Here is a 57,432-nt window from a genome sequence, read left to right as displayed (position 1 = left end):
TTCATCGCTGCCGTCCGATCGGCACGCAGGCCATGAGCAACATCGCGCGACAACGGCAAGGCACCCTGAACAAGGAGGAAGCGCTATGAGCAATCAGAATTTCCCTGAAGACCCCTTGGCACCCCGAACCGAACCAACCGCCGCCAACGACCCCTTGGCAACTCGCCCCAGCGGAACATCCGCCACCGATCCTTTGGGTTCACCGCCATTTCGGCCGCGCTCCACATCACAGTCCGAGCCGCCTGCGGTGTCACCGGGTCAGGACGAGAATTCCAGGGCCGATGTCGCAAAGGGTGAGGCCCAGCAGGTCGGCCAGGAAGGCGCCGCCGCCGGTCGCCACGTCGCCGACACCGCCAAGGGCGAAGCCCGGAATGTCGCCGAGGAAGCGAAGGGCCAGGCTCAGAGCCTGATGCACACCCTCCAGCACGACCTCAACGAGCAGGCAGGCACCCAGCAGAAGCGTGCCGCCGAGGGATTGAAGTCCGTCAGTGAAGAGCTGCGCTCGATGGCAGACAACTCGGAGCAGAACGGCATCGCCACTCAATGGGTGCAGGAAGCCGCCAGCCGCCTGGGAAGCGTTGCCGGCTGGCTCGACGACCGAGATCCTTCCTCGGTGCTCGAGGAGACCAAGCGATTCGCCCGCAACCGCCCGGGAACGTTCCTGGCGATCGCCGCCGGAGCGGGTCTGGTGGCCGGTCGGCTCGCGCGCAGCCTCAAGGAGAACAGCAGCGGCTCGGGCTCGAGCAGCAGCTCGAACTCCAGCACCGGCTCTCCCTCGTCCGGGGCCGGCGCTCCCGTCTCCAGCCCACCCTCGGTTCCTCCGCAGGCGGGCGACTACAGAAGGGATCCGCTCGAGGGCGGAGTTCCCGCCACCGGCGCCCCGGAGACGAGGACCGCGCCCGGGTACCCGTCGCAGCCACCGGCATACCCGACCAGCTCGCCGAGTGCGGCGCCGAGCCGAGTCGATCCGACGTTCCCGGACGACGGCGCTCGAGGACTGAACTGAGGAGGTCGAACCGATGACACAGCCACGAGACCATATGCCCGGCCACGAACCAGGCGCCCACCCGACCGGCGCCCCAGGAGCCGGAGTTCCGGGGGCCGGAGTTCCAGGAGCCGGAGCCCCGGGAGCCGGAGTCCCGGGAGCCGGAGTCCCGGGAGCCGGATCTCCGGGGACCGGAGTCCCAGGAGCCGGCGCCCCGCGGTCTGACCAGGACCACCTCATCGGTGCCGATCCTGACCAGCGCGCACGCGAGCAGTCGTTGGGCGACATGCTCAAGGAGGTCAGCCGGGACCTCTCCACGCTGATGCGCCAGGAGGTCGAACTGGCAAAAGCCGAGTTGCGCGAGTCGGCCAGCAAAGCAGGCAAGGGGGCCGGGATGTTCACCGGCGCCGCCTTGGCCGGTTACATGGTGCTGCTCTTCCTCTCGCTTGCGTTGTGGGCCGGCATTTCCAACCTCACCGGTCCGGTGTGGGCAGCGATCATCGTCGCAATCATCTGGGCGATCGTCGCGGCCATCCTCGCCCTCAAGGGCAAGAAGGAACTGAAAGCAGTCGAGGGCGTTCCGCAGACCACGGAGACCGTCAAAGAGATCCCAGAAGCACTCAAGTGAACAGGGGCGATGAATCATGAGCCAGTCACCAGATGAAATCCGTCGACAGATCGAAGAGACCCGCGCAGAACTGGGCACTGACGTCGATGCCGTGCAGGAGAAGGTCAGCCCGTCGTCGATCGCGCAGCGTCAGATGGACGGAGTCCGCAGCAAGGTCGGTCAGCTCAAGAGCAAAGTCATGGGCGAGGCAGACCACGCAAGCGGCACTGCCGGCGCCAAGGCCCAGCACGCACAGGACGTGATGCAGGACAAGGCCCACGAGGCCGCCGAGGCGGTCCAAGGTGCTCCGCAGCAGGTTCGCCAGCAGACCCAGGGCAACCCCGTCGCTGCAGGCCTCATCGCCTTCGGCGCGGGAATGCTCGCCGCCGCGCTGCTGCCGGTGAGCGAGCGCGAGAAGCAGGCGGCACAGCAGATCAAGGAGAAGTCCGAACCGCTGGTCTCCGAGGTCAAGGGCGCCGCCCAGGACGTCGCCGAGGGCATGAAGGAGCCCGCCCAGGAGGCCGTCGAGGAAGTGAAGGGCACTGCGCAGGATGCTGCGCAGAACGTCAAGAGCGAGGGGCAGGACGCTGCCGAGCACGTCAAAGGACGTGCCGAAGAGGCGAAGTCGAATGTCCAGGATTCGAGCGAGTCCGGACTGTCGAGCTCCTCTAGCCAGCCAGACCACTCGGGTCCGACGGGCACCGCGCCGTCGAGCCGACCGGTGGTCACCGGGGATCCGGATCGGCCGCGCTACTCGACGCAGCCAGGCGGCCCCGGCTACCCCTCGGATCAGCCGGGCGGCAAACACCAGGCCTGAACAGCCAAGGTCTGAACAGCTCATAGCCAGTGCGCTCAAGCAGTCGGGCGCATGAAGAGACGCAGCAGCTCCGGTGGGACACCCACCGGAGCTGCTGTGTGTCCGGGCGCCGGACCATCAGCCCGCGGCCGGACCATCGCCCCTCAGCCGCACCGCTCATTCGACGAGCTTGCCCTCCTGGCTGACCTCGCGCATGAGCGCGGCCACCTCGGGGTCGACCGGCGGGATGTCCTCCCTGATCACCCCGGCCTCCGGCGACCACACCAGATTGACCTGGAGACTTTCGTCGAGGTCGGGATAGTCACTGCGATTGTGGCAGCCGCGCGTCTCCCGGCGCTCGAGAGCACATTCGAGGGTCGCCCGCGCAGCGAGCACCGAGGACCTGAGGTCGAAGGCATGGGCGAGGTCGGAGAACCCGGCGATGTCGGGATGGATCCCCACCTGCCCCATCCTGTCCTCGATCCCGGCCAGCTTCTCCAAGCCGGCGAGCAGACCCTCCTCGTCGCGCACGACTCCGGCGTGCTCGGTCATGAGAGTGCGGACCTCCCGCTGCAGCGCCCGCACATTCTCCGGCCCATCGGAGGCGAGCAGATCATCGATCTCAGCCCGCGCCTCGGCGACGGAATCCCGCGACCGCACCTGCGCCTCCAACTCCTCCGAGTACGTCACCGCGGAACGGCCGACGATCCGACCGAACACGAGGAGTTCGATGAGCGAATTGCCGCCGAGGCGGTTGGCCCCGTGGAGGCCGGACGAGGCCTCGCCGATGGCCCACAGTCCCTCGACGTCGGTGCTGTGGTCGACCGGGTCGACCCACACCCCGCCCATCGAGTAGTGCGCGGTCGGCGCGATCTCGATGGGGTGTGAGGTGATGTCGAGCATCTGCGTCTCCATCAGCGTCTGGTAGACCCGGGGCAGCCGGCTCATGATCGTCTCGCGCGGGAGGTGGGAGACGTCGAGCCAGACGCCGCCGTTCTGAGTCCCCCGGCCCTCGGCGATCTCGGTGTAGGCCGCAAGCGCCACTCGGTCCCGGGTCGAGAGCTCCATCCGCTCGGGATCGTAACGTTCCATGAACCTCTCGCCGAGGCTGTTGCGCAGGATTCCGCCCTCCCCGCGGGCGGCCTCGGAAACCAGGGTGCCTGCCGCGTTCTCCGGTTCGATGATGCCCGACGGGTGGAACTGGACGAGCTCGGCGTCGCGCAGCCGCCCACCCGCCTCGACGGCGAGGCGGAAGGAGTCACCAGTGTTCTCGTCCCGGCGGGAGCTGGTTCGACGCCAGATCCGGTTGTGGCCGCCGGCGGCGAGGATGACCGCGTCGGCGTGGATGCGATAGCGGCTGCCGTCGACGAGGTCGAAGCCGAAGCAGCCGAAGATCCGGCCGTCCGAGACGAGGAGCTTCGTGATGTAGACGGTGTCGAGGATGGGAATGCCCCGCTGTTCGCTGCGGCCGACAAGGGTGCGCTGGATCTCGAGGCCCGTGTAGTCGCCGGCGAAGGCGGTGCGGCGGAAGGTGTGGGCGCCGAAGAAGCGCTGGGAGATCCGCCCGTCGTCCTCCTTCGCGAAGTCCATGCCCCAGCGCTCGAGGTCGGCGACGCCCTGGGCCGCGCCCCGGGTGACGATTTCGACGGTGCGGGGGTTGGCGAGTCCGTAGGATTCCTTGATCGTGTCGGCGGCGTGCTGCTGCCAGGAGTCCTCGGGGTCCATGGTGCCGAGGGCGGCGTTGATGCCGCCGGCGGCTAGCGAGGTGTGGGCGTCGTGCTTGGGACGTTTGCCGACGGCGAGGACATCGACTCCGGCCTCGGCGACTTCGATGGCCGCCCGGAGTCCCGATCCGCCGGTGCCGATGACGAGCACCGAGGTGGAGAGGACATGTTCGCGGAGATTCTGTGGTGAGGTCATGCTTCCACGCTAGGAACACCCCGGCGATACGTCCAATGCATTGTTCTGCTCGACTTCATAGCAGTAGGCTATTACCATGAATCTAGAGCAGTTGGCGAGCTTCGTCGCGGTCGCCGAAACGGGACATTTCACGAAAGCCGCCACCGCCCTTCACCTGGCGCAACCTTCCCTCAGCCGGCAGATCTCCACCCTGGAGAGGGAACTCGGCGCGCAGCTGTTCAACCGCGCGCGTGGACACATCAGTCTCACCGATGCGGGCGAGACTCTGCTCCCGACCGCTCGCCGGATGCTCGCCGATGCGGAATCCGTCAAGGTCGACATGGCCGAGCTCGCGGGTCTGCGCCGGGGCAGGATCCGCCTCGGCGCCACTCCGACGCTGTGTGTGAGTCTCCTCGCCGAGGCGATCAGCCGGTTCCACACCGACCATCCCGGGATCGAGCTCACTCTCATGGAGAAGGGATCCCGGGAGCTCATCGACGCGCTCGGCGTAGGACAGCTCGATCTGGCCCTCGTCACCCGCACCCTCGACGCCGGAGCCCCCGGCCCCCGACTGCGAACCCAGGGCCTGCTCGCCGAGGACCTCGTCGTGATCTCAGCCGACACCTCGACGCTGGTCGAGGCGGACCGGGTCACCCTGGCCGAGGTCGCCGCACTCCCCCAGATCGCCTTCCACCACGGATATGACCTGCGGGCGGCCACCTCGGCGGCCTTCGACGCGGCCGGGATTGTCCCGACCATCGTCGTCGAGGGGGCGGAGATGGACGCGGCCCTGCGGTTCGTCGAGCGTGGGCTGGGAGTCGCGATCGTCCCGGCGATGGTCCTCGTCGACCGGCCGGGCTTGAAGTCGGCGCAGCTGCTGGCGCCCAGCCTGTCCCGGACGGTGAGTCTCGCGGCCCGGGCGGACGTGCGGGCGACGGCAGCCGCCTCGGCGATGGAGGAGACGATCCTCGCCACCGCACACGCGCTCAGCGCGGAGTCCGCAGGCCTGGCCGACCACGTGCGGTTGGTGGGGTAGGGATGCTTGCCGCAATCCGCCCGGGGGCACACGACCCCTGGACAGGCCTCGGCGGCGTGCGTAGCGTTTGGGTATGAGTGATCAGAATCGTGAAGTCCACAACGACAGCATGGACGAGGACACCGTCGAGTCGCCGAGCAGCGAGACCGAGACCCGGCAGCGGCAGAACAAGCCGGGCGACAGCGAGACGCTGCGGGAGCCCGATGTCGACGACGCCGCCGTGAGAACTGCCCCCGGGACGGGCGGACCCGATGACGCGGGAGATGTCGACGTCGACGACATCGAGTACCACCCGAAGGGGCGGCCGGACGAGGGCCCGGCGGGCTGAGGTCAGTAGGCGCGGGTCGGGGGACGACGCCTCGGCGCTCTGACCGATGTCAGGGAGGAAAGTGACAGATTTTCAGGGAGGAAAGGGTCGAAGTCTCGATGACTTTTCGACCCTTTCCTCCCTGGAAATCTGATAGGTCAGCTGCCGGTCAGCCGCCTAGCTCCCGCTTCCCGCCTTTCAGGTCAGTCGACGGTCAGGCGCCGGGCTTTCCGTCCCTGTCGGTGTCGGTGTCAGCTCCTGCGGGGCCGCTTCCGGTGCCGGGCAGGCCCTGGGACTTGCGGCGCATGAGGAGGACGACGATGACGATGATGGCCAGGCCGCCGACGGCCAGGAGCACGATCATCGGGGTCGACATCCCGGATTCGCTGTTCGACGCTTCGCCGATCTCGCCGCGGTCCTCGCCCTTCTTGCCGGGTTCGTCGACGACCGCGCCGCCGAGTCCGGCCTTGGTCGACTGCTCGACGGAGCCGCCGGCGCCCTCGGCGTCGTTGAGGGTGAAGCCGTACTCACCGGAGACCGGGTGGCCGTCGGCGGACACGACGCGCCAGATCACCTTGTACTCGCCGGGCTTGAGGTTGTCAGGCAGTGCCACGGTCAGCTTTGTGCCCTCGACGGCGAGCTCACCGGCGGAGACGTTGGTCCCGTCGATCTCGACCTTGACCTCGCTGCCGACCTGCTGGACGTCGCCGGAGAAGTTCAGCTCGATCCACTCGGGCTGCTTGTCGAGCTTGGCGCCGTCTTCGGGGTTCGAGGAGACGAGCTGATCGTGGGCGCTGGCAGGCGCGAAGGCAATGACGCTCATGGCAGCGACGAGCAGGGCCACGAAGCCAAGCCTGAGAGCGGTCCAACGGGTTCGAGTCATGGGGATCATGGGAAGTTCTCCTTACAACGTTTGCCTAGAGTCTAGTTCGCAAACCACCAGTTGCCTGGATGACCCTCTCCATTGTGTCAATGATTTCTCTGATTTCATTGAGCCTGCCCGCGATACTGTTGCACCATGACTTCTGAAACCACGAGCGCCCCGCCACCCTCTGCCACCGCACCGGCGACCGCAGCAGCAGGCGCCCAGGCGACGCCCACCTCGGCGCGTCCTCAGGATGACCTGTACCGTCACATCAACGGCGAGTGGATCGACTCGTTCACGATCCCCGACGACCGCGCCGGCGACGGCGCAATGCGCGAACTCTTCGACACCGCGGAGAACAAGGTCCGCGACATCATCACCTCCGTCTCCGAAACCCCGCAGGAGTCCGGCAGCGAAGGGCAGAAGGTCGCCGACCTCTTCTCCTCCTTCATGGACCTCGAGCGGATCAACTCACTGGGCACCTCTCCCCTGGACCCGATCTTCGAGGCCATCGACGCCGCCGAGGACAAGTCCGAGCTCGCAGCCCTCCTCGGCCGCCTCGAGACCGAGGGCATGGGCGGGCTGCTCGGCGGCTACGTCACCGCGGACGCGAAGAACTCCGAAATCTACGCCCTCTACCTCGTCCAGGCCGGCATCTCCCTGCCCGACGAGGACTACTACTTCAACGACGACCACGCCGAGGTGCGGGTGAAGTTCGTCGAGCACGTGAAGAGGATGTCCGCCCTCGGCGGGATCGGGACCCGCAGCGGGCTCCCCGACGCCGAGGTGGCCGCCAAGGTGATGGCCTTCGAGACCGCGCTGGCCCGCCACCACTGGGACCGGGTGTCCTGCCGCGACGCTGAGAAGACCTACAACAAGTACACGGTGGGTCAGCTGCGCGAGCTCGGACCGGAGTTCGACTTCGACTCCTGGTTCTCCTCGCTGGCCGCCGACGTCGACGGCGGACTCGAGTCCCTCATCGTCGCCCAGCCCTCCTACGTGACCGGGATGGCCCAGGTGTGGGCGGAGACCGACATCGACACGATCAAGACCTGGCTGCGCTTCACCGTGCTCTCCGACAACGCGACCCTGCTCACCGACGAGATCGTCGAGGAGAACTTCGACTTCAACTCCCGCACCCTCTCGGGCACCCCTGCCCTGCGGGAGCGCTGGAAGCGCGGTGTCGGGCTCGTCGAGGGCCTCCTCGGCGAGGCGGTGGGCAAGCTCTACGTCGCAAGTGAGTTCCCGCCGCCAGCGAAGGCGGCGATCGACCACCTCGTCGAGATGCTCATCAAGGCTTACGACAAGTCGATCACCGGACTCGACTGGATGAGTGAGGAGACGAAGCAGCGGGCGCTGGTCAAGCTGTCGAAGTTCACCCCGAAGGTCGGCTACCCCGAGGTGTGGCGCGAGTATCCGGCGACGATCGACGCCACCGATCTGGTCGGCAATGTGCGCCGGTGCTCACGGGCCGAGCATGCCCGGCAGATCAGGCGGATCGGCCAGGAGATCGATCGAACCGAGTGGCTGATGACCCCGCAGACGGTCAACGCCTACTACCACCCGGTGATGAACGAGATCGTGTTCCCGGCCGCGATCCTGCAGCCGCCCTTCTTCGATCCCGAGGGTGACGTCGCTGCGAACTTCGGGGCGATCGGCGCGGTCATCGGCCACGAGATCGGACATGGTTTCGACGACCAGGGTTCGCGCTACGACGGCGATGGCAACCTCGTCGACTGGTGGACGGCTGAGGACCGGGAACGGTTCGAGGAGCGGACCACGGCGCTCATCGAGCAGTACGAGGCTCTGGTGCCGGCGGGACTCGATCCCACCCAGCACGTCAACGGCGCCCTGACCGTCGGTGAGAACATCGGCGACCTGGGTGGTCTGTCGATCGCGTGGAAGGCCCTCGAACTCGAGCTCGGCGGGTCTCCCGACGCCGAGCAGGCCCGCAACTTCTTCGAAGCCTGGGCGAAGGCCTGGCGGTCGAAGATGCGCACCGAGGAGCGCGTGCGCCGGCTGAGCATCGACCCGCATGCGCCGGAGGAGTTCCGCTGCAACCAGGTCGTGAAGAACATGACCGCGTTCCACGACACCTACGGGGTCACGGAAACCGACGGCATGTACCTCGCCCCCGAATCCCGCGTCACCATCTGGTGACGGACCCGCAGTAGAGCGACCTCAGCCCCGCAGTGGGGCGGCCTCAGCCCCGCAGTAGAGCGGCCACAGCCCCGCAGTAGAGCGGCGGCCCGGCACCCTCGAGCGAGGGTGCCGGGCCGTTCATCGTATGCCTGTTCTCAGCGGTGGCCGCTGACGAGGGTCGCCAGCCGGTAGGCGAATTCCTGCCAGCTCGACACCTCCGCACCGGATTCCATCGCGTCCTCGAAGGCCTCGGAGTCCGCGAACTCCGAGTCCAGGGGCAACCCCTGCGGGAGCTCGATATAGCTCAGCCCGCTCTTGTCGGTGCGCAGAACTCTGAAGCCCGCCTCTGCCGGCTTGAGCTCCGAGCTCATGACGACGAGCAGTCGTCCCGGACTCGTTTCATGGACCGGTTCGACCCCGTCCTGGTATCCGAGGAGTTCGCGCACCTCACGCTGGGCGGTGATGACGAATTCGGAATACGCGCCGACTCCCACCACCGGGATCCGCGAGGTCAGCGCCTCGGCGGAGACTTTGATCAGTCGGGACCGCGCCCGGCGACCGAGCGGAGAGAGATCCTTGCCCGACAACGCCAGTCCGTCGTAGCCGACCAGGGAGGGATCCGTGTCCTCGACCGGATCGAGCACCGTCGCATCGAGCCCGAAGTCCGCGTACCAGTCCGGGGTCGGATCCGGCCTCCCCTCATCCCAGAACGTGTAGAGCAGGAACGGGGTGTTGACGCCGTTCTCCGACAGGTAGAACGGGGGCCGCTGCTCGCCGGCGGTGACGGGGAACGGAACGACGTTGCCCTCGACCGGGGCCGGGCAGGTGGCAAATGCCGTGAACGCGCACGGGTAGTTGACCGCGCGGTTGAAGTCGACGATGACGGAGCCGTCGGCCCCCGGAATCCCCAGATCCACCATCCGCCACATCGAGGTGGACCGACCGTTCGTCGGATCGTGGAAGGTCAGGTGCAGCCCGGTCGTGGGGCTGCCGGTGGCCTCCAGCCGCACCTCTCCGCTCTCGGACTCGAAGCTGACCGTGCCGACGACCTCTGTCTGCAGCTGCACGTCGGACTGCGCGGTTCCGATCATGCGCTTCTGCGGCGGGTCATAGGGTGTGAACTTCCCGAGGAAGACGAAGGACCGGTCGTGGTCGAACACGGGGACTTCGATGAATTTGTTCAGCAGAGGGGACTTCGAGTCGCGGATCCTGATGGCTGTGCGCCCACCCCGCTCGATGAGCTCATAGAGGACGTGGCCGACCGTGAACCAGTCGAGCGATCCCTCCGGGGGCAGCTTCGCGCTGAACCCGTTCTCCTCCACCTGCACCTGGGGTCGAGGCGGGGCGGGTGCGGCGGCGGTGGTTTCGGTCTCCTTCTCCCCACGGAGGAGGTCGAAGGTCTCGGCGGCGGGACCGGCAGTCGTCCCGGGTTTGAGGACGACCCGCACCCAGCCGTCTTCGACGGTGAAGTCTCCGGGCGCACCGGGCCAGGTCGTGGCCTCATCGAGCCAGTAGAGGCCGGCGACGGACAGCCATCCGAAGGGCCTGGCCAACGCGGAGTTTCGCGAATCACGCCATGTGTTCCATTCTGCAACGAACTGGTCCACGTCGAATCCTCCTCGTGCTCGGGCACTCGTTTCCGGGTCAGGGGCAAACGATAGGCTGTGAAAATGAGCACAACTCCCATGAACCCTCAGACGAATGCACAGGTCGCGTCCGAACTCTCGGACTTCGTCAGCTCCTCACCCACTTCCTATCATGCCACCGCCGTCACCGCGGCCGGTTTGGACGCGGCCGGTTTCGTGCAACTCGACGAGCGCGAGAAGTGGGCGCTGGAGCCCGGCGACGGGTGCTATGTGGTTCGTGACGGCGCGATCATCGCCTGGCGTGTCCCCTCCTCGCTCGAAGCGATCAGCGGCTTCCGCGTCTTCGGTTCGCACACCGACTCCCCCGCGTTCAAACTCAAACCGGGCGGCGAGTTCGCCTCCGAGGGCGTTCGGCAGGTCGGGGTCGAGATCTACGGCGGTCCGCTGCTCAATTCCTGGCTCGACCGCGAGCTCGCGTTCGCAGGCCGCCTCAGCCTCGCCGATGGTCGCGTCGTCCTCGCGCAGACCCCGGCGATCGCGCGCATCCCGCAGCTGGCCATCCACCTCGACCGACAAGTCAACGAGGGCCTGACGCTCGACAAACAGCGTCACACCACCCCGATCATCGGTCTCGCCGACCTCGCCGAATCCGACATCATCGAACTCCTCGCCGCCTCCGCCGAGGTGGACCCCGAACAGGTCGTCGGCCACGACGTCTACACGGTCCCCACCCAATCCCCGTCGCTGTTCGGCGCGGAGGACGAGTTCTTCGCCTCGCAGAGGTTGGACAACCTTCTCTCCGTCCACGCCGGGTTCACCGCATGCCGGTCCGTGGACCCCGACGGATTGGAGGCGATCGCAGTCTTCGCCGGATTCGACCATGAGGAGATCGGGTCGAATTCGCGCTCAGGAGCCTGCGGACCATTCCTCGCCGACATCACCGAACGCATCGCCGAGTCCCTGTTCCCCGACTCCACGCGCAGCGACTACCTCGCCCTGCTGGCCGGGTCGGTGTGCCTGTCCTCGGACGCCGGTCACGCGGCGCATCCCAACTATCCCGAGCGCCACGACCCGCATGTCCGGCCCCGGCTGGGCGGTGGACCCATGCTCAAGCTCAATGCGCAGCAGCGCTACGCCACCGATGCCGTGGGCACCGCCGTGTGGTCGGCGGCCTGTGCGGCGGCCGGCGTCGAGTCCCAGGACTTCGTGTCGAACAACGCGATGCCCTGCGGGTCGACGATCGGCCCGCTGACCGCGACCCGACTGGGCATGACCACCGTGGATGTGGGCCCGGCCCTGTACTCGATGCACTCGGCACGGGAGATGTGCGCGATCAGCGACGTCGCCGCCCTGAACGCCGTCGCAAGGGCGTTCCTCCAGGGGTGAGGTGGGCGCGTCGGGGTCATGTTGGCAGGCACGACCCCGACGCCCTTGGGCTCGACCTACTTCTGCAGCTCCTCGAGGGCCTTCTGCGAGCCCGGGTGGAGCTTGATCGGATCGGGTGCCTCGGCGTTCTCGACGTTGATCTCCTTCGCCGCGGCGTGGACCTTCTCGAGGTCCGCCTTCTTGTCGTAGACGAGCTTCGTCAGCGCGCACGCCGTGCCCTCATCCATGTCGTTGCGGACCATGAGGACGTTGGGCGTGACGAGGGTCTTGACGGCTGCGACCCCCTTGTAGGTCTCGGCCGGAACCTCACCCACCTCGTAGACGGGGTTGATCTCCTTCATCGGCTCCTCGAGCGACGAGATGTCGAGGAATTCAACGTCCTTGCCGTTGGAGGTGAACAGGTCGGTCACACCGGCCGTGGGCAGGCCGCCCGACCACACCATGCCGTCGATCGTGCCATCCTTCATGCCGTCGACGGTCTTCGCCAGGTCGAGACGCTGCGCAGTGACGTCGCCCTCCTTGAGACCGGCGGTCTCGATGAGGCGATTGGCGATGACCTCGGTGCCGGACTTGGGCGAACCGGTCGAGATCGTCTTGCCCTTGAAGTCCTCGACCGATTTGATGTTCGCGTCCTTGCGCACGATCACGTGGGTGTAGTTGTCGTAGATCCGGGTCAGGGCGGAGATCTCCTCCGGTTTGTCGAACGAGCCGTTGCCGCTGACCGCATCGGCTGCGGTGTCGGCCAGGGAGAACGCGATGTCATAATCGCCGCTGGCCAGCTGCTGGAGGTTCTGCACGGAGGCGCCGGTCTCCGCCGCGGTGGCCTTGAGCTCGGTATTGCTCGAGATCACCTGCGCCAGACCGCCGCCGAGCACGTAGTACACGCCGGTCGAGTTGCCTGTCGCGATGGTGATCTGCCCGGAGGCGGCGGTACAGCTGTCGCCACCTTCGGCCGCCGGGGTGTTCTCCCTCTTGCCGCCGCATGAGCTCAGCGCCAGCACGGCGGCCAGCGCCATCGCAGCGGTCGTGAACGTCCTTGTCCGTTTCATGAGTGGTCCTTTCTCAACTGGACTCGGCCGGGGATCCGGCCTCGTTCGGTTCTGTCGTTTTCGGTGGGGTGGTCGAAGTCGGCCGGCGCCGCAGAATGAGGTGGACGACGACGGCGAGGACGAGGGCCGTGAATCCGATGATCATCGACAGCGGTTGCAGGTAGAGCAGCGCCCCCGCGGCGACGAAGCAGAGGACGCGTTCGGGCCACCCGGCACGGCGGAGGAGCCACCCGCCGGCGCCGGCGGCCAGTGCGGCCACGGCGAACGCGGAGACGACGCCGGTCCACAGCGCGCCGACGAATCCGCCCTGCGCGACGAGGTATGCCCCTTCGGGAGTGAAGGTGAAAGCGAGGGGCACGAGGAACGCCGGGATCGCGTACTTGCACGCCTGCCACATCGTCGCAATGACGCGGCCGCCGGTGATCGCGGAGGAGGCGACTGCGGCGAGCGCGGTCGGGGGTGAGACCTCGGAGAGCACGGCGTAGTAGAAGATGAACATCGCGGCAGCCGCCTCGGGGATGCCGAGGGTGATGAGCGCCGGGCCCACGATCACCCAGCTGATGATGAACGAGGCGGTCACGGGCACCGCGAGTCCGAGCACCGTGACGGCGACGGCGGCGAAGATGCAGGTGAAGACGATGACGGCGGTGGGGTTGTCGGAGATCGCCTGCGCACCCTTGATGAGGATGTCGGAGATGACCTGCCCGAGGCCGGTCTTCGTGATCGTCGAGACGATGATTCCCGCCGCCGCGCACACGCTGGTGACGGGCAGGACCGAGCGGATGCCGGTCGACAGCGCCGAGAAGATGACATCCCAGACGGCGCCGAGGATCGACCCCGGCTCATTGCGGCGGCTGATGATGATCTCAGCGATCCCGAATCCGATGCCCACGAGGGACGCGTAGACCACCGCTTTGAACGGAGCCATGCCCATGGCGAGGAACACGACGATGATGCCGAGCGAGATGAAGTGGTAGAAGCCCTTCTTGAGGATCGGCCAGGAGCGCAGGCCCGCAGGCGGCTGATAGTCGACCTCGATCTTGCGGGAGTCGATCTCGATGGCGAGGAAGATCCCGAAGTAGTAGAGCAGAGTCGGCACGACTGCCCAGAGCAGGACGATCCCATAGGAGACGTTGAGGAGCTCCGCGATGATGAAGGCCGCAGCGCCGAGGGTCGGAGGTGAGAGGATCGCGCCGATGCCCGAAGCCGCGAGCATGCCGCCCGCGTTCTCCTTCGGATACCCGGCCTTCTTCAGCACGGGCCAGGTGACGGCGCCGAGCGAGACCGCGGTGGCGGTTCCTGATCCGGAGACCGTGCCGAGGAGGAAGCCGGACAGCGCCACCGTGCGACCGGGTGCGGCCTTGGACTTCTTGAACAGCGAGAAGCTCAGCTCGATGAAGAAGTTGGCAGCCCCTGTCTTGTCGAGGACGGCCCCGTAGATCGTGAACAGGACGATGTAGGTGGCCGCGACGTCGAGGGGAATGCCGTAGAAGCCGCTGGCGTCGTTGTAGAGCGCGTTGACGATCTGGTCGAAGTTCTGGCCGGCGTGCGAACCGGGCCAGCCGATCGGAATGTAAGCCCCGTAGTAGCTGTAGAGGAAGAAGAAGACGCAGAACAGCGGGAGGATGAGCCCGGTGGTCCGCCGCGTTGCCTCGAGGATGAGCACCAGCAGGATGCCACCCATCGTGACGTCCAGAGTCGTCAGGGAGCCCTGCCGGTTGAGGAACTCGTTGAATCCTCCCGAGAAGAACGGCAGCACCGGGTAGGCGCAGGTGAGGAACGTGAGGACGACAAGGACCCAGTCGATGATCGACGGGTTGTCGTGGTCGCGAGTGGAGTCTGCCGGCTTTCGGGTGAACCCGGGCCGGTAGCAGATGAACACCAGCGGCAGGACGAGGGCGAGGAACCACATGAGGTAGTACTGGTTGCCCTGGGGAAGCGGGAAGAACACCTGCTTGAGCACGTAGAGGGAGATGAGGAAGCAGACAATGCTGATGCCGAGGTCGAGACGACGGGTGAGGCTGCGCTGCGGCAGCTCCTCGTCGTACTGCGCGATCAGCTCGTCGACGTTCGCCTTGGGAAGTGGCGTATCGGCGGAAGCAGCGCGAGGCTGTGCGGACATCAGTGTCCCTTTCAATTACGCGGGCTCAAGCTGTGAACTCACTCACACTATAGCCATCCGCGACCGCCGCAGAGGTTTCGACGGAGAAACCTGCCGAAAGTTCCGCTGATCGGGAGGGGAGTCCACCAGTCGGTGCCGGCGTCGATGCCCATCGCTGTGCCGACCTCGGTGCCGACCTCAGCCCATCTCGGTGCCGACCTCGGCCGATGAGGCTTCCTCGATCCTGGCCACCTGGGTCAAGTACCATTCCTGGAATGAGTTCCCCACGATCACAGCTTGCTTCGACACTGCACGGCCTCGACGGCAGAAGCTACGGGAATTACAAACAGATCCGCGGTGAGTATCGATTCGGGCCCGTCGCCCTCTTCATCGATCGGGTCCAGGTCGACCCCTTCGCCTCTCCGTCGAAGCTGCGCGTGCGGGTCAGCCGCGAAGACGCAGCTTTCCCCGCCGAGCTCACCACGAGTCGCGCCGATCGCATTGCAGTGTCCGACTTTCTCCTCCGTGTCGGCAACGAGGTCCTGTCGCGGCTCGACCAGCGCGCAATCATCCTCGGCCGCCCCGGTCAGGAGATCCTCGACCGCACCAATGTCGTCATCGACGACTCGGGATTCGAAGCCCGGCTGCTCGTCAATCTCCCCGCCCGAGGTCGACGCATCCTCGGCCACCAGGCCGCCGACATCCTCACCCGTGATCTGCCCGACCTCGCCCGGGCGATGTTCCTCCACGGCGAGTGGCGGGGCGACGATCCATCTGCAACCGAGGCGAACGTCTCTCGTCGCCCTGTCTCCTCCTCCAGTTCGCTCCCAACTTTCTCCACCTCGCTCCCGACGGCGCTGCGCGAGCACGTGCAGCTCCACCGCGATCAGCTGGAATTGCGTGACCGCCTCGGCGAGGACGAACTTCTCGGCTTCATCGGCAACGGAGCGATACTGCCGCGACGCTCCGGGGACTCGGATCTGCCGATGGACGCCGACGATGCCGTTCCGTTCCGCAGTCCGGAATCACTCGAGCGCACTTTCGCCCTCTCGAGCGGTCGGACAGTGACGGGCATGGCGCTTCCCCGCGGCGTCACCGTCATCGTCGGCGGCGGCTATCACGGCAAGTCGACGATCCTGCGCGCTCTTGAGCGCGGCGTCTACCCGCACATCGCAGGCGACGGCCGCGAATGGGTCATCACCGAGCCCAGCGCCACCTCCATCCGCGCCGAGGACGGGCGCGCCGTCACCGGCGACGACATCTCTCCGTTCATCAACAATCTGCCATCCGCCACGGACACGAGGTTCTTCACGACCACGAACGCGAGCGGCTCGACGTCCCAGGCGGCCAACCTCGTCGAGGCTCTTGAAGCCGGTGCACACACGCTGCTCATCGATGAGGACACCTCGGCGACGAACTTCATGATCCGTGACGACCGGATGCGCGCGCTCATCCCCGCCGACCGTGAACCGATCACCCCGTTCGTCGACCGGGTGCGGCCCCTGTTCGCCCGCCGAGGTGTCTCAACGGTGCTCGTCGCCGGCGGGTCGAGTGCGTTCTTCGAGGTCGCGGACCGAGTCATCGCCCTCGACGCCTATGTGCCCCGCGACGTCACGACGCACGCGCACGAGCTGGTGGGCGTCGCTGCGGTGGAGCTCGAGGAGAGTCGATCCGCTCCCGACGCTCCCGGCGCTCCCGACGCTCCCGGCGCGGCTGAGGTCTTCTCCCCAGCCCGGGGCCGCGTGCCCACCGCGAAGGCGCTGCGCCCGGCGTCGAAGACGAAGTCAGCGAAGGCGAAGGGCCTCAGCCAGATCCAGTTCGGGAAGAGCTTCATCGACCTCGGTGCGGTCGCCCAGCTGGTCGATCCCCAGCAGACCAGCGGCCTCGCCGAGGCACTGGAGTACATGGCGGAGATCTTCGACGGGCAGACCGCCGTCTCCGAGGCGCTGGCTGAGATCGAGGACATGCTCAACGCACAGGGCGTCGACGGGCTGACCGGGAACCGTGATCACCCCGGGCACGTGGCCCGGCCGCGAGCACAGGAGATCGCCGCAGCGCTCAACAGATACCGCGGCCTGCGCCTCGTCGACTGACGCAGCGTCAGCGTCGGCAGTGGGCGCCGGCAGTCGGCGTCGGCAGTCGGCGTCGGCAATGGGGCCAAAACCCATCACTTTTGAAACTATGCATCTGTTCCGGAACAGATGCATAGTTTAAAAAGTGATGAGAGGTCGCGCCCCGGAGAGGTTCAGGAGTCGAGCAGCGTGGCCAGCTCCACTGTCGTCGTCACCGGCAGCGAGCATTCCGTGCCTCGACAGACGATCGCAGTCCCGTTCGGCACCGCGACTTCCTCCCCGTTCTCGTCCGGCACCCCGGTGGAGCCGGTGAGCAGCGTGACTGAGGGGTGGTGGGCGGCGAACGCGAGCAGATCGGCGTCGCGGCTTGCCACCCGGACCGGATTGAGCGCTCGCTCGGCCTGCCACAGGGCGTGGCCACAGCCGCGGGGCGCCCGACCGGCGAGCGCCCGGTAGACACCGAGGAGCTGGTCGCGGATCTGCAGAGACTGGCTCGTCGTCAGCGGTCCGTCGACGCCCAGCTCTCCGAGGAGGAGCATCGCCTCGGCGGCCGCCGACCTGCCCGAGGGCAGCGCGTTGTCGACGGGGTCGGAGGCGCGCACATTGAGGATCTCGTCGCCCTGGGAGTCGAAGACCTCGAAGTGGTCCTCTGCGGAAGCAGCAGGACCCGTCGGCGCCTCGGCACCCGAGGTGAAAGTCGCGATCATTTCGGCAGCGAGCCGTCCGATCTCCCTGTTGTCGAACGCGCCTTCGTCAGCGAACACTCGACCCTCGATGAGTCCGGCCTCCTGCAACTGTCGAACGGTGATCCCCGCGATGAGGAACTGTGCCCAGTCGGCGAGACCTGCGGATCCCGGGCCGGGTTTCCCATCGGTGGAGCTTCGCCTGAGTCCGCTCTCCTTGTATTCCGCGTAGGACGATTCCCAGATCGTCGCGGCAGTGTCAGCCCAGTTCCTGCCTCGTGCAGACGCAGTGAACAGCGCCGCCTCGGCGAGCGCGGTGGTCGCCATCGAGTTCCATTCGGTGATGGTCTTCTCATCTCGCGCGGGCTGGGGTCGCTGACTCAGCAGCGTCTTCAGCGCATCCTGCTGTGCCCGTGTGGATTCGGTCTGCCATGGCGCCGGCTGGTCGGCGTCGAACGGCGAGTTCGGGTCGCGCAGCCAGTTCATGATCCCGGTCGCAGCGATGACCTTGCCGGAGAGCTCCGCGTCCGCCGGCGAATCGACCAGGACCAGGAGGCCATCGCTGTCTGAGGGGAACTCATCAAGGGTCACCACGTATGCGGCGCCTTCCTCGGAGACACCATCGGCGTTGAGTGAATCCGCATCGAGGGCTGCGATGAATCGGTTTCCTCCCTCGGTCATGTATCCGATGAGGAAGTGGGCCGTATCTTCGACCTCCCGCTCGGCCAGGGCAATCCACTTGGAGTCGGGGTTGAGCGAGTGCTCCACCTTCGCCCACTGCACCACGGCCCTGAGATAGAGGGCATTGTCGTAGAGCATCTTCTCGAAGTGAGGGACGAACCACTGCCGGTCGACGCTGTACCGGGCGATCCCACCGAGCACCTGATCCCGCATCCCGCCGCTGGCGATCCGCGCCAGGGTGCTGCGCACGGCGATGAGGCAGTCCAGGACGAGGTCACCACTGAGGTTCCCGTCGGCACCGAGGAGGTCGACATTGCCGGACGCCAGCGCCTCGCGCACGCGGTCGCCCTCGCCCGACTCCCCCGTCGAATGGTCGCCCTCACCCGACGACCCAGTCGATCGATCGCCCTCAACCGACTCCCCCGCCGAGGTGCCCCGCCGCAGCCGTTCGAACGTCGCCATCAGCTGCAGGAGGTTCATCAGCGGCGGGAACTTCGGGGCACCGCCGAAACCGCCCCACGCCGGGTCGTAGGAGTCGAGCAGGGCTGCGGCCGCGTCGTCGAGCTCCTCGGCACTCAGAGCCTCACGCGTCGCCTCGGCGGGGAGGGCCTTCGTCACGGCATTCGCCATCTCGGCCAGCCCACGGTCCATCCGCCCGGTCATCTCATTGACCTCGTCGCGGCGGTTGACCCACGTCTCGGACACAGCCATGAGCACCTGGGTGAAGGACGGCATGTTTCCGCGCGGAGCGGGCGGGAAATAGGTGCCCGCGTAGAAGGGGCTGCCGCTCGGGGTGGCGAAGATCGTCATCGGCCATCCGCCCTGGCCGCGCATCGCCTGGAGAGCGTTCATGTAATAGGAGTCGATGTCGGGGAGCTCTTCGCGGTCGATCTTGATCGGGAGGTAGTGCTCATTGATGATGCGGGCCACCGCTTCGTCCTCGAAGGATTCGTGAGCCATGACGTGGCACCAGTGACAGGTCGAGTAGCCGATGGAGATGAGGAGGGGGACGTCGCGGCGGGCCGCCTCGGCGAGGTTTTCCGGCGTCCACATCCGCCAGTCAACTGGGTTGTCGGCGTGAGCGCGGAGGTAGGGGCTGGTGGATGACGCGAGTTCATTGACCATGCTTCCAGCCTCTCACGGAGGGCAACCGGCGGTGCCGCTGAATTCCCTGAGACCGCACCGAGCGGCGGCCGAACTGAGAATGGCAGTCTCAGCACGCCGTTGGTCCCCCACATGCGGCGACTCCGACTTATCCTGGAATGACTACGATGGTCGTGAACGTCGGCCGCTCGGCGATCGATCAGCCGTCCACGAGAAGGCGATCGCTCAGCCGTCCATGAGAAGGAGTGGAATGATGAACTCGCACACGAACTCCGACCAAGTCGAGGTGCTCTCGGTCCAGGAGTGCTGGGAATGCCTGCGCAGCACCGACATCGGATGCCTCGCCGTGGTCATCGACGATGGCCCCGACATCTTCCCCATCAACTACGCAGTTGAACACTCGGCAATCGTGTTCCGCTCCGGCGAGGGCACGAAGGTCGACGCCGTGATGGAGAATCCGCGGGTCGCATTCGAGGTCGACGGCTTCGACCCTGAGACCGAGACGGCGTGGAGCGTCGTGCTCAGGGGCAAGGCCGCACCGATCAACGACACCGACGAACTCCTCGACACCGTCTCCCTGAGCGTCACCCCATGGCAGCCCGGCCCGAAGAGCCGGTTCATCAGGATCGTCGCCGAGGTGGTCACCGGACGCCGCTTCCAGGTGGCGGAGTCGCAGCTCTGGGATTCCGCGCTGTCCACTGCGAGCCGCGCCCCCAGGGAGTAGGTCAGCTCCCCGCCCCGCCCCCAGGGAGTAGGTCAGCTCCCCTAGGGAGTAGGCCGCGCCCCCAGGGAGTAGGTCAGCTCCCCGAAGGAGTAGGCCGCGCGCCGAAGGCATAGGTCAGAGCCCCTCGAGGGAGCGGGTCAGATCTCCTCGACCATGGCGAGGAGGCGATCGGGGACGTTGGTGATGATGCCGTCCGCTCCGAAGTCGATGGCGCGCTCCATCTCCGCGGTCTCGTCGATCGTCCACACGAGGCTCGACATCCCGAGCTCGTGCACCGAGTGGAGGAACTCCGCATCTGCCTCCCCGCGGTGTGGGTTGATCTGGTCGACCCAATTCGCGAACTCACGCAGCTCTTCCGGGCCCGGCCGGCCGAGCAGACCGACGGGGATGTCGGGAGCGAGAGCGTGGAAATCGCGGACGAAGTCCCAGTCGGCGGATTGGACGACGAGGAGCCCCGCGGCCAGTGCGCGCCCGAGGTAGCCGGGCACCTCCGCGAAGGACCGGACGATCGCCTCGGCGATGCCGGGGTACTGCCGGGGGTGCTTGACCTCGAGGAGCAGCCCGGTGCGGGTGGCGTGGACCAGTGCCAGCACCTCGGCGAGGTGAGGAACCTGGGTCCCGGCGAAGGTCGGGGACTTCCAGCTGCCGGCGTCGAGGGCGGCGATCTCCGCCGCGGTCATGCTCGCGATGCGCAGGTTCGAGCGGTCGGGGTAGACGTGGCGGGCGTCGGTGGTGCGCTCAAGCGAATCATCGTGGATGACGATGAGCCGACCGTCGCGGCTCATGTGCAGGTCGATCTCGATCATGTCCGCGCCCTGCTCGATTCCGGCGGCGAAGGCGGGCATGGTGTTCTCCGGCCAGTGCGCCGAGGCTCCTCGGTGGGCGATGACGAGCGGGGGCACTCGGGTGTGCACACCGTCGGTCACGGAATGGGTCATCAGCGTGATGGGCATGAGGCGACTCCTCCGATGGAGCGGGCGGGGTTAAGGAGCGGGCGGGGTTAAGGAGCGGGCGGGGGTTGTGAAGCGGGTTCAGAAGCGGGTGGGGTGCGCTCAACCCTAGGGAGCGCGGGCAAGGAACGGGTGATGCGGGGGTGGCGGGAAGGTGAATGTTGCGTTCTGGCAGAATGAGGCTCAGCCACCGCAATGGACTGCTGCATGGGAGCGAAACGCATGAACCCCCTCGACGGATTCATCGACACCGTCAACTCCGGACTCGGCTGGGTCCTCCTCGTCATCCTCATCGGGGTCGCGATCTACCTCAGCGTCCGGACCGGTTTCGTCCAGCTCCGCCTCGTGCCGGAGATGTTCCGCGTCATCGGCGAGACCGCCGGCAGAGACGAAACCGGCAGGAAGTCGATCTCCTCATTCCAGGCGTTCTGCATCTCCGCAGCCTCCCGGGTGGGCACGGGCAACATCGCCGGCATCGCCCTGGCGATCTCGATCGGCGGGCCCGGCGCGGTGTTCTGGATGTGGGTGATGGCGATCCTCGGCAGCGCCACCGCGTTCGTCGAGTCGACGCTGGGCCAGCTCTACAAGGTCAAGGACAAGGGCTCCTTCCGCGGTGGACCCGCCTACTACATGAGCGTGGGACTGCGGCAGCCCTGGATGGGCGCCCTGTTCGCGGTCATCATCTCCGTCACCTACGGCCTCGTCTTCAATTCGCTCCAGGCGAACTCGATCGTCGACGCCACGGCGACGAGCTTGCGTCTCGACACCGCGACGAACTCCTGGATGCCGATCAGCTTCGGCATCGGTCTGGCGCTCATCACCGGTCTGATCTTCCTCGGCGGGGTGCACCGCATCTCGAACATCTCCGCGGTCATCGTGCCCGTGATGGCCGTCGCGTACCTCATCCTCGGCGCGATCGTCGTGGTCCTCAACATCACCGAGGTGCCCGCGATGTTCGCGCTCATCGTCTCCAACGCACTCGGCTTCGACTCCGTCGTCGGCGGCGGGATCGGCATCGTCATCATGCAGGGAGTGCGCCGCGGCTTGTTCTCCAACGAGGCGGGCATGGGCTCGGTGCCCAATGCGGCCGCCACTTCGTCGGTCTCGCACCCGGCGAAGCAGGGACTTGTGCAGAGCCTCGGCGTCTACTTCGACACCCTGCTCGTCTGCTCGATCACGGCGTTCATCGTGCTCCTGTCCAACCCCGTCTACGACGAGGCCCAGGGCGCATCGCTGACCCAGAACGCGCTGGCCTCACAGCTGGGCGGATGGGCCGTTCACTTCCTGACGATCGCGATCTTCCTGTTCGCGTTCTCCTCGATCCTCGGCAACTACTACTACGGCGAGGCGAACATCGCCTACCTGTTCAAGACCAAGGCGAGGCCGGCGATCATGAGCTACCGCGTCATCGTCATGGCCGCCGTGTTCACCGGATCCGTCATCGCCCTGCCCCTGGCCTGGTCAGCTGCCGACATCTTCATGTCGATCATGGCGCTGACCAACCTCGTCGCCGTGTTCTTCCTCGCGCCGACCGCGCTGCGCCTGCTGAAGAACTACACGAGCCAGCGCAAGATGGGCCTGGAACCGGTCTTCCACCGCAGCGATATGCCCGACATCGAAGGCCTCGAGGCCTGGGACGGCACTGACGAGGTGACCCAGCGCGAGTTCTGGGAGGCCAAGGACGCGAAGAAGGGCGCCTGAGGGTTCTGACGCGGGCGGGCTGAAAGCTATTGCAGGCAGCAAGGGAAACGGTCATGGGTCTGAGCAGGGCAGCGTGGTCATGAGGATGTGGAGCGTTCATCCTCGGTGCCTCGACCGCCAGGGACTGACGGCGGTCTGGCGGGAGTCCCTGCTCGCCCAGGCGGTCCTCGCCGAGAGGACGAAGGGCTATCGCGGGCACCCGCAGCTGGTGCGGTTCCGCGCCCACCCCGCACCGCTCGCCGCCATCGGCGCCTATCTTCAGGCCATCGCCGAGGAGGCTTCCACCAGGGGGTACTCGTTCGACACGTCCCGGATCGATGCGCCCCCGCCGGTGGGATGGGTCGAGGTGGCCGTTGACGGGGCTGCCGAACCGCGGGTCGAGGCGGCCCGGATTCCCGTCACCGAAGGACAGATCGCCTACGAGTGGCGACACCTGCTTGCCAAGCTCGAGCAGCGCAGCCCCGAGCGGTTCGCTGAGGCTGCGCGTATCGAGGTTCCGCCGATCCATCCGCTCTTCGAGGTGGTGCCGGGTCCCATCGAATCGTGGGAACGTCCGAAATGAGAAGGTCTACTTCTTGACCGTCTTGGACTTCGCTCCGGTCGCCCAGCTCACCTGGTCGAAGACGACCCGGTACGACTTCTTGCCCTTCGACTTGTACTTGTAGGTGGCCTTGCCCTTCTTGGCCTTGATCGTCTTGACGGTCTTCCACTGACCGCCCTTCTTGACCTGGAACTTCACCTTCGGGTTGTAGTTGACCCAGCCGTAGGACTCAGGATCGTAACGCTTCGTCTTCGCGCTGAGTGTGACCGTCTTTCCGCTGCGCTTGGTCGACAGCGACGCCGTCGCCTTGCCCCCGGACGTAGAAGTGGCCCTTGGTGTAGTCGGTCCGATCGACCGTATCCCAGGACGACTCGTTGTAGGCATAGACGTCAGAAGGACCGATGCCGTACTTCCCGAGCCCGTCCCAGGATGGGCAGATGAAGGCTCGGGTCGTCTTCGTATCACCATCGCTGGAGAAGTACGCCGAATCCACCCAACCACCCTTACGAGTGACATCGGCAAAGACGCCCCAGGAGTCAATGCCCGACTTCTTATGCGACATGTGGACATCGACATTGCGACAGTTCGCGTCCGAGACGACGATGCTCTTCGCCGACAGCTTCGTGACGTCGAATGAGGTCGAGGCGGCATTCGCGGTGACAGCCGGGCCGACGACGAGTGCGAGGGAGGCGACTGCCGCAATCAGGGCACGCTTGAAGAATCTCATGAAAACTCCATTGAGTTCAGAGGAATGGGGATGCCATCAGTCGAAGTCTCAACGAGTTCAGTCGGCAAGGAGAAGTTACGTACGGGTAAAGTCACGGAAACCTCAGATTACCACAGGCGCAGTGACATCTGGGTGCCACTTTTCCCACCCCGACGGAGTCTCCGACAATGCGATTGGTCCCGATGGATCTCCGGACGGCCGCAGAGAAGACAAAGGGGGCTGGGACTCCGTTGTCCCAGCCTCCTGATCCGGGTGCTCGTCAGCGCGCGACGGCGTCCTCCTCGACGATGAGCGGGTAGACACCGTTCTCGTCGTGGACTTCACGTCCCGTCACCGGCGGATTGAACACACACGCCATCCGCAGCTCGGTGTCGGCCACGACCGTGTGCTTCTCATGTCCGTCGAGCAGATACATCGTGCCGTCGGAGAGCGGGTAGCTCTCCCCTGTCTCCTCGTTGATGAGGGTTCCTTCGCCCTGCACGCAGTACACGGCTTCGACGTGGTTCTGATAGTGGAAGGTCGAGCGGGTTCCCGCGTAGATCACGGTGTCGTGGAACGAGAACCCCACGCGCTCCTTGCCCAGCACCATCCGGCGGCTGCGCCAGGTCTCCGACTTCACGTCGCGCTCGGTGTCGTTGAGGTCGTCGCGGTTGACTACGTACATACGTCGTCCTTTCGTTGAGGGTCGGTGCGAGTTCGCGGGCTCAGACTGCGGCGAGTTCCGGCGCCGAGGCGAACTTGAGCACCGCTGCCTCCAGCACCTCGAGGCCCGACTCCAGGTCCTTCGCCGAGATGGTCAGCGGCGGCATGATCTTGACGACCTCGTCGCGGGGACCGGAGGTCTCGATGAGCAGCCCCTGAGCGAACGCCTCGGCGGCGATCTTTCCGGCGATCTCGGGATCGTCGAACTTGAGACCGGCCAGCAGACCGCGCCCGCGCACGGTCGCACCGTCGGCCTTCGCGGCGATGACGTGGAGGCGCTGGTGCAGGTTGGCGATGGTGTCGGCGAGCTCGTTCTGGAACGAGTTGTCGGCCCAGAAGGTCTTCAGCGCAGCGGTCGCGGTGACGAACGCGGGGTTGTTGCCGCGGAAGGTTCCGTTGTGCTCACCGGGAGACCAGACGTCGAGTTCGGGCCGGAACAGGGTCAGTGCCATCGGCAGGCCCGAGCCGGAGATCGACTTCGACAGGCACACGATGTCGGGCTCGATGCCGGCGTGCTCGAAGCTGAAGAACGTTCCCGTCCGGCCGCAGCCAGCCTGGACGTCATCGACGATGAGCAGGATCTCGTGGGCCTTGCACAGCTCCGACAAGGACCGCAGCCATTCGGCTCGAGCAGCACGCACGCCACCCTCGCCCTGCACGGTCTCGACGATGATCGCGGCCGGCTTGTCGACGCCCGAACCCGAATCCTCGAGCACCTTCTCCAGCCACAGGAAGTCAGGCGTCTCGCCATCGAAGTAGTCGTCGTAGGGGATCTTCGAGCTGTTGGTCAGCGGGATTCCTGCGCCCTGACGCTTCATCGAGTTGCCGGTCACCGACAGCGATCCCAGTGTCATGCCGTGGAACGCGTTGGTGAAGGACAGGATGTGCTGGCGGCCGGTGACCTTGCGGGCCAGCTTGAGCGCTGCCTCGACCGTGTTGGTTCCCGTCGGTCCGGGGAACATCACGGTGTAGTCGAGCCCGCGCGGTTCGAGGATGAGCTGCTCGAAGGTCTCGAGGAACTCACGCTTTGCCGGCGTCTTCATGTCGAGCGAGTGGAGCACCGCGCCGGACTGGAGGTAGTCGATGAGCGGCTCCATCACGACCGGGTTGTTGTGGCCGTAGTTGAGGGCACCGGCACCGGAGAAGAAGTCGATGTACTCCCGCCCGTCCTCGTCCCACTGCTTCGCGCCTTCGGCTCGGGCGAAGGTCGCCGGCCAGGAGCGGGAGTAGCCGCGGACCTCGGATTCGCGGGTTTCGAAGATGTCGGGCTGATCGGCCTTGGGGGTATCGGGCTTTTCGGTCATCACTTGAGTCCTTTCGAGACTGTGGGCTGCCGTGCCAGCGATGCGGATCGGTCGGATCCGGGCAGGGGTGTCGGAGGCGGTGCCTCCGTGGGGGTCAGGCGGATCAGGGTGCCGCGTTCAAGCAGGGGCATCGGAGGTGGGTCCTCCGTCTCGCCTGGTCCCATGGGGATCGGGTTCCGATCAGAGCGGTCCGATCTCGTACAGGTATTCGGTGTCGTGGCCGTCGGGGTAGAGGTCGGGGGTGAAGAGCGGCCGGCGCTCGCAGTCCGCGCCGCGGTCGCGGGCGAACGATTGGAACAGTCGGTTGGAGGCGTCGTTGTCCGCGGTGATCGTCGTCTCGAGCCGGATGGCCTTCGTCCGGTCGGCCAGTTCGCCGAGCATCGTCGAGGCCAGCCCGCGACCGCGGAAGTCCTCCGACACCGCGACCTGCCAGATCATCAGGGTGTCCGGTGAGTCCGGACGGGTGTAGCCCGTGACGAATCCGGCCGGACGACCGTCGATCCAGGCGATCGCCGAGGTGTCCGCGAAGTCCCGGCACCACAGCAGGTAGGAGTATGAGGAGTTGAGATCGAGAACGGCGGAGTCCTTCGCCAGCCGCCACAGATGCTGTCCGTCCTCCAGCAGGGGAGGGCGAACATCGGTTTCCGTCTTTGGTTCAGCGAGTGCGTTTCTCACGCCAACAAACCTAACGAGCTGAGAATGAGCGTCAACCCAAGGTTGGTTGCTTCAGTCCCGATTCAGGGCTCATGTAGTGCGAGGAGCGCTCGCACGCCGACCCCGGTTTCCCCGCAACAGCTCTGGGATGCGCAGGGGCAGTCCGCGCCACAATACTGAGCCGTAGGGTTCGTTATCGTTTCGTTATATAACGAGTGGTGTGGAACACGTGTTCCAGAAACGATCACCTTGGAATCGGCTCCGAATGACGTCCATCCCCCTAGCCAGGAGCAGGTCAGCGACATAGCTTGGGCCCCGAGAAAGCCGCCATCGTTCCCGAGCGAGAGGATGCCCCATGAATGTTTCAGCAGAGGCTGCGTCGACAGACGACCGAAACCCCACCCCCGATCCGGCCGAGGACAACGCGTTCTTCCCCTCCCCCTATTCGCTGAGCCAATACACGTCTCCGACCACGGACTTCGACGGGCTCTCCACCGAGGAGAAGTACACCGGCGATCGCTGGAGGGTGCTCGTCATCGGCACAGAAGAGCGCTACATGCTCATGCGCAACAACCGGTTCTTCTCGACCGGCAATCATCCGGTCGAGACTCTCCTGCCGATCCATCACATGGCCGAAGCTGGCTACTCCATCGACATCGCGACCCCGACCGGAGCTCCGGCAAAGGTCGAGTGGTGGGCCTTCCCCCGCAGCGATGACGCCGTGAATGCCACGTGGAACTCACTGGCGGAGGCGTTCAAGGCGCCGCAGTCCCTGGCATCTGTGGCCGCCGAGGGGCTCGACAAGTACGCCGCGGTCTTCGTTCCCGGCGGTCATGGTGCCATGAACGGGATCCCCGACAGCCGGAGTGTCCAGCAGGCGCTCGACTTCTTCCTCGAGCACGACCGGCTGATCATCTCGCTGTGCCACGGGCCCGCTGCGTTCCTCGCCGCCGGCCTCGACCGGGAGTCCAATCCGTTCTCCGGCTATTCGGTCGTCGCGTTCCCCGACGAGATCGACTTCGGCGCCAATGTCGACATCGGATACCTGCCCGGCGAGATGCCATGGAAGCTGGGCGAAAGGCTGGGGGCAGCGGGAATCACGGTGACCAACTCGGACATGGCGGGCGCGACTCTGCGCGACCGCAACGTCCTCACCGGCGACAGCCCTCTGGCGGCGAACCAGCTCGGCAAGGATTCAGTCGCCGCCCTGCTCGAGCAGTTCGGCGACTGACCGGAGTGGTCTCAGCGCACAATGTGTGGTCAGAAACCGGAGGGAAATCGCGCGAGAACGCCGATTTCCCTCCGGTTTCTGACCACTTATTCCGTGCCTAGAACTCCACTGATTCGCTGCCTCAGCACTCCACGACATTGACGGCCAGGCCGCCGAGCGCAGTCTCCTTGTACTTCGAACTCATGTCGGCCCCGGTCTGGCGCATCGTCTCGATCACCTCGTCCAGGCTGACCCGGTGCTGGCCATCTCCCCACAGCGCCATGCGGGCCGCGTTGATGGCCTTGCCGGCCGCGATGGCATTGCGCTCGATGCAGGGCACCTGGACCAGACCCGCGATCGGGTCGCAGGTCAGCCCCAAGTTGTGCTCCATCGCGATCTCGGCGGCGTTCTCGATCTGCTCGGGAGTCCCGCCCATCACCGTGGCCAGACCGCCGGCAGCCATCGAGGACGCAGAGCCGACCTCGCCCTGGCAGCCCACCTCAGCGCCGGAGATCGACGCCCGCTCCTTGTAGAGGACACCGATCGCCGCTGCGGTCAGCAGGAAGTCGATGATCGCATCGTGCTTGGCCGCCTCTCCGCCTTCGACCACGGAGTCGACGTAGTTGAGGGCGTAGTGGAGCACGGCCGGGATGATGCCGGCCGCACCGTTCGTCGGGGCGGTGACGACGCGTCCGCCCGAGGCGTTCTCCTCGTTGACGGCCATCGCGATGAGGTTGACCCATTCGAGGTAGTACTTCGGATTGCGGTCGGGGTCCTCCGCCTTGAGGCGCAGGTGCCAGTCGTGGGCGCGGCGTCGGACCTTGAGCCCGCCCGGCAGGTAGCCGGAGCGATCGAGGGAGTTCGAGGCGCACTCCTCCATCACGGAGTAGATGTGGAGGAGGCCCGCGCGGATCTCCTCCTCGCTGCGCATCGACTTCTCATTGGCGAGCATGAGCTCCGCGATCGACAGGTCGTTGTCCTTGCAGCGCTGCAGGAGCTCAACGGCCGAGTGGAACGGGTAGGGCAGCACCTCGGCGTGGGCCTGGAGCTGAGCTTCGACGACCGCATCCGAGACGGCGAATTCGGAGCCCCCAGCACTCGCCTCGGCGCCACTGTCCGCAGTAGACGGCGCTGCAGCAGCCGCGGCACTCGCCTCGGCGGCCTTCTCCTGCTCCCGGAACTCGGTCTCCGAGGTGACGAAGCCGCCGCCCACGGAATAGTAGGTCTCTTCGGCCAGGACTGCGCCCTCGGCGTCGTAGGCGGTCAGAGTCATGGCATTGGTGTGTCGGGGCAGGACGGTCAGGGGTCGTTTGACCATGTCGGCCTCGGTGAAGGCGATCTCGACACCGGCAGCGGCGCCGGTCTCGTCGTCGCCGGTGGTCCCGGCAGTGCCCGCGGCACGCCGCGAGTCCCCGAGGATGATGGAGCCGGTCTCAGTCATCCGCGTGCGGCGGGCGCTGAGTTCGTTGGCCTCGACGGACTCCGGGGAACAGCCCTCGAGGCCGAGCAGGATCGCGTCGAAGGTGCCGTGGCCGGCACCGGTGGCGGCCAGGGAGCCGTAGACATCAACCCTGATGTCTTTCACGGATCCGAGTCTGTCGCCGAGCAGGGTGAGGAATCTCGAGGCCGCTCGCATGGGCCCGACGGTATGGGAACTCGACGGCCCGATTCCCACAGTGAAGAGATCGAAAACGCTCAGTGGCATAGGGAGAACACCGTTTCTGGTAAAGGAACAGTGTGGCCACTCAGTCCGCGAAGACCGTCGTCGACCACACTGTCCACGAGGTTTGTTGAGTTACAGCGAATTGGCCTCGGCGTAGCCCGCTGCGTCCATCACGTCGCCGAGTTCGGTGACGCTGACTTCGAACAGCCAGCCTTCGCCGTACGGGTCCGAGTTGAGCAGTCCGGGGGCATCCACCGCGGCGTCGTTGACGGACACGATCTCACCGGTGACCGGCGAGTAGAGGTCAGAGACCGACTTCGTCGATTCGACCTCTCCACAGGTCTCACCTGCGGTGATGGAGTCACCGACGCTGGGCAGGTCGACGTAGACGACCTCGCCCAGGGCGTCGGAGGCAACAGCGGTGATGCCGATCTTCACGGTCTTGCCGACGATGTCGTCCGCGGGGGCGTTGATCCATTCGTGCTCGGCCGAGTACGTGAAGTTCTCTGGGAGCGGAGGCAGTTCAGCCATGGTGTTCCTTTCAAGGAGTGGGAGGCAGTCGTTCCAGTGTAAGAGCCACCGGAATGCCGGGATAGGGGTTTGCCGACCAGGTTGTGAGAAGCAGGTCGGGTTGTCAGTTGCGGGTGTAGAACGGCAATTCAACGACCGTGAAGTCGTGGGCCTTGCCGCGGATGTCCACGGTGAGTGCGGTGCCGGGTTCGCTCACGCCGCGGTCGACGTAGGCGAGGGCGATCGGGTGGCCGAGCGTCGGGGAGGGCTGACCGGAGGTCACCACGCCCACCTCGGCATCGCCGGAGTGGATAGTCGATCCGGAGCGGGCGGCACGGCGGCCCTCGGAGCTCAAACCGACGAGCACGCGCGCAGGTTCGGTCTCCCCGAGCTTCGCGAGCGCCTCCCGGGCGACGAAGTCACCCTTGGATTTGAACCCGATCATCCGTCCGAGTCCGGCGTCGAAGGGCGTCGTCTCGAGGCTGAGCTCGTTGCCGTAGAGCGGCATCCCGGCCTCGAGGCGCAGCGAGTCACGTGCGGCGAGCCCGCAGGGCACGAGCCCACGGTCGGCGCCGGCCTCGACGAGCACGTTCCACAGCCGCTCGGCGGCGATGTTCGGCATGTAGAGCTCAAACCCGTCCTCGCCGGTGTATCCGGTGCGAGCGAGCATGAGGTCGGTCCCGGCGATCGTCAGCGGCATCCACGCGTAGTACTTGAGTTCGCGCACGGCGTCGGCGACGCTCGCGCCGGCCGCCGAGGCGGACTCGCCCGCAGAGGCATCCTCCGCCGGGGATTCCGCCTCGTCCGCCGAGGTGGTGCTCGGGCCGAATTCCCCATCCGCGCCCGCGTCGAGGGCCGCGAGGACAATGTCTTCCGAGTTCGGTCCCTGGACGGCGATGAGCGCGGTGTCGGCCGACTCATCGGTCAGGACCACCTCGGCGCCGGGCTCCACCTCGGTGACGAAGTGCTGCAGGCGCGACTCGAGGGCCGCGACGACGGTCGGGGTGTTCGAGGCGTTGGGGACGATGAGGAACTCCTCGTCACCGATCCGGTAGGTGATGAGGTCGTCGAGGAGGAAGCCCTCCTCGTTGACGATGACGCCGTATTTGGCTCTGCCGATCGTCATCGTCGAGTACTTGGCGACGAGGGCGTAGTCGAGGAAGGCGACCGCAGCCGGACCGGTGACACGGACCTCGCCCATGTGGGAGAGGTCGAAGATCCCGGCGGCCTCGCGCACGGCGCGGTGCTCGGCGAGCTCCGAACCATACTTCAGCGGCATGTCCCAGCCGCCGAAGTCGGTGAAGGTCGCACCCAGCTGGGCATGGATGTCATGCAGCGGAGTCTCTGTGGTCATCAGTCGTCCTCGTTCTCTTCGAAGGCCTCGGGCGGCGGGCAGGAGCACACCAGGTTGCGGTCGCCGTAGGCGCCGTCGATGCGGCTGACCGGCGGGAAGTACTTGGTCTGGCGCAGTCCGCTGACGGGGAACACGGCCTGTTCGCGGGTGTACTTGGCGTCCCAGTCGTCCATCACCACGGTCGCCGGGTGCGGGGCGGCGGCCAGTGGCGACTCCTCGTAGGAGTAGTCGGTGCCGATGGCTTCGATCTCGGCGTGGATGGAGCGCATCGCCTCGATGAAGCGGTCGAGCTCCGCCTTGTCCTCGGATTCCGTGGGTTCGACCATCAGGGTGCCCGGCACGGGGAAGGACAGGGTGGGTGCGTGGAAGCCGTAGTCGATGAGCCGCTTGGCGACATCCTCGGCGGTCACTCCGGTCTTCGCGGTCATGTCCCGCAGGTCGAGGATCGTCTCGTGGGCGACGAGTCCGTCGAGGCCGGAGTAGAGCGGCGGGAAGATGTCACCGAGCTTGCTCGCGATGTAGTTCGCGCCCAGCAGGGCCACGCGCGACGCCTCCCGCAGACCCTCGGCGCCCATCAGCTCGAGGTAGGCGAAGCTGATCGGCAGCACTCCGGCAGAGCCGAACAGGGACCCGGAGATCGGCAGGTTCTTCGCGCCTTCTGCGCTGGCGACCAGCTCCGACGAGGTGGCGTCACCCGGCAGGTACGGTGCGAGGTGCTCGCGGACCGCGACGGGTCCGACGCCCGGGCCGCCGCCTCCGTGGGGGATGCAGAAGGTCTTGTGGAGGTTGAGGTGCGAGACGTCGCCGCCGAACTCGCCCGGCTTGGCCAGTCCGACGATGGCGTTGAGGTTGGCGCCGTCGACGTAGACCTGACCGCCGGCCGCGTGGACCTTCTCGCAGACGTCGCGGACCTGGAGCTCGAACACTCCGTGGGTCGACGGGTAGGTGATCATGATGGCGGCGAGGCGGTCCCCGAACTTCTCGATCTTCGCGTCGAGGTCGTCCATGTCGACCGAGCCGTCCTCAGCGGTGCCGACGACCTGGACCTGGAGACCGGCCAGCACCGCCGAGGCGGCGTTGGTGCCGTGCGCGGACTGCGGGATCAGGCACACGGTGCGGTCGGTCTCACCGTTGGCGACGTGGAAGTTGCGGATGGCGAGCAGTCCGGCCAGCTCACCCTGGGAGCCGGCATTGGGCTGGAGGGAGATTCGATCGTAGCCGGTGATCTCGACGAGCGCGGCTTCGAGGCGGATGATGAGCTCGCGCCAGCCCAGCGTCTGCTCGGTCGGGGCGAAGGGGTGGATGTTCGCGAACTCCGGCCAGGTGATGGCCTCCATCTCCGCGGCGGCATTGAGCTTCATCGTGCACGAACCCAGCGGGATCATGGTCCGGTCGAGCGCCAGGTCCCGATCGGAGAGAGTGCGCAGGTACCGCATCATCGAGGTCTCGGAGCCGTGGGTGTTGAACACCGGATGGGTGAGGAACTCGGTCTCGCGGTGGAAGCTCGCGTCGAACTGCGGCTTCGGCACCTGGTGGGGACCGAAGGTTCCGGCAGCCGCCGCCTTGAACTCGCTCGCCTCGATGCGGGCGTGGACGCCGAGGGCGGCGAGGAGAGCGTTGGCGTCGGTGACGGTGTGGGATTCGCCGAAGGAGACGCCGATGGTGGTGCCGTCGATGACGCGGATGTTGTAGCCGGCGGCGTCGGCGACGAGGCGAGCGGTTTCGGAGTTGACCACACGGATGGCGACGGTGTCGAAGAACTCACGGCTGAGCACCTCGGCGCCGGGGGCGGTGTCGACGGCGTCGGCGAAGGCGTGGGCCAGACGGTGGACGCGGGAGGCGATCCGGGTCAGCCCGACGGGGCCGTGGTAGACGGCGTACATCGAGGCGACGTTGGCGAGCAGGGCCTGGGCCGTGCAGATGTTGCTCGTGGCCTTCTGGCGGCGGATGTGCTGTTCGCGGGTCTGCAGCGCCAGACGGTAGGCGGGCTTGCCCTGGGCGTCCTTGGACACACCGACGAGGCGGCCGGGCATCTGCCGCTGGAGGCCGGACTTGACGGCCATGAAGCCGGCGTGCGGTCCGCCGAAGAACAGGGGCACGCCGAAGCGCTGGGCGGAGCCGACGGCAATGTCCGCACCTTGGGAGCCGGGGTCCTTGAGCAGGGTCAGCGCCAGGAGATCGGCGGCGAAGGTGACGAGCGCTCCGCGGTCGTGGGCGCCGGTGATGGCGTCGGAGAAGTCGCGGATGACGCCGGTGGTGCCGGGCTGGGCGCAGACGATGCCGAAGATGTCGTCACCGACGAGTCCTTCGGAGAGGTCGGCGACCATCACGCCGAAGTCCATGGCCCGGGCGCGGGCGCGGACGACGGCGATGGTCTGCGGGTGGAGCTCGGAGTCGAGGACGACCGTGTTGCCCTTCTTCACGGCGCGACGCATGAGGAGGACCGCCTCGGCGACGGCGGTGGCCTCGTCGAGCAGGGAGGCGTTGGCGATGTCGAGGCCGGTGAGGTCCTGGACGACCTGCTGGAAGTTGAGGAGGGCTTCGAGGCGGCCCTGGGAGATCTCCGGCTGGTAGGGCGTGTAAGCGGTGTACCAGGCGGGGTTCTCGACGAGGTTGCGGCGGATGACGGCCGGGGTGATCGTGTCGTAGTAGCCCTGACCGATCATCTGCTTGCGCAGGGTGTTCTTCGCCGCGATCTCACGCAGTTCGCTGAGCACGGCGACCTCGGAGTGCCCGGAGTGGAAGTCGAGTCCGTCGATCTGGATGGACTCCGGCACCGCGGCGTTCGACAGAGCTTCCAGCGACTCGTAGCCGAGCTCCTCGAGCATGGCGTCGATGTCGGAGGCGCGGGGACCGATGTGACGGTCGGAGAACGGGCGCTTGGTGTCGCCGGTGGGCGTGGTGGTGTGGGCGAGTGAACTTGTCATTGCCGTCCTTGGTCGTAGGCGGCGCCCACCGGTGGGAGGACGCACTGTGCAGTGAGTAGTCCTCCCCGATCTGTTGGAATGTCGCTCGTTCACCCTGTTTCGCACGCAGGCGACCGGGGTCGCGGTGCTGGTGTCAGGAGTTGAGTCGTCATCCTTCAGATGTGCCTGCATTCGGTGGTATTGGGCCTGAGAGTTTCCCGGGGAGGGAATTGCACCTACGGCGCTGCGCTGTGCGCAGCTCTCCCACCTCATGTCGTTGCGGCAGTTATGTACTTATGGGAACCATCCTAGTAGCTGTGTTCGGTGCGGACAACACGACTGGAGGCGGTTCTGTCCGCAGGGTCGGATGGTGCCTTGCCGGCGGAGTCGGACGGCTGCGTCGGCGGGGTCGAACGGCTGCCTCGGCGCGGCCGGACGTCACTCTATACTGGGCTGGTTCGGTGCGAGGGAGGATCGATATGAGACGTCCGAGAACTGCGTTCGCCTGCCTGGGCGCGGTGCTCGTCGCTTGTGGACTGTTCACAGGTTGCACGACCACGGTCGAACCCCTTCCACCCGTCGCCCGCGACGTCCCCTCCCCCGCCGCTGATCGCGACGCCGCCGAGGTGCGCTCCGCACTCGCTGCCCTCGACCCCTGCGCACTGCTCGATCCCGAGACCAGCGAAGACCTGGGGATCGAGGACAGCGACAAGCACCGCGAGCTGTTCAGCTGCGTCGTGCGCGACCACGTGCGCGTCGAGGTCTACGCCGAGCTCGGCCAGCACCAGCGCTTCTGGGAGGACGAGATCACCCTGGCGGGGATAAAGGCCTATCGCGACAGCGAGAAGACGGGCCAGTGTGGGATCTCGGTTCCGGTCGACCACGAGCATGCGATCGTCTTCTCCCAGGACACCGACCAAGGCTACGACTGCGCCGCTCCGGAAGCCTTCGCGACGCAGGCCTTCGAGACGATGAGCGCTGACCCTGCCGCTCTCGAGCGCGAGGACGACGACGGGATAGTCGCCTGCGACGTCTTCGCACCGCTCATCGGAACCCCGCCGAAGGACACCGTCATCGAAGCGCGGGAAGGGATCGGCGCGGCATTGCATCGGTGCGGCGTATGGAAGGAGAACAGCTCCGGGTTCGTCCCCGTCTACCCCGTGCAGGGCCTGGTCTTCCGCTATTCCCCTCCCCTGGAGACCCTGCGCGCCGACGGCCAATGGGACGACTACCCCCTGCTCACGATCGACGGCACCGAGGTCCTCCTCTTCAGCTCCGACCCCGACGACAAGAAGGACGACGACGGCCAGTGCCGGCTGCTCTGGGATGCGAAGACCGCCTCGGCGCTCTCCGATGGAGACGTGATCCGCGCCGAGGTGGAGGCTGCCACCTGCAAAGATGCGATCTCCCTCGCCGAGGAGGCGGTCCCGGCCGTGAAAGCGGCCAAGCCCGCCAAGACGTCGGGGCCGGTGTCCCTGTACACCGCCGCGGAGAACGATGGGCCGGCCGTGGGCGCCTGTGCCGATGTCCTCGCCCAGGCCGAGCGCCTGTGCGCGCCGGCCTCGGATTCCGTTGAGGTCCCGAACTCCCCCGCCGAGGTGGTGATGGAGTCCGAAGCCGACCCGAACGTCCTCTGCGCTGCCGCCCACGCGAGCGTGCAGGACATCTTTGCAACGAAACTGGCCGGAGTCACGGCCCTGCGGGAGCCCACAGCGCAGAAGGACGACGAGACGGTGTGCGAATTCGTCGAGCCACGGCATTCGCTCGTCGTCCGGCTGCAGGCATCCACCGACACTCTGGACTCGGTGGTGTCGGCATCGTCTGCGCAGGCCACCGAGATCAGCGGGCATGCGGCAATCATCGGCGAGGCCCGGACCGAGGGCTGGAACACCAGTCGGCGGGCTCAGATCGCGCTCGGCGAAGCGAGTGAGCCGGGGTACCTTGATATTGAGGTCTTCGCCCGGCCGGACCGGAAGCAGGGGATCTGGCAGGGCGTGAAGGTCGACGCCTCCGCGCTGGACAAGCTCGAGGAGTTGTCGGCGGCGCTGACGGACGAGCTGCTCGAGCGGTGAGGCGTCCCGGCTCGGACGCAGGCGGTTTCGCCTGCGGCGGAGACCGACTCAGGCAGACCCACCTGCGGCGATGAGTCCGCCATCGGCCGTGAGCACCTGGGCGGTGATCCACTCGGCGTCGCTCGAGGCCAGGTAGGCGACAGCGGCTCCGATGTCCTCCGGGGTGCCGAGGCGCTTGACCGGGTAGGCTTCGGCGACCTCGTCCTCCCGGCCCTCATAGAGAGCCGTGGCGAAGTTCGTCTTCACCACGGCGGGGGCGACGGCATTGACGCGGATATCGGGGCCGAGCTCCACGGCCAATGTCTTCGTCAGATGGGACACGGCCGCTTTCGAGATCCCATAGAGGCCTATGCCGGGGCTCGGAGTCCCGCCGGCGACCGAGGAGATGCTCACGATCCGACCTTTGTTCTCGCGGAAGCTCATCCCCTGATGGTGAACCGCGCCCTGGATCCAGGCGAGTGTGCCGAGGACGTTGACCTCGAGGATCTTGCGCGCCGCGTCGAGGTCGATGTCGATCGTCGGTCCGTAGACCGGGTTGATCCCGACGTTGGTGACGAGCACGTCGAGGCGGTCGAACCTCTCTGCGATCGTGTCGAACACCTCGGCGCGGTGGGCGGGGTCGTCGGACTTGCCGGGAATGCCAAGGGCGGTGCCGTCGGGGAATCGGGCCACCGCCTCGGCGAGGGCTTCAGGCTTGCGGGCGGTGAGGACCACCGTCGCCCCCTCGTCATTGAGGCGCTGCGCGACGCCGAGGCCGATGCCGCGGCTGGCGCCGGTGACAAGGGCGACCTGCCCTTCGAAGCGGCGTGCGCCCGCGCGGTTCGGGCCGGGTTCTGTCGCGGCATTCCGGCGGCGAGAGGGCCATTCCTGGACTCGGACGTTCTCAACTTCGTCGGCGGAGCGGTGTCCTGCGGTCATGGGTGCTCCTCAGTGGTCGCAGCGAGGGAGGTCTGGTTCCAGCACCGAGCGTTCGCTCGGTTTCCTGCTTGTATCCTAGGCATGGTGTGCCGACGACCACAAGGAGCAGCCATGGACGACTGGAGGGTGCCGGACCCGTCGTCGCTGCCGCCGATCCTCGAGGCCGCTCTGGAGTGCTTTGCGCGGGGCGGTTACCACGGAACGAGCACCCGAGAGTTGGCGGAGGCGGCGGGCCTGTCGGTGCCCGGGCTCTACCATCACTACCCGTCGAAGCAGGCGATCCTCGTCGACCTCGATCGCTTCGCCATGAATAGCCTGTGGTCGCGCAGCAATGCCGCGCTCGCCGATGGACCTCAGGATTCCCTGTCGCGCTTCGATCGCCTCATCGAGTGCCTGCTGCTTCTGCACGCGCAGTCCGCGACCTTGGCGTTCGTCGCATTCAGTGAGATCAGGAGCCTGGAGCCGGAGTTCCGGGCGGAGCACATCGCCTCCCGTGATCGTCAGCAGAGTCTCCTCGACGAGGTGGTCGCCGATGGTGTGCGCGACGGCTATTTTTCGACGCCGCATCCCCGAGACGCCGCGCGGGCGATCACGTCGATCTGCATGGGCGTCTCCCAGTGGTTCCGCCCCGATGGGGAGCTTGATCCGGCCGGGGTGGCTGAACGATACGGGGAGATCTGCCGGCAGGCCGCGGGGTACGTCGGAAGAGCCAGCTCGCGATGAACCGGATTGAGCACACCCTGGACCTGGGTGCTGCGGAACTCTTCCCGCTCGCCCGTGAGGCCATCCTCTCGTGGGAGCTCCACGAATCCGCAGGCGTCCTGGCCCGTCCGCTACGGCGCATTGAAGTGGGCCACCTCGTCGACCTGCGGCTCAATCCCATGTGGCCGCGTCCACCTCGGTGCCTGCGTGGGGAGGAACTGACGATCCCTGTCGGTGCCTGCCAGATCGCCGAGGTGGTCGACGACGAAGATCGCGCGGGCTTCACCTATCGCACGCAGCCCGGCCACCTCGTCAGCGGGGACGAGACGTTCCTCGTCTCGGTCGGAGCCGATGGTCGCCTCGGCGTCACGATCTCCTCGACGTCGATGCCTGGGCACCCGCTGCTCCGGGCCGTCGCACCGTTGTCAGTGGCAGGTCAGACGCTCATGGCTCGACGATATGCGCACGGGCTGCGGCAGGCGTTGAAGGGCGCTTCCGCAGGGTGAGGCAGGCGGCGGCAAGTGCATCCGGGTGTCGAACGGACTCTTGCTCCGAGATTGCCCCGAGCCGGTTCGTTTCGTCGGCCCAGCTTGCCGAGTTCTTCGTGCAGCGCGTAGGCTACTGGCTCGTAATCCGTCGTCGAGCCTCCCACGGTATTCGGGAGAAGGGATCGGTGGCCCTCGTGGCCAGCTTCTAGTCTGATGTCCCCTCACTCATTCGAGTCGAGCGCACCGTCGCAGTGACCTGCAGCGCGCACCGAATGAGCCGTGAGTCGTGTCCATTTGCGACTTGCTCCATCAGAATCCCATTGTTCCGACATTCCCACTGCTCCGACACAGTTCAACTTCAGGCACCTCAGTCCCGTTTGCCGCCGTCCGACCGAGCGAGGTCAGGCCACTCATTCCGACCCTTGACGGTCATTCGGCTCAGGGACCGCTGTCGACGCGTCGTGTCTGCGGACGGCGACCGTGCCGGGGCCCACCCAGAAAAGATGACAATGAAACAGCTCACCGAGAACCAGGTCAAGAAATCCTTCGTCAACGCCTCCCGCCGTGAGGTCGAGAAGATCCGCATCCCCGATCACCTCGCCGAGGCGGACTGGTCGAACCGCGAGTACATCGGCTGGACCGATCCGAAGATCCCACAGCGCGCCTACGTCATCGTCTCCATCGACGAAGTCCCGCACGGACTGGTGCTGCGGTCGACTCCATCGGCGAAGAGCCAGGCGATGTGCAACTGGTGCGAAGACATCCACGAGCTCGGCAACGTCAAGATGTTCGTGGCAAAGAAGGCCGGTTCGTCCGGTCGCAACGGAAACACGTTGGGCACCCTCATCCACGGAGACTTCAACTGCTCCGAACTGGTCCGGACACCTCCACGTGCCGTCGAAGGTCAGAACGACCCCGAGGCATTCATCGCGCGCCGCGTCGCGACCCTGAGCGAACACGCCGAGACCTTCGTCCGCCGCATCATCGGCTCCAAGTAGAGGACCCGGGTGGAGGGCTTCACTCAGACGGAGTGCTTCACCTCGCCGCCGACAACCGTCATCGCGACGCGAGTGTCCCGGATCGCCGAGGCGTGGGCGAAGAGAGCCTCCTCGCTCGAATAGCCGAGCAGACCATCTCGAGCTGCGGTCACCTCGGCGGAGGTTGTCGGTGCACGTTTCACCGTCCCTCCATCGCGGAGACCATCCGCGGTGCACGGGTCGGTGTCGACGATGATGAAGTCGGCGTCCATGCCCGGCGCGAGGTGGCCTCGCCGGTCCTCGAGGCCGGCGGTGTAGGCCGGTCCCTGTGTGTGCAGTCGGATCGCCTCGGCAGCGGAGAGCCGTCGCTGGGGCTGGAAACTCGTGCGCGGGTCTCCGCCGATGTTCGCCCTGGTCATCGCCGCATAGATCGCTGCGAACGGGTTCGCGGGCTCGACCGGTCCATCGGACCCGAATGCGACCTCGACTCCGGCGTCGATCAGGTCCGGCCAGGCGTACGCGGCGAGTTGCGCGGATTCGTCGATGAGGTGGAGCAGGTGCAGGTCGGAGATGCAGTGGCGCGGCTGCATCGAGGCGATGACGCCGAGCTCTCGGAAGCGGGCGACGTCGGCGGGCTGGATGAACTGAGCGTGCTCGACCCGGTGGCGCAGGGGTCGCCGGAACTTCTCCTCGACGGTCTTGGTGATGGGTCGAAGCCGCTCGAACACGTTGAGCACGTGATGATTGGCCTGGTCGCCGATCGCGTGGATCGCCACCGAGATTCCCGCCTCGGTGGCCATTCGCGCCTGCTCGAAGAGCTCGCCCTCAGTCATCTGCGCAATCCCGTAGTTGGCCTGAACCTCGCCCGCGTCGCCGGGAACGGCAGGAGTCGAACCACTCGCCGCAGCCGCCACACCTACTGCCGAACCGGCTGCTGCCGTGGCTCCTGCGGGAACCGGGTCCGGGAAGGGCACCGACATGTGACAGGAGTGTGAGCCGAGCGCGCCGTCGGAGAAGAGCTTGAGTCCACCTCGGCGCAGCCACGCGTCGCCGTCCCCGGTGCGCCAGCCGGTCTCGATCGCCCACGGCACCTCGACTCCGCGCAGGTACTTCATCACCCGCATGTGCTGGCGGTCCGCTTCGCGCAGGTCGTTCCATGCCAGCGTCGAGGCGATGCCGTCGAAATCGTGGAGCCCGGTCAGACCCTGGGACAGGAACAGCCTCTGAGTGGTCGCGAGCCTCTCGACCTGCTCGTCGCGAGTGGGTTCTGGCACGAACCGCGCCACCAACTCGGTCGCCTCCTCCCTGATGAGGCCGGTGAGACGGCCGTCGTGGTCGCGGACGAATTCTCCGCCCGACGGGTCCGGGGTGCGCGAATCGATGCCGGCGATCTCCAGTGCCCGGGCATTGACCCACAGCGTGTGGAGGTCGACCGACCACATGGCGACCGGGTGGTCGGGCACCGCGCGGTCGAGTAGCTCCCGATCGGGCGGCCTGGGATCCTCCCACTTGTTGAGGTCCCACGCCGAGCCGAGAACCCAGGACCCGACCGGCAGGGATTGTGCACGGTCACGGATGGCGGCGACCGCCTCGGCGAGGGAGCTCACCGACGAGAGGTCGAGGTTCGTCAGAGAGTCCGCGTAGGCGATCGAGTGCATGTGCGCGTCGACGAGTCCCGGCAGGATGACCTGCCCGCCGCAGTCGATCTCCTCGAGCCGTGCGCTCGGCGTCACAGCGGTGGCGCCGATCCCTCCCGCCGAGGCGAGCGCCGCCGAGGTCGCCGATGTGGACTCGGCGATGTCGAGCAGTTCCGACCGGGTTCCGACCGCGACGATCGTTCCCCCGTCGACGAGGATCGAATCGGGCGCGAGGCGGACTGCCGGGGAGTCGGACTCACTGGGGGCCGGGGGGTTGGCCCAGCTGGGGGCCGCAGTGGCGGGTTCGCCGGGGGCGAAAGTGCGCACGACGGCGTTGGAGAACAGACGCATGGGCACCAGTCTAGGGCCCGCCTCGGCGGCGGTTCGGTCGGCCCCACCCACCGTTTCTACGGGGAGTAGAATCCGAAGTATGGCTAAGGTTTTCAACACTCGGGACTCCCGGTTGGCGGCCGGATTCCGCCTCGCCCTGCCGGCGATCTGGCTCGGTCTCATCATCGGGATCTCCCTGATCGAAGCACCGTTGAAGTTCCAGGCACCGGGCATCACGATCCCGCTCGGGTTGGGCATCGGTCGCCTGGTCTTCACTGCGATGAACTGGGTCGAGATCGTCATTGCCGTGATCCTGCTGTGGGCGGTCCTCAAGGACTCGGTCGGCAGGATGTTCCGGGGACTGAGCTTCGGACTCATGGCGGTGCTGGCAATCAAAGTGACGTTCATTCGCCCGCTGCTCAACATGCGCACGGACGCCGTGCTCGCCGGAGTCGATGACGGCGGCTCGAGTTGGCACTACCTCTACATCGCCGCCGATGGCCTGCTCATCGTGGGCCTGGTAGCAGCCATCATCGTCGGTATGCGCCGATGGGTGGCCGTGCGGCCGGGGGTGTAGCGGAGCTGTTGCACCTGGCTCATCCTGCACCTGGCTCATCCTGCACCTGGCTCATCCTGCACCTGGCTCATCCTGCACCTGGCTCATCCTGCACCTGGCTCATCCTGCACCTGGCTCATCCTGCACCTGGCTCATCACTTTTGGAACTATGCATCTGTTCCGGAACAGATGCATAGTTCCAAAAGTGATGAAGCAATAGCTGCGGCCTGGTCGGAAACGCGAACTCACTCGTGCTCGGATTGCCTGTGGATGGTGAGGCTCTGTCCACAGGCCGAAAACTGCCCATTGACGAGTCAGCCCGCATCTTCAACTGTGGTCGTATGTACAATCTCTTCACCCGCCGAGATTTCGTCGCTGCAGGGCTATCGACCCGCACGATCAGGCAGGCGCTGAATTGCTGCGTCCTGAAGTTGAGCCCAGGAATATACTCGGTGATCTCGTCATGCCAACAGCAGCAACATCGACGACTCGCGGCGTTCGTCGACGATAAGGAATGGCTCGCGCTGCATGGCTCGAGAAATGCCGGCGATCTCCAATCAGACTACAAGTACCAGGACCTCCTCCATCGCCTGCGAATCAGCGCGTACCTCCACTACAGGGAGCACGACGTGCTCTGGGGCGTGTCAGCAGCAGTCCTCCACCACATTCCATTGTTCGGGGTCCCCAATGATCATCCGATCTCCGTCATCAACCCGACCAGCAACTCTCGCAGCCCGGAGATCACCCGAACCAAACGAGCGGTCGACGGCGTCGATACCTGCTGCCAGGGAGAATTGGCTTTGACCACCCCTGTCCGCACGTCTCTCGAACTGACTCGACAGCTGGGGCAGCAGGCGGGTTTCGCTGCCCAGGAGTGGGTGTTGCGACGATCTCTTCTGGGCCCGACTGATCCACCATGGCTGAAGCACGGTTACCCCGAGGTTTTCGTCGAGCAGAGCCGGAACCGTGTCGACAGCGAATTCCGCCCAGTGATTGAACGGCTAACAGTGGGTCGTGCGACGGCTCGCCGAATGGCAGACTGCATCGATGCTCGCTCGGAGAGCATCGCGGAAAGCTACTGCTCGTTCAATCTTCATGCGCTCGGCATCTCCGGCTTGGACCAACAGGTGAAGATCTACGACCATGCTGGCCTCATTGCACGCGTCGATTTCATCGATCACGTGACCAACACGATCATCGAGGTCGATGGGATTGAAAAGTACGTCAAGGTCGGTCGTGAGCAGATGAGCAAGCAGACCTATCAGCACAACCGGCTGCTGGCACTGGGATACACAGTGATCCGGTTCCGATTTTCGGAGTTGCTCCACCTGCACGCTTTCGCCACCAAGCTCTTCGCACAGGCACCTCAATTGAGGAGACGCTGGGAATCACCACGATGAAGTGGTCAGCTGCAGGTGAAGACGTTGCCAGGTCCATCAGTTCTGGAACCATACATCTGTTCCGGAACAGATGTATGGTTCCAGAACTGATGGAAAACCGCGCGAGCCCCAGCCGGCGCCGAAACTGCGCGAGCCCCGGCCGGCGCCGAAACCACGCGAGCCCCGGCCGGCGCCTAAACCGCGCGAGCCCCAGCCGGCGCCTAAACCGCGCGAGCCCCAGCCGGCGCCGAAACCACGCGAGCCCCGGCCGGCGCCGAAACCCCCTCAGTAATACACGGCCAATCGACCCCGGGGGCCGTCGATGACCTCGACAGGGGTGTCGAAGACGCGGGTGAGCACCTCGGCGTTCATGATCTCCTCGGGAGTGCCGAACTCGACGACCTTCCCCTGCTTCACGGCGCAGATGTGGTCCGAGTAGTGGCCGGCGAAGTTGATGTCGTGGAGGACGATGACGACGGTGCGGCCCATCTCGGCGGCGGCGCGGCGCAGGTGCTGCATCATCTGCACGGAGTGCTTCATGTCGAGGTTGTTCAGCGGTTCGTCGAGCAGCACATAGTCGGTGTCCTGCGCCAGCACCATCGCCACGTAGGCGCGCTGGCGCTGCCCACCGGAGAGCTCGTCGATGAAGCGGTTCTCCAGGTCACCAAGCTCGAGGAAGTCGATGGCCTGCGAAATGACCTCTTCGTCGACGGCGGTCAGACGCCCCTTCGAATAGGGGAAGCGGCCGAAGCCGACGAGCTGGCGGATCGTCAGCCGGGTGATGAAGTGGTTCTCCTGCCGCAGGATCGACACGATCTTCGCGAGGTCCTTCGACTTGGTCGAGGACACGTCGTAACCGGCGACCTCGATGGCGCCCTCGTCGATGCCGAGCAGCCTGCCGACCATCGTCAGCAGCGTCGACTTCCCTGCCCCGTTGGGCCCGACGAGGGCGGTCACTCCCCCGGCCGGGATCTGCAGGTCGACCGGACCGATGGCGACTTCGTCGCTGTAGCTCTTGCGGACTTCGCTCAGGGTGATCACAGGCGACCCTTTCTCAGAATGACGAAGAGGAATGCCCCGCCGCCGACGACTTCGATGATGATCGACACCACTCCTTCGGCGTAGAAGACGTTCTTCATGATGAAGTACGCCCCGCCGAGGACGACGAACGAGATGAGCCCGGTCATCGGCAGCACGTACTTGTGGTCGTAGGTGTCGGCGAACTGGTAGGAGAGCATCGCGACGAGGAAGCCGAGGAAGATCATCGGCCCGATCATCGACACGGACACGGCCATGAGGATCGAGACGAGGAACAGGATCTTCATCGTCTCGACCTTGTGGTTGAGACCCAGGTTGCCCGTCGCTGCCTTGCCCAGCGCGAGCACGTTGAGCCGCGAGGAACTGACGTAGAGCAGGGTGCAGGCGATGAGACAGAGTGGAATGGCGAGAGGCAGATACGCGGCGTCGGAGTTCGCGATCGAACCGAAGAGCCGGGCGGACAGCACGTCGAACTCGCTCGGCGTCAGGGTCCGTTGCATGAAGGTCGCCACCGCGCCGAGGCCGCCGCCGATGACCACTCCGATGAGCAGCATGATCTCGATGTTCGCGTACTTGCCCGACAGCAGCCAGCCGTAGAGCATGAGCGAGAGCCCCACCATGACCACCAGCTGGATGGCGAAGGGAGTCAGTCCCTTGAGGTCGGCGATCGCGGTGACGCCGAAGAAGTACATCGCCCCGGTCTGGATCGCGATGTAGAGGGATTCGAATCCCATGATCGAGGGCGTGATGATCCGATTGTTCGTCACCGTCTGGAACGAGACCGTGGCGAAGGCCTGGCAGAGGGCGACCATCGCGATGACGATGAGGTTCTGAGCCCGCAGCTCGGCGATGAGCCAGAATCCCTCGTCGGTGATCGGCAGCGGGTTGTCCCAGGCCAGGAGACCGAACGCGATCGCTACGGCCGCGATGCTCAGGCCGCTCATGATCGACCAGTACCGCCACTTGGCACGCGAGGTCGCCAGCGGGCCCGAATGCCGCCGAGGCGATGCTGCCCCCGGTGCGTCCGTCGAGGTGGTGTCGACCGCAGTCGTGCCCGGGGTCGAGGCGGCGCTGGACGCAGGTGCGCCAGGGTCAGTGCCGATAGGGCTCGCCGAGGTGGTCACGGTGTTCTCCTTCATCTCAACCCCTCCCCCGCTGCCGCAGCAGCAACAGGATGAACACCGCCGCGCCGACGACCCCGAGGATGAGGGACACCGGGACCTCGAACGGCATGATGATGATCCGACCGACGATGTCGCAGATGGTGACGATCGCGATGCCGAGCAGGCACACCCACGGCAGATTGCTGCGCAGATCGTCGCCGCGCAGCATCGAGACGATATTCGGGACGATGAGCCCGAGGAACGGCAGGTTGCCGACGACCACGGTCACCACACCGGTCGCGACGGCCACGAGGATGGTCCCGATGAGGATGACCTGGTTGTAGTTGAGGCCGATATTGGTGGCGATCTCCTTGCCCAGCCCCGCCACGGTGAACCTGTCGGCGACGATGAACACCACGATGACGACGAGGCCGACGATCCAGAGGATTTCGTACTGGCCGCGCAGGATCGAGGTGAAGCTGCCCGCGAACCAGATCCCCAGGCTCTGCAGCATGTCCGTCTGCACGGCGATGAACGTCGAGATCGCTCCGACGACGGCGCCGAGCATGATGCCGACGATGGGCACGATCAGCGAGGACTTGAGCGAGACCCGCCGCAGGAACAGGAAGAAGATGAGCGTGCCGATGAAGGCGGCGATGATGGCGCCGACCATGCGGGCCAGGATCGAGGCATCGGGGTAGAGGATGACGGTGAGCATGAGACCCAGGCCCGCCCATTCCGTGGTTCCCGTCGTCGTCGGCTCGACGAATCGGTTCTGCGTGAGCAGCTGCATGACCAGTCCGCACATCGCCATCGCCGCACCCGCGAGCACCAGCGCAATCGTGCGGGGCACGCGCGTGATCTGGAACATCTCCGCGCCGTCATCCGCGCCGAAGATGTCATAGACCCCGGTGAAGAGGGAGAGAACGAGGAGCGCGAGAACACCGGCGGCGGCCAGCACGAGCTTCCAGCTGAACAGCGCGCTCTTCTCGGCGGATGAACTGCCCGAGGAACGCGCCGCACCGCGGCTCGATCCGGTTGCATCGCTGTTCGGTCCGGTCACCTCGGCAAGGCCGGCACCGGAACGTCCGGTCACCTCGGCAAGGTCGGGGCCCGGCGTCCGGCCGGAGTTCTCTGATCTGGTCATGCGGGGATCTCAATCGTGACAAGGCGGTGGATGAGCCGTGAGCAGCATCCACCGCCGTGAAGGTGAAGCCCCTCAGCCGAGGAGCATGCCCACCTGGCGAACTACTTCTGGGCTTCGAGCTTGTCGGCGAAGTCGTTGAAGAATTCGGTGTAGGTCTGGATGCCTTCATTGAGGTAGGTGTCTTCGGGGAAGTAGACGATCTTGTCGTCCTTGACCGCGGGGACGTCCTTGAGCGCTTCGGACTTCTCGATGACCTCTGCGGCGGGAGCCGAGCCCTTCTCGCGCTCTTCGGGAGCGAAGGACGCATCGCGGTCCATCACGACCATGAGATCGGGCTTGGACTTGGCGATGGCCTCGACGGAGATGTCGTCGCCGGCCTCATCGTCGCTGCCCTCGGGAACCTCGAGAGCGGGCTTGAGATCGAGGATGTCGAACACCGGTCCGATGGTGCGTCCCTTGACGGGAGCGACGTAGCCGATGTCGCCCGCCGAGGTGATGAGACCCATGGTCTTGTCACTGCCGTCGTACGCGGACTTGGCCCGCGCGACGGAGGCGTCGAAGTCATCGACGAGCTTCTTCGCCTCATCCTGCTTGCCGAACACCTCACCGAGGACGGTGGTCTGGCGCTTGAGCTCCTCGTCGAAGGGCTTGTCGTCGCGAGGGTCGAGTTCGAGCACTGTGGCCTCGGGGGCGAGCTTCGCCAGCTGATCGTGGAACTGAGCGAAGCGCTGACCATTGACGATCACGTCCGGCTTTGCGGCGACGACCTGCTCCAGGTCCGGCTCGCGGTGCGAACCGAGGTCCTTGATCGACTTGTCCTTCGTGTAGGAGAGGTCCTGCGGCATCAGACCGACAGCGGCGGCGCTGAGGTTGATGCCCCAGGAGTCCAAGGTCTCGAAGGTGCGATTGTCGGTGGCGACCACGGACTTCGGCGGACTGGGGATCGTGTGCTCACCGTTGTTGTCAGTGACAGTGACGGTGCTTCCCGCACTGTCCGCTGCAGCCTTGTCCTCGTCACCGGCAGAGCCGCAGCCGGCCAAGGTCAGCGCCAGAACGCCGAAAACAGCACCGAGGCGGAGACGTGTCGAAACCATGTTGTTCTACTTCCTTCAGCAAAAGATTGGGGCCAGATGTGTGCCATCTGGAGATTAGCTTAGCCTAAGCTTTCAGAAATACGGTACACGAACGTTTCGTTATGAGGATTACGCGCTCGGCAGGTTGCGGCAGGGTAGGGCAGGGCATGACAAGCGGGGTCGACCACGTTGCAGGCCTGGTGGGACCGCCTACTGCAGGGCCTGGAGGGATGGGCTGGAGTGCCTGGTTCGATGAACCGGCGGATACGCCTGGTGACCCGGATACGGTCTGCCCACAGTTGGTGACGACGAATGTGAGCCGAAATCGAGCGGCCCCCGCATTACCGGCGTCGTCGAAAGAGGGGGAGCGCCGAGACGCGAGGGACCGGCGACGCTGCGCGGGACCTCGAGTCCTCAGCGGTCGGAGAAGACTCCACGGGTCAGGGGATCGGACGGCGGGAACTCGAGCCCTCAACGGGGCGGAGAAACTCTGAGTCTCAGATCGTGGCGATGAGGCGGTCCAACTCCTGCGCGGAGTCCGCGGCTGCGGTAGGACCGCCGGTTCCGCCTCGGCGCACATGGGAGCCGGCCTCTTCGGCGATGAGGGCACCCGCGGCGTAGTCATAGATGCCCAGTCCACGCTCGGCATAGCAGTTGATCTTGCCTTCGGCGACCATGCAGAGATCGATCGCGGCAGATCCGCAGCGGCGGATGTCGTCGTAGTCGGTCATCAGGTCATAGAGCTTCGCGAGCTGGGGCGCGCGCGTATCACCCTTATACGCGAAGCCCGTGGCGAGGATCCGTCCCGAGAGGCCGTCCGGTGATCCGTGCAGGCGCCTGGCCGCAACCGGTCCACCGCTCGGGTGATCGGTCAGCAGTCCCTCGGATTTGTACGCGCCGGCGCCCGCGACTGCCAGCCAGGTCGCGTTCAGCCCCGGCGAGGCAACGAGACCGAACAGCCACTCCCCGCTTCCGAGGTCACCGTCGGAGCTCGCCCCAGAGCCTGCCACCTCGGCAAGTTCCGGACGGCAGACGCCCACGGAGAAGCAGTAGAACTCAATCCCCCGCACATAGTTGACGGTTCCGTCGATCGGATCGACATGCCACTCCAGCCCCACCTCGGGCACCCTGTCTTCGACGGGCACAGGCACCAGTGCCCCGGTGCCGGAGTCGTAGCAGTTGAGGGAGCGCAGAAACTCTTCGTCGAAGAACTCGACCGGATCGAGCTCCTCGGCGCCCTCTTCTCCGACGATGACGTCGTCGGGGCGCACATGGGCCAGGTAACCGCGGACGAGGGATTCGATCTGAGCATCCGCCTGAGTCACCAGGTCGTTCGCTGACGTCTTGGTGTCGACCACAGCGACGTCGAACCGGAAGCCCAGCGATCTGCCCCATTCCTCCATCTGCTTCCAGGCGATGGCGGACATATCGGCAGCGATGCGGAGCAACGGGTGTGCGAGCACAGCGGACGGGAGGACTTGAGAACTCATGGTTCAACTCTAGAGGGGACGCCCCTCCCACGTCGCCCCGAGCGCAGAATCCGGGACGGCTGCCCCGCCTCGCAGCTTTCGCCCACCACGCCCCCGGCCGCCTGCCTGGCACCCCCGGCCGCTAGCCCACCGCAATTGAAGCGGGGCCACCCATGGCTCCAGTCCCAGGACGAGAATATTGCGATTCTGCAATACCGGTGGAGAACGTGGAGCTCTCGTCTGCAATAGCCGCTGATATATCGAGAGCCGATCTGCTCAACGCGGCGACCGTCCGGATAATCGTTATCCATTCGCGCTCGGAATTACATAAAGGAGACTTGCCATTAATCTTGTCGGATTACCGAGGATATTCGCCCGGCCGGAGCAAAACCTCGCGAGAGCGCCTGAGGGAGGCGTTTCCGACACCCTGGCTCCGGCGACTGAAACCGGCGTGGAGTTCGCTATTCGGCGGCGGGCGCGACCGATGCTTTGGTCAGCACAGGCTCTGACGAGGCGCCGGACGACTCGCTCTGTCGCTTGAGCTGTCCGTGGCGGCGAACGATCTCCTGCACTGCCTGCGAGGATGTGCCTGCGGCAGCAGCGATGGCACCGAAGGTCGCGCCCTCTTCGCGGGCGCGCAGGATCGCCATCACGTAATTGGTATTGATTCTGTTCCTCTGACGCGCAATTTTGCGAACAGCGCCCACCAGAGCCGTTTGATCTGCAGTTAATTCTCGAGCGCGACGCGACATCATTACTTCCCTTGCCTGTTGCTGTGGCCGGCCGCCACAACAAACTGTGTAGGAACTGGATACCACATATATTAAAGTGAAACAATATTTTCCCGTATTTCAGAAATTCGTTGACCATTCATCAGCCTGCCAGTCACAGCTCGATTACAGAGCCCTGACGGGCAGGCTGAAGTACCGTGGCGCACGGATCGAGGCCTCACGCGAGCAGGTGGCAGAATGCGTCCCATGGAGTCCTTCGCTGATACGCCCACTTCGCCCAGGGCACAGGAACCCGCGCCCCTCGCACAGGCTCCCGAATCCCGGGAACAGGAATCCGAGCCCCGGGCGCAGGAACTCGAGTCCCTGCGCCGGGAGCTCGAAGCAGCCGGAGTCCGCCACTTCAGCCTTGCCGGCGTCGACCGGGCAGCGTATTCCTCGGACGCCTCTCTGTTTCGACTGGTCCCTGCGGCCATCGTCTTCCCCTCTGACGAAGAGGATGTCGCTCGCACGCTGAGAGTCGCACGCCGGCTGCAGATCCCGATCACCAGTCGCGGCGCCGGCACGTCGATCGCGGGCAATGCGATCGGCACGGGAATCGTCCTCGACTTCTCCCGCCATATGAACAAGGTCCTCGCCCTCGACCCGGACACGCGCTCGGTCTGGGTCGAGGCAGGCTGCATCCACGCGCAGCTGCAAGCACAGGCAAAGAAACATGGGCTCCGCTTCGGCCCCGACCCCTCCACCCACTCCCGCTGCACGATCGGCGGGATGATCGGCAACAACGCCTGTGGCCCGCGCGCTATGGGCTATGGCCGCACCGGCGACAACATTCTCGGCCTGCGGGTGATGCTCGTCGACGGCACGATCGTCGACATCGACGAGGACAACGCCGCCGAGCACTTCCCTCGCCTCCACCACCTGATCTCCGAGAACCTCGGCCTCATCCGCACCCATCTCGGCACCTTCTCCCGCCAGGTCTCGGGGTACGGCCTCGAGTCCCTGCTGCCCGAGCACGGTTTCGATCTCCGCCGCGCCTTCGCCGGCTCGGAGGGCACCTGGGGAATCATCCTCGCAGCGAAGATGCGACTGGTGCGCGACCCCGCGTTCACCTCGGCGGTGGTGCTCGGATACGAGGACATGGTGGCCGCGGCCCGCGACGCCCCGCTCCTGCAGGGCTACCCGGTCGCCGCCTGCGAGGGCCTGGATTCGAGGATGCTCGCTCGGGTGATCGAGACCAAGGGCGCCGAGGCGGTCCCCGCTCTGCCCGCCGGCGCCGGCTGGCTCGTCGTCGAGCTCACCGGCGATGACGCCGAGGAGCTGCAGGCGCAGACCGTGCGGCTGATCGAGCAGTCCCGGGCCCTCGACGCGGCGGTTCTCGACACGCGGACGACCGCCGAGGTGTGGGCGATCCGCGCGGATGGAGCCGGCCTCGTCTCGCGCACCCCCGACGGTCGCGACGCCCACGCCGGGTGGGAGGATTCGGCGGTTCCGGTCGAGCACCTCGGCGACTACCTGCACGATCTCATGGCCCTGCTCACCGAGCACGAGCTGTGGGGGATCCCCTATGGCCACTTCGGGGACGGGTGTCTGCACATGCGCGTCGACTTCCCGCTCGAGGCTCCGAACGGGCGTGAGGTTCTGCGGAGCTTCATGGTCGCGGCGACGAAGCTCGTCGCCCGCTACGGCGGTTCGGTCTCGGGTGAGCACGGCGACGGGCGAGCGCGGTCAGAGCTGCTCCGGCTCGTCTACCCTCCCGCCGTCCTCGAGCTGTTCACGCAGGTCAAGGAGCTCTTCGACCCGCAGCATCTGCTCAATCCCGGCGTCATCGTCGACCCGGATGCTCTCGACGAGTCCCTCCGGCTCACTTCCCTGCCGCTGCGCGAGGAACTCACCGGGAACCTCGGGATGCGCTTCGACGGAGAGGCGGCAGGGTTCGCCTCGGCGGTGCACCGGTGCACCGGGGTGGGCAAGTGCCGCGCGGACTCCGCGGTCGGCGGCGGTGTCATGTGCCCGTCCTACCAGGCCACTCGCGATGAGAAGCACTCCACCCGGGGACGCGCGCGGGTGCTGCAGGAGATGGTGTCAGGGGATCTCGTCGAGACCCGGTGGGACTCGCCCGAGGTCGCCGAGGCTCTCGACCTGTGCCTGTCGTGCAAGGCGTGCGGAACGGAGTGCCCGACGGGAACCGACATGGCCACCTATAAGGCAGAGGTCCTCTACCAGTCCTACCGCGGCCGTCTGCGCCCGATGAAGCACTATGCGCTCGGCTTCCTCCCCCAGCTGGCGCGGGCGGCGACACCGATCGCCCCGGTCCTCAATCGCGTGGCCGGGCTGCCGGGGATCTCGACGCTCGCGAAGCGGATGGCAGGCATCGACGTCCGCCGCACCATTCCCGTCTTCGCCTCGACGACGTTCCGGAAGTGGTGGACGACCGCCGCCGAGGCGGGAGCCCGGTCCCCTGGTGCCGGAGCTTCCGCTGCGGGCGGTCGCCGCAACTCCGCCGAGGTGGGAGTCGCATCCGCTGGTGCCGGGCCTTCCGCTGTCGGCACTCGCCGCGACGTCACCGAGGTGGTGCTGTTCGCCGACTCCTGGTCGAATCACTTCGCTCCGCGGATCCTCGCCGCGGCAGTCGCTGTGCTCGAGCATGCGGGGGTGACGGTGCGCGTCGTCGAGCAGACCGTCTGCTGCGGTCTGCCGCTCATCTCGACCGGACAGCTCGATGCGGCCAGGACGAGTCTCTCCGCGACGATCCGCGCTCTGGACTCGACCGGGGACGTGCCGATTATCGGGGTCGAACCCTCCTGCCTGGCAACTCTCAAGGACGACTCGCTCAAGCTCCTCGGCGACGAGGCGTCTGCGCGCGTGGCGACGAGGGTGCAGACCCTCGCGCAGTTCCTGCTCGGCATCGGCGCCGAGCTGCCGAGTCTGGAGGGAGTCGAAGCGCTCGTCCAGCCTCATTGCCACCAGTCGGCAGTGCTGGGACTCGCCGCCGACAAGGAACTGCTGGCCAGGGCCGGTGCGCAGACGCTGTTCCTCGGAGGCTGCTGCGGGCTGGCCGGGAACTTCGGCGTCGAGGAGGGACACTACGAGACCTCGGTCGCCGTGGCCGAGGTGGCGCTGCTGCCGGCTCTGCGAGAACTGGAGGAGCAGAGCGACACTGTGCAGAACGATATTGCGCAGAACTCCGCAGCGCACTCGGAGCCGCATTCCCGAAGCGCGTCCGAGCCGGTGCGGGTCGTTCTCGCCGACGGCTACTCCTGCCGGACCCAGATCACCGATCTCAGTGACTGGCAGGCAGTGTCCCTGGCCGAGCTCCTCGCTTGGGGGTGGGGGCTCAGGCCTTCGCGGTGAGGACCGGAACCTCGGCTTCGAGGAGAATCCGCTGCGCCTGTGATCCGAGGATGAATTTGCCGATCGCAGACCGTTTCCGCAGCCCGATGACGATGAGCTCGGCTGCGCATTCCGTTGCCAATTCGTTCAGGGCGCCGGGCAAGTCGTCTTCATGATCGGGTTGTCGCACCTCGACCTCGACTCCGGAGTCCCGCCCGAGGCTGACGATGCGGTCGATCTCGTCCTGACCGATCTCCGTGGGGGTTCCACTGGCCCCGCGACGTTGAGCGTTGACCACAACGGCCTGAGTCGATCGGAGTTCGGCCTCAGCGAATCCTGCACGCAACGCTGCCTCACCTTCGGGGGCTGGAAGGTAGCCAATGAGAATCGTCATGCCCACATTGTATTGCTCACAGTGGATTCCGTTGACCGATTCCGTCGTCACTTCCCCTCGGCCTACGCCACGCGGTCGCACAGCCTTCTCGTCACCCGCCGACAACCCGCGTCACACGGTCACGCAGCCGGGTCAGAGCCGCCACCATCGCCGGAGGCTCGACCACCCGGAAGTCGACGGGGATGTGCGCTGCGACCGCCGCCGCCCAGTCGAGATCCGCAACGCCGAACTCGATCCGGCACCCCTCTTCTGCGGCAGTGACCGTCACGGCTCGGGACGGAAACCACGCCTGCGCCTCGGCGACAGTGGCGTCGGCCAGCAGCACGACCTTGTGTTCATACGCCGCCGAGGTGACAGCGGCGCGGACAGCCGCCTCGGCGTCGGGATGGTCCCGGTGAGGAAAACCGAACGTCGTCGCGTGGACGGCGCTCATCCGATCGAGCCGGAACACCCGCCAGTCCGCCCGCCCGAGGTCCCAGGCGTAGAGGTACCAGTGCGCGCCGAGGACGACCAGCTGCACCGGCTCCACCCGTCGTTCGCTCGCCCCACCCGCACCGTCTCGTTCGCCTTCACGCGCCTGATCGGTCTGCGCGGGGGCACGCGATTTCGTGTACGTGAAAGTCAGCACGACCCGGGAGGCGATCGCCGAGGCGGCAGTGACGACCGCAGCGTGATCGACTTCGGGCTCGTGCCCGGGCAGAACGGAGACGGCGGTGCCGATCGCACCCACGGTCTCGCGCATGGCCGGTGGCAGCATTCCTTGGATCTTCGCCGAGGCTGAGGCCGCATTCGAACTGCTCAGCCCGGTCCCGCGCAGGAGCGCGAGCCCGATCGCGGTCGACAGGGCTTCGCCGGCCCCGAACTGCAGGGGCGGCAGCAGGGTGCGTGATTCGGCGCGGTAGCCTCCGGCAGCTCCGGGGACGGACGCAATGGTGTAGCCGAGGTCCCGCAGATCGGCGATGTCACGGCGGATGGTGCGGGCGGTGACGGCGAACTGTTCGGCCAACTCGGCGGCGGTGAATGTCCGTCCCGAGGCGAACACACCGAGCAGGGACAGGAGCCTGGAATCCGCCGTCATCAGTGGCCTCCTCTGGCGCTGGTCGGGAGTATCTCATTTCGCCGACAATTGAGGACAGTATATGTCCGCGACGCCGCTGAGAATGGAGTCAGCTCCTCCCCCGGAGCTGCCAGTCAAAGCCCTATCCCCCAACACAGGAGTGACGATGTCGTTCTTCGCACCGAGCGTGACCACCGAGTCCGATGCCCTCTTCAGCTTCATCGAGCAGCAGGCCATCCAGCTGCGGCTCACCGCCTTCGACCTCACGGACGAGCAAGCACGCACAACCCCAACGACCAGCGCGCTGAGCATCTCCGGCCTCATCGCCCACAGCGCCCAGGTCATCTACGGGTGGATGCAGCAGGTCAAGGACCCCAGCCGGGTCTTCACCCTCGACGACTACATGTCGTTCGGACGCGCGATCGGCATCGAGGAGATGTGCGACGGCTCGGTCGTCCCCGATCTCACCCTGGCCGAACTGCTCGCCGCATTCGACACAGCGACGGCGGAGATCGCGGCTGCTCGCGGGCTCGTCGACAACGGTCAGGTCGACCTCGACAGCACAGTCCCTGTGCCGGACATGCCGTGGTACCCCAAAGACTTCGTCATGAACGTGCGCTGGATCCTCAACCACATCAGCACCGAGCTCGCCCGCCACGCCGGGCATGCCGACATCATCCGCGAGAGCATCGATGGGGCGATCGCCTACGAACTCAACGCTCGCGCGGACGGTGAACCATGGCCGCCTGAGTACCTCACGGACGATGCCGAACCCTCTCTGCCCGAGCACTGAACCACTGCAGAGCGAATGCACTGGTGACGACGGCGTTCTCGATCATGTGTGCTCCTGGTCGAGAACACCGTTGCGAAATTTCGATCATAATCACGGCCCACGAATGAGTCATGATTCAGGCACCTGTGTTGAGAATAGCGAACGACCTCGAGTTCCAAAGCGGCAGGTAGAGTCCGGCGCTGTTTCCAGCGAACTGATACCAAATTCTGACGGCGACGTCGGATCTGTGAGCTCACAGTGTTATCCGAACAAAACTGCTGTCTGATGGTCGCACGGCACACATTGAACGACGACGTGCAATTGTCGTGGCATCGGTGGTGATGATCAGCATTTGGTCCGCGAAACCATGCCTGCAGCGATCGGGTGCCTCGAATTCACAGCACGAGGGCCTCCTTGAATTTCTGTGATTGCTCTGCACCTCTAGGGCTTCCGTGCCGAAACGGAGCCCTTGAGCGGCGCGGGTGAGCGTCCCGTTCGCAATGGCGGAATCATCCCAGGTGAGCCCCCGAGTTCGCCGGTGAATTTCTCAGCCGAATGGGGATTTCCTTCTTCCAATTCTCCTTCCCTTCTTCCGATCTCATACCTCTGTCATCTCCAGAATGCCTCAGCGCGATTCATCGAAACAGCGAATATTGTCGCACTAACTGTCGGTGACATATATGCTGGGAAAGGCTCACGTTCACTCTTGTGCGCCGCCCCTAAACGAAAAGAAGGTGAGCAGTGGCAGAGTTCAGACGAATACAAGGTGCATTGGTTCTCAGTGACAATTGGAAAGAGCCCGGAGTCAGGGCGCGGCCGCGTGGATTCCGTGCGTTGGCTGCTGCAGTTGGGGTCATCAGTCTCGTGCTGGCAAGCATCAACGCGTGGGCGCCGAGCGCAGAAGCAGCTACCGCAGTCAACCTCGGCACAGCGGAGTCCTTTACGGTTCTGGGCGGATCGACTGTTACGAACACCGGACCGACGATTCTCAACGGCGACCTCGGCGTCGCCCCTGGCACGGAAATTACAGGATTCCCTCCCGGGATCGTGCAGGGAGGGGCGATCCACGCGAACGACGCAGTGGCTCAGCAGGCCCAGACCGACCTCACCACGGCCTACGATACTGCGGCAGGACAGCCCAGTGACTTCGACATCACCGCAGACCTCGGCGGGCAAACACTCGTTCCGGGTGTCTACACGGCCGAAACTGCCGCGGAGCTGACGGGAGAACTTACCCTCGACGCCCAGAACGATCCGTCTGCCGTCTGGATCTTCCAGATCGGATCCACTCTGACCACAGCGAGCGCCAGCTCGGTGTCGCTCATCGGCGGCGCGCAGAGGTGCAATGTGTTCTGGCAGGTGGGAAGCTCGGCGACGCTCGGCACTGATACCTCATTCGTCGGCACGATCATGGCGTTGACTTCCGTGTCGCTCGTGACAGGAACCACCGTCGATGGTCGAGCGCTCGCTCGCAATGGAGCCGTGACTCTCGACAGCAATGTCATCACTGATCCGCGATGCGATGACGACGGTGACGATGTCGACTCTGATGCCAATGCGACTGCCGAGGCCGACCCGACTGCCGATGTCGACGCCACCCCCGATGCCGGTACGACTGCCGACACTGAAGTGACAGCTGACACCACTGCCGAGGCCGACACCACCGCCGACGCCACCGAGGCCGACCCGACCGCCGACGTCGACGCCACCCCCGATGCCGGTACGACTGCCGACACTGAAGTGACAGCTGACACCACCGCCGACGCCGACGCCACCCCCGACGCCGAAACCACCGCCGAGGCCGAAGCCACAGCCGAAGCCACCGACGACGTCAACACCACGGCCAACGTCGACACCACCGCCGACGCCAGCGCAACCGCCGGAGCGGAAGCCACAGCCGAAGCCACCGACGACGTCAACACCACGGCCAACGTCGACACCACCGCCGACGCCAGCGCAACCGCCGGAGCGGAAGCCACAGCCGAAGCCACCGACGACGTCAACACCACGGCCA

Annotated in this window: 47 protein-coding genes and 1 riboswitch; of the genes, 21 read left to right on the top strand and 26 right to left on the bottom strand. The window is 66.0% G+C overall.

The window, feature by feature from the left end; translation table 11 throughout:
* Positions 1-247 precede the first annotated feature (247 nt).
* The 3 genes from RIT73_RS05835 to RIT73_RS05825 all read left to right on the top strand — a co-directional run bounded on the left by RIT73_RS05835 (position 248) and on the right by RIT73_RS05825 (position 2,409).
* Positions 248-1,006, top strand: a complete 759-nt coding sequence (locus RIT73_RS05835; protein WP_309131121.1) for a hypothetical protein — start codon at positions 248-250, stop codon at positions 1,004-1,006.
* 265 nt (positions 1,007-1,271) lie between these two features.
* A complete protein-coding gene (locus RIT73_RS05830) occupies positions 1,272-1,613 on the top strand; it encodes a phage holin family protein (protein ID WP_309131178.1) in 342 nt (113 codons plus the stop codon).
* A 16-nt stretch (positions 1,614-1,629) separates the two neighbouring features.
* The gene (locus tag RIT73_RS05825) at positions 1,630-2,409 is read left to right on the top strand and encodes a DUF3618 domain-containing protein (protein WP_309131120.1); all 780 of its coding nucleotides are present in this window, start codon (positions 1,630-1,632) and stop codon (positions 2,407-2,409) included.
* A gap of 156 nt (positions 2,410-2,565) precedes the next feature.
* On the opposite strand, the gene RIT73_RS05820 is transcribed toward RIT73_RS05825, so the two are convergent.
* A complete protein-coding gene (locus tag RIT73_RS05820) occupies positions 2,566-4,308 on the bottom strand; it encodes an FAD-binding protein (RefSeq protein WP_309131119.1) in 1,743 nt (580 codons plus the stop codon).
* A gap of 76 nt (positions 4,309-4,384) precedes the next feature.
* Between RIT73_RS05820 and RIT73_RS05815 the strand changes: the two genes are divergently transcribed.
* Positions 4,385-5,323 (top strand): LysR family transcriptional regulator, encoded by a 939-nt coding sequence (locus tag RIT73_RS05815; protein WP_309131118.1) that lies wholly within the window; start codon positions 4,385-4,387, stop codon positions 5,321-5,323.
* A gap of 73 nt (positions 5,324-5,396) precedes the next feature.
* Positions 5,397-5,651 carry a hypothetical protein gene (locus RIT73_RS05810; protein WP_309131117.1) on the top strand — a complete coding sequence of 85 codons (255 nt, stop codon included), beginning with the start codon at positions 5,397-5,399 and terminating at the stop codon, positions 5,649-5,651.
* 193 nt (positions 5,652-5,844) lie between these two features.
* Here RIT73_RS05810 and RIT73_RS05805 read toward each other — a convergent pair whose 3' ends face one another.
* Complete coding sequence (locus RIT73_RS05805; RefSeq protein WP_309131116.1) at positions 5,845-6,522, bottom strand: copper resistance protein CopC; 678 nt, start codon at positions 6,520-6,522, stop codon at positions 5,845-5,847.
* 126 nt (positions 6,523-6,648) lie between these two features.
* Here RIT73_RS05805 and RIT73_RS05800 point away from each other — a divergent pair, with 126 nt between their 5' ends.
* Positions 6,649-8,655: a M13-type metalloendopeptidase gene (locus RIT73_RS05800; protein WP_309131115.1), complete on the top strand. Its 2,007-nt coding sequence runs from the start codon at positions 6,649-6,651 to the stop codon at positions 8,653-8,655.
* A 137-nt stretch (positions 8,656-8,792) separates the two neighbouring features.
* On the opposite strand, the gene RIT73_RS05795 is transcribed toward RIT73_RS05800, so the two are convergent.
* Positions 8,793-10,244: a DUF1684 domain-containing protein gene (locus tag RIT73_RS05795; protein ID WP_309131114.1), complete on the bottom strand. Its 1,452-nt coding sequence runs from the start codon at positions 10,242-10,244 to the stop codon at positions 8,793-8,795.
* Between the two features lie 63 nt (positions 10,245-10,307).
* Between RIT73_RS05795 and RIT73_RS05790 the strand changes: the two genes are divergently transcribed.
* Positions 10,308-11,609, top strand: a complete 1,302-nt coding sequence (locus tag RIT73_RS05790; RefSeq protein WP_309131113.1) for a M18 family aminopeptidase — start codon at positions 10,308-10,310, stop codon at positions 11,607-11,609.
* Between the two features lie 56 nt (positions 11,610-11,665).
* Here RIT73_RS05790 and RIT73_RS05785 read toward each other — a convergent pair whose 3' ends face one another.
* A complete protein-coding gene (locus tag RIT73_RS05785) occupies positions 11,666-12,658 on the bottom strand; it encodes a TAXI family TRAP transporter solute-binding subunit (protein ID WP_309131112.1) in 993 nt (330 codons plus the stop codon).
* A gap of 13 nt (positions 12,659-12,671) precedes the next feature.
* Entirely contained in the window at positions 12,672-14,780 is a 2,109-nt protein-coding gene (locus tag RIT73_RS05780; RefSeq protein WP_309131111.1) for a TRAP transporter fused permease subunit, read from the bottom strand.
* A 254-nt stretch (positions 14,781-15,034) separates the two neighbouring features.
* Between RIT73_RS05780 and RIT73_RS05775 the strand changes: the two genes are divergently transcribed.
* Positions 15,035-16,852 carry an ABC-ATPase domain-containing protein gene (locus tag RIT73_RS05775; RefSeq protein ID WP_309131110.1) on the top strand — a complete coding sequence of 606 codons (1,818 nt, stop codon included), beginning with the start codon at positions 15,035-15,037 and terminating at the stop codon, positions 16,850-16,852.
* 152 nt (positions 16,853-17,004) lie between these two features.
* Here the strand turns inward: RIT73_RS05775 and RIT73_RS05770 are convergent, their stop codons facing one another.
* Positions 17,005-19,320 carry a DUF255 domain-containing protein gene (locus RIT73_RS05770; RefSeq protein WP_309131109.1) on the bottom strand — a complete coding sequence of 772 codons (2,316 nt, stop codon included), beginning with the start codon at positions 19,318-19,320 and terminating at the stop codon, positions 17,005-17,007.
* Positions 19,321-19,549: 229 nt separating this feature from the next.
* Between RIT73_RS05770 and RIT73_RS05765 the strand changes: the two genes are divergently transcribed.
* Entirely contained in the window at positions 19,550-20,023 is a 474-nt protein-coding gene (locus tag RIT73_RS05765; RefSeq protein ID WP_309131108.1) for a pyridoxamine 5'-phosphate oxidase family protein, read from the top strand.
* Between the two features lie 137 nt (positions 20,024-20,160).
* On the opposite strand, the gene RIT73_RS05760 is transcribed toward RIT73_RS05765, so the two are convergent.
* Positions 20,161-20,976: a glycerophosphodiester phosphodiesterase family protein gene (locus RIT73_RS05760; RefSeq protein WP_309131107.1), complete on the bottom strand. Its 816-nt coding sequence runs from the start codon at positions 20,974-20,976 to the stop codon at positions 20,161-20,163.
* 204 nt (positions 20,977-21,180) lie between these two features.
* Between RIT73_RS05760 and RIT73_RS05755 the strand changes: the two genes are divergently transcribed.
* Together RIT73_RS05755 and RIT73_RS05750 are read left to right on the top strand one after the other, a co-directional pair.
* Positions 21,181-22,674: an alanine/glycine:cation symporter family protein gene (locus tag RIT73_RS05755; protein ID WP_309131106.1), complete on the top strand. Its 1,494-nt coding sequence runs from the start codon at positions 21,181-21,183 to the stop codon at positions 22,672-22,674.
* Positions 22,675-22,753: 79 nt separating this feature from the next.
* Positions 22,754-23,236 (top strand): pyrimidine dimer DNA glycosylase/endonuclease V, encoded by a 483-nt coding sequence (locus RIT73_RS05750; RefSeq protein ID WP_309131105.1) that lies wholly within the window; start codon positions 22,754-22,756, stop codon positions 23,234-23,236.
* A 6-nt stretch (positions 23,237-23,242) separates the two neighbouring features.
* On the opposite strand, the gene RIT73_RS05745 is transcribed toward RIT73_RS05750, so the two are convergent.
* From RIT73_RS05745 to ectA, 5 genes are all read right to left on the bottom strand, one after another.
* Positions 23,243-23,413 (bottom strand): hypothetical protein, encoded by a 171-nt coding sequence (locus RIT73_RS05745; RefSeq protein WP_309131104.1) that lies wholly within the window; start codon positions 23,411-23,413, stop codon positions 23,243-23,245.
* Between the two features lie 31 nt (positions 23,414-23,444).
* Positions 23,445-23,942 carry a hypothetical protein gene (locus RIT73_RS05740; RefSeq protein WP_309131103.1) on the bottom strand — a complete coding sequence of 166 codons (498 nt, stop codon included), beginning with the start codon at positions 23,940-23,942 and terminating at the stop codon, positions 23,445-23,447.
* A gap of 259 nt (positions 23,943-24,201) precedes the next feature.
* The gene (locus RIT73_RS05735; protein ID WP_309131102.1) at positions 24,202-24,606 is read right to left on the bottom strand and encodes an ectoine synthase; all 405 of its coding nucleotides are present in this window, start codon (positions 24,604-24,606) and stop codon (positions 24,202-24,204) included.
* Positions 24,607-24,646: 40 nt separating this feature from the next.
* On the bottom strand, positions 24,647-25,948 hold the full coding sequence (gene ectB, locus RIT73_RS05730) for a diaminobutyrate--2-oxoglutarate transaminase (protein ID WP_309131101.1): 1,302 nt from the start codon (positions 25,946-25,948) through the stop codon (positions 24,647-24,649).
* Between the two features lie 180 nt (positions 25,949-26,128).
* Positions 26,129-26,623: a diaminobutyrate acetyltransferase gene (ectA, locus tag RIT73_RS05725; RefSeq protein WP_309131100.1), complete on the bottom strand. Its 495-nt coding sequence runs from the start codon at positions 26,621-26,623 to the stop codon at positions 26,129-26,131.
* A gap of 334 nt (positions 26,624-26,957) precedes the next feature.
* Here ectA and hchA point away from each other — a divergent pair, with 334 nt between their 5' ends.
* On the top strand, positions 26,958-27,833 hold the full coding sequence (hchA, locus tag RIT73_RS05720; RefSeq protein ID WP_309131099.1) for a glyoxalase III HchA: 876 nt from the start codon (positions 26,958-26,960) through the stop codon (positions 27,831-27,833).
* 121 nt (positions 27,834-27,954) lie between these two features.
* Here the strand turns inward: hchA and RIT73_RS05715 are convergent, their stop codons facing one another.
* The 4 genes from RIT73_RS05715 to gcvP all read right to left on the bottom strand — a co-directional run bounded on the left by RIT73_RS05715 (position 27,955) and on the right by gcvP (position 34,266).
* The gene (locus RIT73_RS05715; RefSeq protein ID WP_309131098.1) at positions 27,955-29,517 is read right to left on the bottom strand and encodes an L-serine ammonia-lyase; all 1,563 of its coding nucleotides are present in this window, start codon (positions 29,515-29,517) and stop codon (positions 27,955-27,957) included.
* Between the two features lie 90 nt (positions 29,518-29,607).
* Positions 29,608-30,006, bottom strand: a complete 399-nt coding sequence (gcvH, locus tag RIT73_RS05710) for a glycine cleavage system protein GcvH (protein ID WP_309131097.1) — start codon at positions 30,004-30,006, stop codon at positions 29,608-29,610.
* A gap of 103 nt (positions 30,007-30,109) precedes the next feature.
* Entirely contained in the window at positions 30,110-31,339 is a 1,230-nt protein-coding gene (locus RIT73_RS05705; RefSeq protein WP_309131096.1) for a glycine cleavage system aminomethyltransferase GcvT, read from the bottom strand.
* Positions 31,339-34,266, bottom strand: coding sequence for an aminomethyl-transferring glycine dehydrogenase (gene gcvP, locus RIT73_RS05700; protein ID WP_309131095.1), 2,928 nt, complete (start codon positions 34,264-34,266; stop codon positions 31,339-31,341). Before gcvP ends, RIT73_RS05705 begins: the two co-directional genes overlap by 1 nt.
* Before the next feature lie 165 nt (positions 34,267-34,431).
* A riboswitch (glycine riboswitch) is annotated at positions 34,432-34,522 on the bottom strand.
* A 202-nt stretch (positions 34,523-34,724) separates the two neighbouring features.
* Between gcvP and RIT73_RS05695 the strand changes: the two genes are divergently transcribed.
* The gene (locus tag RIT73_RS05695) at positions 34,725-36,317 is read left to right on the top strand and encodes a hypothetical protein (protein WP_309131094.1); all 1,593 of its coding nucleotides are present in this window, start codon (positions 34,725-34,727) and stop codon (positions 36,315-36,317) included.
* A gap of 48 nt (positions 36,318-36,365) precedes the next feature.
* On the opposite strand, the gene RIT73_RS05690 is transcribed toward RIT73_RS05695, so the two are convergent.
* Positions 36,366-37,235, bottom strand: a complete 870-nt coding sequence (locus tag RIT73_RS05690; protein WP_309131093.1) for an SDR family oxidoreductase — start codon at positions 37,233-37,235, stop codon at positions 36,366-36,368.
* A gap of 111 nt (positions 37,236-37,346) precedes the next feature.
* Between RIT73_RS05690 and RIT73_RS05685 the strand changes: the two genes are divergently transcribed.
* The 3 genes from RIT73_RS05685 to RIT73_RS05675 all read left to right on the top strand — a co-directional run bounded on the left by RIT73_RS05685 (position 37,347) and on the right by RIT73_RS05675 (position 39,423).
* Complete coding sequence (locus tag RIT73_RS05685) at positions 37,347-37,958, top strand: TetR/AcrR family transcriptional regulator (RefSeq protein WP_309131092.1); 612 nt, start codon at positions 37,347-37,349, stop codon at positions 37,956-37,958.
* Positions 37,955-38,443, top strand: a complete 489-nt coding sequence (locus RIT73_RS05680; protein WP_309131091.1) for a DUF1990 family protein — start codon at positions 37,955-37,957, stop codon at positions 38,441-38,443. The genes RIT73_RS05685 and RIT73_RS05680 overlap by 4 nt, the downstream gene beginning before the upstream one ends.
* A gap of 491 nt (positions 38,444-38,934) precedes the next feature.
* Positions 38,935-39,423: an FBP domain-containing protein gene (locus RIT73_RS05675; RefSeq protein WP_309131090.1), complete on the top strand. Its 489-nt coding sequence runs from the start codon at positions 38,935-38,937 to the stop codon at positions 39,421-39,423.
* A gap of 23 nt (positions 39,424-39,446) precedes the next feature.
* On the opposite strand, the gene RIT73_RS05670 is transcribed toward RIT73_RS05675, so the two are convergent.
* A complete protein-coding gene (locus RIT73_RS05670) occupies positions 39,447-41,390 on the bottom strand; it encodes an amidohydrolase family protein (protein ID WP_309131089.1) in 1,944 nt (647 codons plus the stop codon).
* A gap of 79 nt (positions 41,391-41,469) precedes the next feature.
* Between RIT73_RS05670 and RIT73_RS05665 the strand changes: the two genes are divergently transcribed.
* Together RIT73_RS05665 and RIT73_RS05660 are read left to right on the top strand one after the other, a co-directional pair.
* On the top strand, positions 41,470-41,946 hold the full coding sequence (locus tag RIT73_RS05665; RefSeq protein WP_309131088.1) for a hypothetical protein: 477 nt from the start codon (positions 41,470-41,472) through the stop codon (positions 41,944-41,946).
* Between the two features lie 320 nt (positions 41,947-42,266).
* Positions 42,267-43,325 (top strand): hypothetical protein, encoded by a 1,059-nt coding sequence (locus RIT73_RS05660; protein ID WP_309131087.1) that lies wholly within the window; start codon positions 42,267-42,269, stop codon positions 43,323-43,325.
* A 264-nt stretch (positions 43,326-43,589) separates the two neighbouring features.
* Here the strand turns inward: RIT73_RS05660 and RIT73_RS05655 are convergent, their stop codons facing one another.
* From RIT73_RS05655 to RIT73_RS05630, 6 genes are all read right to left on the bottom strand, one after another.
* Positions 43,590-44,345 carry an ABC transporter ATP-binding protein gene (locus RIT73_RS05655; protein ID WP_309131086.1) on the bottom strand — a complete coding sequence of 252 codons (756 nt, stop codon included), beginning with the start codon at positions 44,343-44,345 and terminating at the stop codon, positions 43,590-43,592.
* The gene (locus RIT73_RS05650; RefSeq protein ID WP_309131085.1) at positions 44,342-45,481 is read right to left on the bottom strand and encodes an iron chelate uptake ABC transporter family permease subunit; all 1,140 of its coding nucleotides are present in this window, start codon (positions 45,479-45,481) and stop codon (positions 44,342-44,344) included. Before RIT73_RS05650 ends, RIT73_RS05655 begins: the two co-directional genes overlap by 4 nt.
* Before the next feature lies 1 nt (position 45,482).
* A complete protein-coding gene (locus RIT73_RS05645; protein ID WP_309131084.1) occupies positions 45,483-46,592 on the bottom strand; it encodes an iron chelate uptake ABC transporter family permease subunit in 1,110 nt (369 codons plus the stop codon).
* A gap of 101 nt (positions 46,593-46,693) precedes the next feature.
* Complete coding sequence (locus RIT73_RS05640; RefSeq protein ID WP_309131083.1) at positions 46,694-47,686, bottom strand: ABC transporter substrate-binding protein; 993 nt, start codon at positions 47,684-47,686, stop codon at positions 46,694-46,696.
* Between the two features lie 476 nt (positions 47,687-48,162).
* Entirely contained in the window at positions 48,163-49,155 is a 993-nt protein-coding gene (locus RIT73_RS05635) for an inositol monophosphatase family protein (protein ID WP_309131082.1), read from the bottom strand.
* A 440-nt stretch (positions 49,156-49,595) separates the two neighbouring features.
* The gene (locus tag RIT73_RS05630; RefSeq protein ID WP_309131081.1) at positions 49,596-49,784 is read right to left on the bottom strand and encodes a hypothetical protein; all 189 of its coding nucleotides are present in this window, start codon (positions 49,782-49,784) and stop codon (positions 49,596-49,598) included.
* Positions 49,785-50,111: 327 nt separating this feature from the next.
* On the opposite strand from RIT73_RS05630, the gene RIT73_RS05625 reads away from it, so the two are divergent.
* Positions 50,112-53,216 (top strand): FAD-binding and (Fe-S)-binding domain-containing protein, encoded by a 3,105-nt coding sequence (locus RIT73_RS05625; protein ID WP_309131080.1) that lies wholly within the window; start codon positions 50,112-50,114, stop codon positions 53,214-53,216.
* On the opposite strand, the gene RIT73_RS05620 is transcribed toward RIT73_RS05625, so the two are convergent.
* Positions 53,200-53,589 carry a universal stress protein gene (locus RIT73_RS05620; RefSeq protein ID WP_309131079.1) on the bottom strand — a complete coding sequence of 130 codons (390 nt, stop codon included), beginning with the start codon at positions 53,587-53,589 and terminating at the stop codon, positions 53,200-53,202. The two genes, RIT73_RS05625 and RIT73_RS05620, sit on opposite strands and share 17 nt — an antisense overlap.
* Positions 53,590-53,680: 91 nt before the next feature.
* Entirely contained in the window at positions 53,681-54,667 is a 987-nt protein-coding gene (locus tag RIT73_RS05615) for a YafY family protein (RefSeq protein WP_309131078.1), read from the bottom strand.
* A gap of 145 nt (positions 54,668-54,812) precedes the next feature.
* Between RIT73_RS05615 and RIT73_RS05610 the strand changes: the two genes are divergently transcribed.
* Both RIT73_RS05610 and RIT73_RS05605 read left to right on the top strand, forming a co-directional pair.
* Positions 54,813-55,439 carry a DinB family protein gene (locus RIT73_RS05610; protein WP_309131077.1) on the top strand — a complete coding sequence of 209 codons (627 nt, stop codon included), beginning with the start codon at positions 54,813-54,815 and terminating at the stop codon, positions 55,437-55,439.
* A gap of 813 nt (positions 55,440-56,252) precedes the next feature.
* A partial coding sequence (locus RIT73_RS05605; RefSeq protein WP_309131076.1) for an ice-binding family protein occupies positions 56,253-57,432 on the top strand: 1,180 nt, incomplete at its 3' end.

This window comes from Brevibacterium sp., assembly GCF_031179145.1.
In the GTDB taxonomy this organism is placed as follows: domain Bacteria; phylum Actinomycetota; class Actinomycetes; order Actinomycetales; family Brevibacteriaceae; genus Brevibacterium.
Note: the sequence above shows the minus strand (reverse complement) of the source record. Positions and strands in the feature narration are given on the sequence as shown.

Excerpts from the sequence above, each read along its gene's own strand:
- RIT73_RS05775 (WP_309131110.1), top strand. The coding sequence starts at position 15,035 with ATGAGTTCCCCACGATCACAGCTTGCTTCGACACTGCACGGCCTCGAC.
- RIT73_RS05690 (WP_309131093.1), bottom strand. The coding sequence starts at position 37,235 with ATGACCGCAGGACACCGCTCCGCCGACGAAGTTGAGAACGTCCGAGTC.
- RIT73_RS05670 (WP_309131089.1), bottom strand. The coding sequence starts at position 41,390 with ATGCGTCTGTTCTCCAACGCCGTCGTGCGCACTTTCGCCCCCGGCGAA.
- RIT73_RS05635 (WP_309131082.1), bottom strand. The coding sequence starts at position 49,155 with ATGAGTTCTCAAGTCCTCCCGTCCGCTGTGCTCGCACACCCGTTGCTC.
- RIT73_RS05810 (WP_309131117.1), top strand. The coding sequence starts at position 5,397 with ATGAGTGATCAGAATCGTGAAGTCCACAACGACAGCATGGACGAGGAC.
- RIT73_RS05735 (WP_309131102.1), bottom strand. The coding sequence starts at position 24,606 with ATGTACGTAGTCAACCGCGACGACCTCAACGACACCGAGCGCGACGTG.
- RIT73_RS05620 (WP_309131079.1), bottom strand. The coding sequence starts at position 53,589 with ATGACGATTCTCATTGGCTACCTTCCAGCCCCCGAAGGTGAGGCAGCG.
- RIT73_RS05815 (WP_309131118.1), top strand. The coding sequence starts at position 4,385 with ATGAATCTAGAGCAGTTGGCGAGCTTCGTCGCGGTCGCCGAAACGGGA.
- RIT73_RS05820 (WP_309131119.1), bottom strand. The coding sequence starts at position 4,308 with ATGACCTCACCACAGAATCTCCGCGAACATGTCCTCTCCACCTCGGTG.
- RIT73_RS05790 (WP_309131113.1), top strand. The coding sequence starts at position 10,308 with ATGAGCACAACTCCCATGAACCCTCAGACGAATGCACAGGTCGCGTCC.
- RIT73_RS05705 (WP_309131096.1), bottom strand. The coding sequence starts at position 31,339 with ATGACCACAGAGACTCCGCTGCATGACATCCATGCCCAGCTGGGTGCG.
- RIT73_RS05715 (WP_309131098.1), bottom strand. The coding sequence starts at position 29,517 with ATGCCACTGAGCGTTTTCGATCTCTTCACTGTGGGAATCGGGCCGTCG.
- RIT73_RS05750 (WP_309131105.1), top strand. The coding sequence starts at position 22,754 with ATGAGGATGTGGAGCGTTCATCCTCGGTGCCTCGACCGCCAGGGACTG.
- ectB (WP_309131101.1), bottom strand. The coding sequence starts at position 25,948 with ATGACCGAAAAGCCCGATACCCCCAAGGCCGATCAGCCCGACATCTTC.
- RIT73_RS05800 (WP_309131115.1), top strand. The coding sequence starts at position 6,649 with ATGACTTCTGAAACCACGAGCGCCCCGCCACCCTCTGCCACCGCACCG.
- RIT73_RS05645 (WP_309131084.1), bottom strand. The coding sequence starts at position 46,592 with ATGACCAGATCAGAGAACTCCGGCCGGACGCCGGGCCCCGACCTTGCC.
- RIT73_RS05765 (WP_309131108.1), top strand. The coding sequence starts at position 19,550 with ATGATGAACTCGCACACGAACTCCGACCAAGTCGAGGTGCTCTCGGTC.
- RIT73_RS05760 (WP_309131107.1), bottom strand. The coding sequence starts at position 20,976 with ATGCCCATCACGCTGATGACCCATTCCGTGACCGACGGTGTGCACACC.
- RIT73_RS05785 (WP_309131112.1), bottom strand. The coding sequence starts at position 12,658 with ATGAAACGGACAAGGACGTTCACGACCGCTGCGATGGCGCTGGCCGCC.
- RIT73_RS05615 (WP_309131078.1), bottom strand. The coding sequence starts at position 54,667 with ATGACGGCGGATTCCAGGCTCCTGTCCCTGCTCGGTGTGTTCGCCTCG.
- RIT73_RS05630 (WP_309131081.1), bottom strand. The coding sequence starts at position 49,784 with ATGGCGATCCTGCGCGCCCGCGAAGAGGGCGCGACCTTCGGTGCCATC.
- RIT73_RS05755 (WP_309131106.1), top strand. The coding sequence starts at position 21,181 with ATGGGAGCGAAACGCATGAACCCCCTCGACGGATTCATCGACACCGTC.
- RIT73_RS05805 (WP_309131116.1), bottom strand. The coding sequence starts at position 6,522 with ATGATCCCCATGACTCGAACCCGTTGGACCGCTCTCAGGCTTGGCTTC.
- RIT73_RS05740 (WP_309131103.1), bottom strand. The coding sequence starts at position 23,942 with ATGAGATTCTTCAAGCGTGCCCTGATTGCGGCAGTCGCCTCCCTCGCA.
- RIT73_RS05770 (WP_309131109.1), bottom strand. The coding sequence starts at position 19,320 with ATGGTCAATGAACTCGCGTCATCCACCAGCCCCTACCTCCGCGCTCAC.
- RIT73_RS05780 (WP_309131111.1), bottom strand. The coding sequence starts at position 14,780 with ATGTCCGCACAGCCTCGCGCTGCTTCCGCCGATACGCCACTTCCCAAG.
- RIT73_RS05825 (WP_309131120.1), top strand. The coding sequence starts at position 1,630 with ATGAGCCAGTCACCAGATGAAATCCGTCGACAGATCGAAGAGACCCGC.
- RIT73_RS05660 (WP_309131087.1), top strand. The coding sequence starts at position 42,267 with ATGTACAATCTCTTCACCCGCCGAGATTTCGTCGCTGCAGGGCTATCG.
- gcvH (WP_309131097.1), bottom strand. The coding sequence starts at position 30,006 with ATGGCTGAACTGCCTCCGCTCCCAGAGAACTTCACGTACTCGGCCGAG.
- RIT73_RS05695 (WP_309131094.1), top strand. The coding sequence starts at position 34,725 with ATGAGACGTCCGAGAACTGCGTTCGCCTGCCTGGGCGCGGTGCTCGTC.
- RIT73_RS05680 (WP_309131091.1), top strand. The coding sequence starts at position 37,955 with ATGAACCGGATTGAGCACACCCTGGACCTGGGTGCTGCGGAACTCTTC.
- RIT73_RS05625 (WP_309131080.1), top strand. The coding sequence starts at position 50,112 with ATGGAGTCCTTCGCTGATACGCCCACTTCGCCCAGGGCACAGGAACCC.
- RIT73_RS05610 (WP_309131077.1), top strand. The coding sequence starts at position 54,813 with ATGTCGTTCTTCGCACCGAGCGTGACCACCGAGTCCGATGCCCTCTTC.
- RIT73_RS05665 (WP_309131088.1), top strand. The coding sequence starts at position 41,470 with ATGGCTAAGGTTTTCAACACTCGGGACTCCCGGTTGGCGGCCGGATTC.
- RIT73_RS05830 (WP_309131178.1), top strand. The coding sequence starts at position 1,272 with ATGCTCAAGGAGGTCAGCCGGGACCTCTCCACGCTGATGCGCCAGGAG.
- RIT73_RS05675 (WP_309131090.1), top strand. The coding sequence starts at position 38,935 with ATGAAACAGCTCACCGAGAACCAGGTCAAGAAATCCTTCGTCAACGCC.
- RIT73_RS05650 (WP_309131085.1), bottom strand. The coding sequence starts at position 45,481 with ATGAAGGAGAACACCGTGACCACCTCGGCGAGCCCTATCGGCACTGAC.
- RIT73_RS05640 (WP_309131083.1), bottom strand. The coding sequence starts at position 47,686 with ATGGTTTCGACACGTCTCCGCCTCGGTGCTGTTTTCGGCGTTCTGGCG.
- hchA (WP_309131099.1), top strand. The coding sequence starts at position 26,958 with ATGAATGTTTCAGCAGAGGCTGCGTCGACAGACGACCGAAACCCCACC.
- RIT73_RS05685 (WP_309131092.1), top strand. The coding sequence starts at position 37,347 with ATGGACGACTGGAGGGTGCCGGACCCGTCGTCGCTGCCGCCGATCCTC.
- gcvP (WP_309131095.1), bottom strand. The coding sequence starts at position 34,266 with ATGACAAGTTCACTCGCCCACACCACCACGCCCACCGGCGACACCAAG.